The sequence below is a fragment of the Cupriavidus sp. D39 genome (assembly GCF_026627925.1).
Classification (GTDB): Bacteria; Pseudomonadota; Gammaproteobacteria; order Burkholderiales; family Burkholderiaceae; genus Cupriavidus; species Cupriavidus ulmosensis.
On the sequence record NZ_JAPNLE010000009.1, the window covers coordinates 2,971,819 to 3,027,334 of the forward strand.

At 64.1% G+C, this 55,516-nt stretch carries 58 protein-coding genes and 7 pseudogenes (1 of these 65 cut by a window edge); 6 read left to right on the forward strand and 59 right to left on the reverse strand.

Annotated elements, in window-relative coordinates; all coding sequences use genetic code 11:
* Positions 1-241: 241 nt before the first annotated feature.
* From OMK73_RS25985 to pilM, 9 genes and pseudogenes are all read right to left on the reverse strand, one after another.
* Positions 242-984 (reverse strand): annotated as a pseudogene (locus OMK73_RS25985) (transposase).
* Between the two features lie 121 nt (positions 985-1,105).
* Positions 1,106-2,242, reverse strand: a complete 1,137-nt coding sequence (locus tag OMK73_RS25990) for a deoxyguanosinetriphosphate triphosphohydrolase (RefSeq protein WP_267604552.1) — start codon at positions 2,240-2,242, stop codon at positions 1,106-1,108.
* 75 nt (positions 2,243-2,317) lie between these two features.
* Positions 2,318-3,424 (reverse strand): 3-dehydroquinate synthase, encoded by a 1,107-nt coding sequence (aroB, locus tag OMK73_RS25995; protein WP_267604553.1) that lies wholly within the window; start codon positions 3,422-3,424, stop codon positions 2,318-2,320.
* On the reverse strand, positions 3,411-4,025 hold the full coding sequence (locus OMK73_RS26000) for a shikimate kinase (protein ID WP_043350282.1): 615 nt from the start codon (positions 4,023-4,025) through the stop codon (positions 3,411-3,413). Before OMK73_RS26000 ends, aroB begins: the two co-directional genes overlap by 14 nt.
* A gap of 245 nt (positions 4,026-4,270) precedes the next feature.
* Positions 4,271-6,439 (reverse strand): type IV pilus secretin PilQ, encoded by a 2,169-nt coding sequence (gene pilQ, locus OMK73_RS26005; protein WP_267604554.1) that lies wholly within the window; start codon positions 6,437-6,439, stop codon positions 4,271-4,273.
* Positions 6,436-6,969, reverse strand: a complete 534-nt coding sequence (locus OMK73_RS26010) for a pilus assembly protein PilP (protein WP_267604555.1) — start codon at positions 6,967-6,969, stop codon at positions 6,436-6,438. The genes pilQ and OMK73_RS26010 overlap by 4 nt, the downstream gene beginning before the upstream one ends.
* Positions 6,966-7,646 carry a type 4a pilus biogenesis protein PilO gene (locus tag OMK73_RS26015; protein ID WP_267604556.1) on the reverse strand — a complete coding sequence of 227 codons (681 nt, stop codon included), beginning with the start codon at positions 7,644-7,646 and terminating at the stop codon, positions 6,966-6,968. Before OMK73_RS26015 ends, OMK73_RS26010 begins: the two co-directional genes overlap by 4 nt.
* A 2-nt stretch (positions 7,647-7,648) precedes the next feature.
* Entirely contained in the window at positions 7,649-8,293 is a 645-nt protein-coding gene (locus OMK73_RS26020; protein WP_267604557.1) for a PilN domain-containing protein, read from the reverse strand.
* A gap of 18 nt (positions 8,294-8,311) precedes the next feature.
* Complete coding sequence (pilM, locus tag OMK73_RS26025; protein ID WP_267606515.1) at positions 8,312-9,382, reverse strand: type IV pilus assembly protein PilM; 1,071 nt, start codon at positions 9,380-9,382, stop codon at positions 8,312-8,314.
* A 369-nt stretch (positions 9,383-9,751) separates the two neighbouring features.
* On the opposite strand from pilM, the pseudogene OMK73_RS26030 reads away from it, so the two are divergent.
* Positions 9,752-12,122: pseudogene (locus tag OMK73_RS26030) on the forward strand (penicillin-binding protein 1A).
* Between the two features lie 76 nt (positions 12,123-12,198).
* Here the strand turns inward: OMK73_RS26030 and cyaY are convergent.
* Positions 12,199-12,525: an iron donor protein CyaY gene (cyaY, locus tag OMK73_RS26035; RefSeq protein ID WP_267606516.1), complete on the reverse strand. Its 327-nt coding sequence runs from the start codon at positions 12,523-12,525 to the stop codon at positions 12,199-12,201.
* A 425-nt stretch (positions 12,526-12,950) separates the two neighbouring features.
* Here cyaY and lysA point away from each other — a divergent pair, with 425 nt between their 5' ends.
* Entirely contained in the window at positions 12,951-14,219 is a 1,269-nt protein-coding gene (lysA, locus tag OMK73_RS26040) for a diaminopimelate decarboxylase (protein ID WP_267604558.1), read from the forward strand.
* Between the two features lie 292 nt (positions 14,220-14,511).
* On the opposite strand, the gene msrQ is transcribed toward lysA, so the two are convergent.
* The 8 genes from msrQ to OMK73_RS26080 form a co-directional block, all read right to left on the reverse strand.
* A complete protein-coding gene (msrQ, locus tag OMK73_RS26045; protein WP_267604559.1) occupies positions 14,512-15,195 on the reverse strand; it encodes a protein-methionine-sulfoxide reductase heme-binding subunit MsrQ in 684 nt (227 codons plus the stop codon).
* Positions 15,196-15,209: 14 nt separating this feature from the next.
* Positions 15,210-16,211, reverse strand: coding sequence for a protein-methionine-sulfoxide reductase catalytic subunit MsrP (gene msrP / locus OMK73_RS26050; RefSeq protein ID WP_267604560.1), 1,002 nt, complete (start codon positions 16,209-16,211; stop codon positions 15,210-15,212).
* A gap of 161 nt (positions 16,212-16,372) precedes the next feature.
* Positions 16,373-17,197: an anti-sigma factor family protein gene (locus OMK73_RS26055; RefSeq protein WP_267604561.1), complete on the reverse strand. Its 825-nt coding sequence runs from the start codon at positions 17,195-17,197 to the stop codon at positions 16,373-16,375.
* Positions 17,194-17,751: an RNA polymerase sigma factor gene (locus tag OMK73_RS26060; RefSeq protein WP_267604562.1), complete on the reverse strand. Its 558-nt coding sequence runs from the start codon at positions 17,749-17,751 to the stop codon at positions 17,194-17,196. Before OMK73_RS26060 ends, OMK73_RS26055 begins: the two co-directional genes overlap by 4 nt.
* 24 nt (positions 17,752-17,775) lie before the next feature.
* The gene (locus tag OMK73_RS26065) at positions 17,776-18,225 is read right to left on the reverse strand and encodes a hypothetical protein (protein ID WP_324291825.1); all 450 of its coding nucleotides are present in this window, start codon (positions 18,223-18,225) and stop codon (positions 17,776-17,778) included.
* Positions 18,226-18,372: 147 nt separating this feature from the next.
* The gene (gene ccsB / locus OMK73_RS26070; RefSeq protein ID WP_267606517.1) at positions 18,373-19,545 is read right to left on the reverse strand and encodes a c-type cytochrome biogenesis protein CcsB; all 1,173 of its coding nucleotides are present in this window, start codon (positions 19,543-19,545) and stop codon (positions 18,373-18,375) included.
* A 45-nt stretch (positions 19,546-19,590) separates the two neighbouring features.
* Positions 19,591-21,786, reverse strand: a complete 2,196-nt coding sequence (locus tag OMK73_RS26075) for a cytochrome c biogenesis protein ResB (RefSeq protein ID WP_267604564.1) — start codon at positions 21,784-21,786, stop codon at positions 19,591-19,593.
* Positions 21,787-21,943: 157 nt separating this feature from the next.
* Complete coding sequence (locus OMK73_RS26080; protein WP_267604565.1) at positions 21,944-22,603, reverse strand: c-type cytochrome; 660 nt, start codon at positions 22,601-22,603, stop codon at positions 21,944-21,946.
* A 565-nt stretch (positions 22,604-23,168) separates the two neighbouring features.
* Between OMK73_RS26080 and yihA the strand changes: the two genes are divergently transcribed.
* The 3 genes from yihA (at position 23,169) to OMK73_RS26095 (ending at position 26,509) form a co-directional block, all read left to right on the forward strand.
* On the forward strand, positions 23,169-23,915 hold the full coding sequence (gene yihA, locus OMK73_RS26085) for a ribosome biogenesis GTP-binding protein YihA/YsxC (protein WP_267604566.1): 747 nt from the start codon (positions 23,169-23,171) through the stop codon (positions 23,913-23,915).
* A 331-nt stretch (positions 23,916-24,246) separates the two neighbouring features.
* Positions 24,247-25,239, forward strand: a complete 993-nt coding sequence (gene hemB / locus OMK73_RS26090; protein ID WP_267604567.1) for a porphobilinogen synthase — start codon at positions 24,247-24,249, stop codon at positions 25,237-25,239.
* A gap of 10 nt (positions 25,240-25,249) precedes the next feature.
* Positions 25,250-26,509, forward strand: coding sequence for a magnesium transporter CorA family protein (locus OMK73_RS26095; RefSeq protein ID WP_267604568.1), 1,260 nt, complete (start codon positions 25,250-25,252; stop codon positions 26,507-26,509).
* On the opposite strand, the gene dsbD is transcribed toward OMK73_RS26095, so the two are convergent.
* From dsbD to OMK73_RS26265, 35 genes and pseudogenes are all read right to left on the reverse strand, one after another.
* On the reverse strand, positions 26,506-27,849 hold the full coding sequence (gene dsbD / locus OMK73_RS26100; protein WP_324291765.1) for a protein-disulfide reductase DsbD: 1,344 nt from the start codon (positions 27,847-27,849) through the stop codon (positions 26,506-26,508). The two genes, OMK73_RS26095 and dsbD, sit on opposite strands and share 4 nt — an antisense overlap.
* Positions 27,846-28,523, reverse strand: coding sequence for a protein-disulfide reductase DsbD N-terminal domain-containing protein (locus OMK73_RS38430; protein WP_324291766.1), 678 nt, complete (start codon positions 28,521-28,523; stop codon positions 27,846-27,848). The genes dsbD and OMK73_RS38430 overlap by 4 nt, the downstream gene beginning before the upstream one ends.
* A gap of 58 nt (positions 28,524-28,581) precedes the next feature.
* Positions 28,582-28,926, reverse strand: coding sequence for a divalent-cation tolerance protein CutA (cutA, locus tag OMK73_RS26105; protein WP_267604569.1), 345 nt, complete (start codon positions 28,924-28,926; stop codon positions 28,582-28,584).
* Positions 28,927-29,085: 159 nt separating this feature from the next.
* Entirely contained in the window at positions 29,086-29,481 is a 396-nt protein-coding gene (gene rplQ / locus OMK73_RS26110; RefSeq protein WP_006160427.1) for a 50S ribosomal protein L17, read from the reverse strand.
* A 161-nt stretch (positions 29,482-29,642) separates the two neighbouring features.
* Entirely contained in the window at positions 29,643-30,623 is a 981-nt protein-coding gene (locus OMK73_RS26115; RefSeq protein WP_006160428.1) for a DNA-directed RNA polymerase subunit alpha, read from the reverse strand.
* Positions 30,624-30,805: 182 nt separating this feature from the next.
* Positions 30,806-31,429 (reverse strand): 30S ribosomal protein S4, encoded by a 624-nt coding sequence (gene rpsD / locus OMK73_RS26120; protein ID WP_006160429.1) that lies wholly within the window; start codon positions 31,427-31,429, stop codon positions 30,806-30,808.
* A 307-nt stretch (positions 31,430-31,736) separates the two neighbouring features.
* Positions 31,737-32,138, reverse strand: coding sequence for a 30S ribosomal protein S11 (rpsK, locus tag OMK73_RS26125; protein ID WP_006160430.1), 402 nt, complete (start codon positions 32,136-32,138; stop codon positions 31,737-31,739).
* 24 nt (positions 32,139-32,162) lie between these two features.
* Positions 32,163-32,528 carry a 30S ribosomal protein S13 gene (rpsM, locus tag OMK73_RS26130; RefSeq protein WP_006160431.1) on the reverse strand — a complete coding sequence of 122 codons (366 nt, stop codon included), beginning with the start codon at positions 32,526-32,528 and terminating at the stop codon, positions 32,163-32,165.
* Positions 32,529-32,547: 19 nt separating this feature from the next.
* Positions 32,548-32,664 (reverse strand): 50S ribosomal protein L36, encoded by a 117-nt coding sequence (gene rpmJ, locus OMK73_RS26135; RefSeq protein WP_006160433.1) that lies wholly within the window; start codon positions 32,662-32,664, stop codon positions 32,548-32,550.
* A gap of 31 nt (positions 32,665-32,695) precedes the next feature.
* Positions 32,696-32,913: pseudogene (infA, locus tag OMK73_RS26140) on the reverse strand (translation initiation factor IF-1).
* A gap of 23 nt (positions 32,914-32,936) precedes the next feature.
* Complete coding sequence (gene secY, locus OMK73_RS26145; protein WP_267604570.1) at positions 32,937-34,280, reverse strand: preprotein translocase subunit SecY; 1,344 nt, start codon at positions 34,278-34,280, stop codon at positions 32,937-32,939.
* A gap of 48 nt (positions 34,281-34,328) precedes the next feature.
* A complete protein-coding gene (rplO, locus tag OMK73_RS26150; RefSeq protein ID WP_267604571.1) occupies positions 34,329-34,763 on the reverse strand; it encodes a 50S ribosomal protein L15 in 435 nt (144 codons plus the stop codon).
* Between the two features lie 21 nt (positions 34,764-34,784).
* Positions 34,785-34,968, reverse strand: a pseudogene (rpmD, locus tag OMK73_RS26155) (50S ribosomal protein L30).
* Positions 34,969-34,981: 13 nt separating this feature from the next.
* A complete protein-coding gene (gene rpsE, locus OMK73_RS26160; RefSeq protein ID WP_006160449.1) occupies positions 34,982-35,500 on the reverse strand; it encodes a 30S ribosomal protein S5 in 519 nt (172 codons plus the stop codon).
* Positions 35,501-35,521: 21 nt separating this feature from the next.
* Complete coding sequence (rplR, locus tag OMK73_RS26165; protein WP_043350338.1) at positions 35,522-35,878, reverse strand: 50S ribosomal protein L18; 357 nt, start codon at positions 35,876-35,878, stop codon at positions 35,522-35,524.
* An 11-nt stretch (positions 35,879-35,889) separates the two neighbouring features.
* The gene (gene rplF / locus OMK73_RS26170) at positions 35,890-36,423 is read right to left on the reverse strand and encodes a 50S ribosomal protein L6 (protein ID WP_267604573.1); all 534 of its coding nucleotides are present in this window, start codon (positions 36,421-36,423) and stop codon (positions 35,890-35,892) included.
* A 10-nt stretch (positions 36,424-36,433) separates the two neighbouring features.
* Positions 36,434-36,828 (reverse strand): annotated as a pseudogene (rpsH, locus tag OMK73_RS26175) (30S ribosomal protein S8).
* A 27-nt stretch (positions 36,829-36,855) separates the two neighbouring features.
* Positions 36,856-37,161 (reverse strand): 30S ribosomal protein S14, encoded by a 306-nt coding sequence (gene rpsN, locus OMK73_RS26180; RefSeq protein ID WP_006160456.1) that lies wholly within the window; start codon positions 37,159-37,161, stop codon positions 36,856-36,858.
* 9 nt (positions 37,162-37,170) lie between these two features.
* Entirely contained in the window at positions 37,171-37,713 is a 543-nt protein-coding gene (gene rplE, locus OMK73_RS26185) for a 50S ribosomal protein L5 (protein WP_006160458.1), read from the reverse strand.
* A 25-nt stretch (positions 37,714-37,738) separates the two neighbouring features.
* Positions 37,739-38,047: a 50S ribosomal protein L24 gene (rplX, locus tag OMK73_RS26190; protein ID WP_043350346.1), complete on the reverse strand. Its 309-nt coding sequence runs from the start codon at positions 38,045-38,047 to the stop codon at positions 37,739-37,741.
* A gap of 9 nt (positions 38,048-38,056) precedes the next feature.
* Positions 38,057-38,425 (reverse strand): 50S ribosomal protein L14, encoded by a 369-nt coding sequence (rplN, locus tag OMK73_RS26195; protein ID WP_017225233.1) that lies wholly within the window; start codon positions 38,423-38,425, stop codon positions 38,057-38,059.
* 276 nt (positions 38,426-38,701) lie between these two features.
* Positions 38,702-38,980, reverse strand: coding sequence for a 30S ribosomal protein S17 (gene rpsQ / locus OMK73_RS26200; protein ID WP_006160462.1), 279 nt, complete (start codon positions 38,978-38,980; stop codon positions 38,702-38,704).
* Positions 38,977-39,171, reverse strand: coding sequence for a 50S ribosomal protein L29 (gene rpmC, locus OMK73_RS26205; RefSeq protein ID WP_006160464.1), 195 nt, complete (start codon positions 39,169-39,171; stop codon positions 38,977-38,979). The genes rpsQ and rpmC overlap by 4 nt, the downstream gene beginning before the upstream one ends.
* Positions 39,172-39,182: 11 nt before the next feature.
* Positions 39,183-39,599 (reverse strand): 50S ribosomal protein L16, encoded by a 417-nt coding sequence (gene rplP, locus OMK73_RS26210; RefSeq protein WP_006160465.1) that lies wholly within the window; start codon positions 39,597-39,599, stop codon positions 39,183-39,185.
* Positions 39,600-39,601: 2 nt separating this feature from the next.
* Positions 39,602-40,407, reverse strand: a pseudogene (gene rpsC, locus OMK73_RS26215) (30S ribosomal protein S3).
* A 9-nt stretch (positions 40,408-40,416) separates the two neighbouring features.
* Positions 40,417-40,746 (reverse strand): 50S ribosomal protein L22, encoded by a 330-nt coding sequence (gene rplV / locus OMK73_RS26220; protein ID WP_006160469.1) that lies wholly within the window; start codon positions 40,744-40,746, stop codon positions 40,417-40,419.
* 9 nt (positions 40,747-40,755) lie between these two features.
* A complete protein-coding gene (gene rpsS / locus OMK73_RS26225) occupies positions 40,756-41,031 on the reverse strand; it encodes a 30S ribosomal protein S19 (RefSeq protein WP_006160471.1) in 276 nt (91 codons plus the stop codon).
* Between the two features lie 21 nt (positions 41,032-41,052).
* On the reverse strand, positions 41,053-41,883 hold the full coding sequence (gene rplB / locus OMK73_RS26230; RefSeq protein WP_043350353.1) for a 50S ribosomal protein L2: 831 nt from the start codon (positions 41,881-41,883) through the stop codon (positions 41,053-41,055).
* Positions 41,884-41,885: 2 nt separating this feature from the next.
* A complete protein-coding gene (rplW, locus tag OMK73_RS26235; RefSeq protein ID WP_006160473.1) occupies positions 41,886-42,200 on the reverse strand; it encodes a 50S ribosomal protein L23 in 315 nt (104 codons plus the stop codon).
* Complete coding sequence (gene rplD, locus OMK73_RS26240) at positions 42,197-42,817, reverse strand: 50S ribosomal protein L4 (protein WP_006160474.1); 621 nt, start codon at positions 42,815-42,817, stop codon at positions 42,197-42,199. The genes rplW and rplD overlap by 4 nt, the downstream gene beginning before the upstream one ends.
* Before the next feature lie 11 nt (positions 42,818-42,828).
* Complete coding sequence (gene rplC / locus OMK73_RS26245) at positions 42,829-43,479, reverse strand: 50S ribosomal protein L3 (protein WP_267604574.1); 651 nt, start codon at positions 43,477-43,479, stop codon at positions 42,829-42,831.
* A 344-nt stretch (positions 43,480-43,823) separates the two neighbouring features.
* Positions 43,824-44,315, reverse strand: a complete 492-nt coding sequence (locus tag OMK73_RS26250; RefSeq protein WP_267604575.1) for a flavin reductase family protein — start codon at positions 44,313-44,315, stop codon at positions 43,824-43,826.
* 1 nt (position 44,316) lies between these two features.
* The gene (locus OMK73_RS26255) at positions 44,317-45,558 is read right to left on the reverse strand and encodes a styrene monooxygenase/indole monooxygenase family protein (protein ID WP_267604576.1); all 1,242 of its coding nucleotides are present in this window, start codon (positions 45,556-45,558) and stop codon (positions 44,317-44,319) included.
* A gap of 53 nt (positions 45,559-45,611) precedes the next feature.
* A complete protein-coding gene (locus tag OMK73_RS26260) occupies positions 45,612-46,400 on the reverse strand; it encodes an SDR family oxidoreductase (RefSeq protein ID WP_267604577.1) in 789 nt (262 codons plus the stop codon).
* 143 nt (positions 46,401-46,543) lie between these two features.
* Positions 46,544-47,779, reverse strand: a complete 1,236-nt coding sequence (locus OMK73_RS26265) for a dienelactone hydrolase family protein (protein WP_267604578.1) — start codon at positions 47,777-47,779, stop codon at positions 46,544-46,546.
* Between the two features lie 273 nt (positions 47,780-48,052).
* On the opposite strand from OMK73_RS26265, the gene OMK73_RS26270 reads away from it, so the two are divergent.
* Positions 48,053-49,030 (forward strand): AraC family transcriptional regulator, encoded by a 978-nt coding sequence (locus OMK73_RS26270; RefSeq protein WP_267606518.1) that lies wholly within the window; start codon positions 48,053-48,055, stop codon positions 49,028-49,030.
* Positions 49,031-49,133: 103 nt separating this feature from the next.
* Here the strand turns inward: OMK73_RS26270 and rpsJ are convergent, their stop codons facing one another.
* The 6 genes and pseudogenes from rpsJ to recQ form a co-directional block, all read right to left on the reverse strand.
* The gene (gene rpsJ / locus OMK73_RS26275) at positions 49,134-49,442 is read right to left on the reverse strand and encodes a 30S ribosomal protein S10 (protein ID WP_006160488.1); all 309 of its coding nucleotides are present in this window, start codon (positions 49,440-49,442) and stop codon (positions 49,134-49,136) included.
* A gap of 94 nt (positions 49,443-49,536) precedes the next feature.
* Positions 49,537-50,727, reverse strand: coding sequence for an elongation factor Tu (gene tuf / locus OMK73_RS26280; RefSeq protein WP_267604579.1), 1,191 nt, complete (start codon positions 50,725-50,727; stop codon positions 49,537-49,539).
* Positions 50,728-50,803: 76 nt separating this feature from the next.
* Entirely contained in the window at positions 50,804-52,906 is a 2,103-nt protein-coding gene (gene fusA / locus OMK73_RS26285) for an elongation factor G (protein WP_174424950.1), read from the reverse strand.
* Between the two features lie 117 nt (positions 52,907-53,023).
* Positions 53,024-53,494 carry a 30S ribosomal protein S7 gene (rpsG, locus tag OMK73_RS26290; protein WP_035876146.1) on the reverse strand — a complete coding sequence of 157 codons (471 nt, stop codon included), beginning with the start codon at positions 53,492-53,494 and terminating at the stop codon, positions 53,024-53,026.
* 227 nt (positions 53,495-53,721) lie between these two features.
* Positions 53,722-54,099: a 30S ribosomal protein S12 gene (gene rpsL, locus OMK73_RS26295; protein ID WP_006162330.1), complete on the reverse strand. Its 378-nt coding sequence runs from the start codon at positions 54,097-54,099 to the stop codon at positions 53,722-53,724.
* Between the two features lie 359 nt (positions 54,100-54,458).
* Positions 54,459-55,516, reverse strand: a pseudogene (recQ, locus tag OMK73_RS26300) (DNA helicase RecQ); it runs 805 nt beyond the window's last position.

The following is a 55,516-nucleotide window of genomic DNA, read 5'->3' on the forward strand; positions in this document are numbered from 1 at the left end:
GACGGGGAACCAGAGAGACAGCGGGGCCGCAGCGGCGTACACAGGCGTGACGCGCCGCACAATGAATGTGGGTGGAGGAACTATAAAAGAATCGTACCCGTCCCGCAAAATTTTTAAATGGGGTCAGATCATAAATATACTCGCACCACAACGGGGATGGTCTTTATTTGGGGACAGATTAAGTATGGTGCACCGCGGCGCGTGCTCTATCGACCTCCGTCGTAGTCGAGCGCACCATGCCTCATTTGCCCATGTGGGGTGGCTGGACCGTATCGGGCGCGGACTCCCGGTCCATCGCGGACCGGCCCGCCGGGCGGCCCTTGGGCAACGGCTGCACGCGCCGCCCGCCCTGGCGCTCCAGTTGCGCAAGAAAGGCCGCGTCACCCAGGGGCCAGCCGCTATGCGCGTGGCTGCGCAGCGTGGCCAGGGTCATCGACGACAGCCCTTCGGCGGTGACGGCGCGGTAGTTGGATTGGCGCTCGAACGGCGTATTGCCCAGCGCCCAGTACGCAGAGTGATCGCTCACAAAGGGGCTGGCCTCGATGCCGGCATGGTGGCGATAGCTGCTCCAGCGATCCCCCTCCGCCGAGGTCACCTCGCCGGCGCGCACGGCGTTGCCCTCCACGTACTGCATGGCCGGCAACATCCAGGCGGCGGGGTCGAACACCGCCGAGCGAAAGCGGCCATCCCACAGCGTGCCGGTACGGCCCGCGACCCGGTTGAAATGGCGCGCATAGCGGCGCCCTACGGCTTGCATGGTGAGGCTCAGCGAATCGGCATGCCGGGGGTTGCCACCAGGTGGACATGATTCGGCCGCAAGGCATAGGCGTGGATCGCGAGGTCGTGCTCCCGCGCTGCCATGCGCAGGCAGTCCAGGTAATGGAGGTAGTCGTCGGTGCCACGGAAGACCTGCTGACGATTGTTGCCGCGTTGCAACACCAGCGCCGGCAGCGAAGCCGGGGAGAAACGAGGAAGTCGGGCCATGATGGGTGAAGAGGATCGGCGATAAGCGCTTGCCGGGCGGATGGCTCAAACGGAAGCGATGCCCGATGATAGCCTAGCCGCAGCCTGATCCGTCCCCAATTTTCCCGCCGGCCGCGCGGGCCTAGCTTCCTTCGTCGACTGCAAATATGCGGCGGTGCTCCCGGATCGCATAGCGGTCGGTCATGCCGGCAATGTAGTGCGAGATCAGCCGGGACTGGTCGCGGCCCTGCCCCGCCTGGTACTGCGGCGGCAGCAGGCGCGGATCGGCCATGAAGACATCGAACAGGTCGGTGATGATGCGCTGGGCCTTGGAGGACATGCGCATCACCAGGTAATGGCGATAGAGATGGCGGAACAAGAAGCGCTTGAGCGCCGCCGCTTCCTCGCGCACCGGCGCGCTGAAGGCCACCATCGGGCCCGCGGCCCGCACGGCCTCGATGCTGCGCGGGTTGGCGGCGGCAATGTTCTGGCTGGTGGTTTCGATCAGGTCGACGATCAGCGTGTTGATCATGCGGCGCACGGTCTCGTTGATCACGCGCCGCCCGTTGATGCCGGGAAACGCCGCCATCGCCTCGGCCCGGTGGCGCCCCCACATTGGCACTTCGTCCATCTGCTCGAGCGTGAGCAGCCCGGAGCGCAGGCCGTCGTCGATATCGTGGTTGTTGTAGGCGATCTCGTCGGCCAGGTTGGCCAGTTGAGCCTCCAGCGAGGGCTGCGTCCCCTCCAGGAAGCGCCGGCCCAGTTCGCCAAGCGCAGAGGCATTGACGCGCGAGCAATGCTTGAGCACGCCCTCGCGCGTCTCGAAGGTCAGGTTGAGCCCGTTGAAGCCGCCATAGCGCTCCTCCAGCTCATCCACCACCAACAGGCTCTGCAGGTTGTGCTCGAAGCCGCCGTGGTTCTTCATGCAGTTGTTCAGCGCATCCTGGCCGGCATGGCCGAAGGGCGTGTGGCCCAGGTCGTGCGCCAGCGAGATGGCTTCGACCAGGTCCTCGTTCAGGCGCAGGTTGCGGGCGATGGAGCGCGCAATCTGCGCCACTTCCAGGCTATGGGTGAGCCGGGTGCGGAACAGGTCACCTTCATGGTTGACGAAGACCTGGGTCTTGTACTCGAGCCGCCGGAAGGCCGTGCTATGGATGACGCGGTCGCGGTCGCGCTGGAACTCCGTGCGCGAGGACGAGGCCGGTTCGGCGTGTACCCGCCCAAGTGTCTGCGCGGAGCGGGCGGCATAGGGAGCGAGATGGCTTTCGAGGTCGGTCATGCGGCAATCCGGTCAGGCGTCCAGCCGGGTGGCGGTACGCCGCCCGGCCGGGGTTGCAAGGCATAACCGATCGCGTCAGGCGACCGGCGCCTCGGTAGGCGGCCTGAGCACCGCGTGCTGCAAGGTAGCGCGCAAGTCAGGGTCCGGCACGGTGGTGATGAAGGCTGCGCCCAGCTTCCTGAGCAGGATGAACTTGATGCTGCCGGCTTCTGCCTTCTTGTCCACTTTCATCAGTTCGATGTAGCGGTCGGTGCCAAGTTCCGGCGCGACCACCGGCAGCATGGCGGCGCGGATGAGCTGCACAACGCGCGCGCGCGTTTCGATATCGATGAAGCCGAGCCGGTGCGACAGATCCGCCGCCATCACCATGCCGCAACCCACGGCCTCGCCGTGCAGCCATTCGCCGTAGCCCATGCCCGCCTCGATGGCGTGGCCGAATGTGTGGCCAAAGTTAAGCATGGCGCGCAGACCGCCCTCGCGCTCGTCCTGGGCCACCACGGCGGCCTTGATCTCGCAGGAACGCTTGACCGCCAGCGCCATGATGTCGGGATCACAGGCGTTGAGCGCGCGGATATTGCGCTCGATCCAGCCGAAATACTCGGCATCGGCCATGGCGCCGTGCTTGATCACTTCGGCCAGGCCCGCCGCGAGTTCGCGCTCCGGCAGCGTGCGCAAGGTGTCGATGTCGGCAATCACCGCATTAGGCTGGTGGAAGGCGCCGATCATGTTCTTGCCGAGCGGGTGGTTGATGCCGGTCTTGCCGCCCACCGACGAATCCACCTGCGACAGCAGGGTCGTGGGCACCTGCACGAATGGCACGCCGCGCATGTAGCAGGCGGCGGCAAACCCGGTCATGTCGCCCACCACGCCGCCGCCCAGGGCGATCAGCGTGGTCTTGCGGTCAGCGCCCGCGCTCAGCAGCGCGCCGAAGATCAGGTTGAGCGTTTCCCACTGCTTGAAGGCTTCGCCGTCGGGCAGGGTCACGGTGCGCACGGTCTTGCCGAGCGCCGCCAGGCTGGCCTGGACACGGGCTGCGTATAGCGGCCCTACGGTCTCATTGGTGACGATGACGGCATGCTGGCCACGCACATGGGGGCGGAACAACTCAGTCTGGTCGAGCAGGCCGGTGCCGATATGGATGGGGTAGCTGCGCTCCCCAAGGCTGACTTCAAGGGTGATCATTGTGATTCTGGTCCTGCGCCGGGAGGTTGTCCGCGCACTCGCCGTCCGCCCCTTCGGGCTCTTCGGCAGCAACGGTGAAACCGGCCATTTCAAGTTGCATCAACACCATATTAGCAAGCTGCGCTACCGAAGGCTTGCCGGTTTCGATGATGAAATCCGCCACCTCGCGGTAAAGCGGGTCGCGCTCGCCATAGAGCGTTTCCAGCCGTCCCTTGGGGTCTTCGGTCTGCAGCAGCGGGCGATTGCGGTCGTGACGGGTGCGCAGCCACAGGTCGTGCGGGCTGGCGCGCAGGTAGACCACGGTGCCGCGCGCCTTCAGGTGCGCCCGATTCTCCGGGCGCAGCACGGCGCCGCCGCCGGTGGCCAGCACGATGCCGCGGCGCTGGGTAAGCTCGTCGATCGCCTGCGCCTCGCGGTCGCGAAAGCCCGCTTCGCCCTCGTGCTCGAAGATGATCGGGATGCGCACGCCGCAACGCGCCTCGAGTTCGTGATCCGAATCGAAGAACGGGTAGTTCAGGCGCCGGGCCACGGTGCGGCCGACGGTGGTCTTGCCGGCACCCATCAGGCCGACAAAGAAAAGGTTCGGGCGGGTGACTGTCACTGGCGTGTCGGGCGGGAGCCGGGTCTCTGGCCGGCCCTCGCGGTGGAAAACTGCATCATCTTCTTCTGTTGGGACGATCCGGGCAAGTGGCGCGGCGCAATCGGCACAAGGCAACCCGCCTTGCGACGCGCCTTGCGCGCCTGCCCCATGCCGCCTCGCCCAATCTCTCTGGCCCGCCTGGACAATAAAAAAGCCGCATCGAAACGATGCGGCCTGCCAGTCTACTGCATCCGGCGCGAGCGGGGCTATTTCAGCGACACGCCGTCGTTGAGCACGCGCGGCGTCAGGAACACCAGCAGCTCGGTCCGGTTGTTGACCTTGGCGTTGTCCTTGAACAGGTTGCCGAGCACCGGGATATCCCCCAGGAATGGCACCTTGTTCACATTGGTGGACTCGGTCTGGCTATAAATGCCGCCAATCACCACGGTGCCGCCGTTCTCCACCAGCACCTGCGTCTGCACGTGCTTGGTGTCGATGGCAAAGCCCGAGGTGGTCTGGATGCCCACGCTGTCCTTGTTGACGTCGACGTCCAGCAGGACATTGCCTTCTGGCGTGATCTGCGGCGTGACTTCCAGCTTCAGGTTGGCCTTGCGGAACTGCACCGAGGTGGCGCCGCTGGAGGTGGCGGCCTGGTAGGGCAGCTCCGTGCCTTGCTCGATCAGCGCCTTGATATTGTTGGCGGTGACCACGCGTGGGCTGGAGATGATCTTGCCCCGCCCATCCGCTTCCAGCGCGGACAGCTCGAGCGCCAGGAAACGGCCGGCAGCGTTGTTGAACAGGCTGACCGCGACCGAAGCCGGGTTGACGCCGTTGATCGCCGCCGCCGGCAGGCTCAGCGCCGGGCCATTGTCCCAGGTCGCGTTCTGCGTCACCGGGCTCACCACATTGGTGTAGGTGTTGCCATAGCCGGCGCCGGCCGTCTTGGAGGCAAAGCCCAGCTTGACGCCCAGGTTGCGGCTGAAGGTATCGTTGGCCTCGACGATGCGCGCCTCGATGATGACCTGGCGCACCGGGATGTCGATCTTGCCAAGGAAGCTCTGCACCTCTTCCAGCTTGGTCGCGATATCGGAGACGAACAGCTGGTTGGTACGGGGATCGGCGGTCAGCGAGCCGCGCTTGGACAGCATGCGGGTGCTGCCCGCCGTGCCGGCCAGGCCACCCACCGCACCGATCGGGCTTACGCTGCCCAGCGCGCCCGCGCCGCCGGCGGAACCTGCCGCGGCCAGCCCGAGCAGCATGCGCCGCACGTCTTCGGCACGCTGGTAGTTGAGCTGGAACACCTGGCTGCGGATCGGCTCGAGGTCATTGATCTGCTGCTGCGATTCGAGCTCGAGCTTTTCCTTGGTGGCCAGTTCAGCCTTGGGCGCCACCCACAGCACATTGCCGTTGCGGCGCGAGGCCAGGCCCTTGGCATCGAGCACGATCTGCAGGGCCTGGTCCCAGGGCACATCCTTCAGGCGCAGCGTCAGGTTGCCCTGCACGCTTTCGCTGGTGATGATGTTGAGGTTGGTGAAATCGGCGAACACCTGCAGCAGCGAACGGATGTCGATGTTCTGGAAGTTCAGCGAGAGCCGCTCGCCGCGGAAGCCTGCCCCGCTGATCAGCTTGGCCGGATCTTCCTTGACCGGGCGCACCTCCACCACGAACTGCGTATCGGTCTGGTAGGAGCTGTACTCCCAATTGCCGCGCGGCTCGATGGCAAGGCGCGTGGTGCCGTTGTTTTCGCTCGCCCGCATGCCCTGCACCGGGGTGCCGAAATCGCTCACGTCATAGCGCCGGCGCAGGGCGTCGGGCAATGACGTATTCAGGAATTCGACCACCACGTTCTGGCCCTGCTGCGCGATATTGATGGCGGAGTCCCGCGATGAGAGATCCACCACGATGCGGCCCGCGCCATCCTGGCCGCGGCGAAAATCGATATTGCGCAAGATTGACCGGTTCCACGGCGCCGCAGGCGCTTGCGCCGAGCTGACGGCGAAAGTCGGCACGGCGGCCCTGGCGGTCGGGGCGACGTTGTCGAGCAACACCACGAACTGGTTGCCGCGCACTTCGGTGCGATAGCTGGCCACGCGGGTCAGGTCGAGGACCATGCGGGTGCGGTCGCCGATCTGCACCACATTGGCGCTCTTGAGCAACTTGCCCCCAAAGTCGTATTGCGCCCGCCCGGCCGCGAAACCGGTATCGAGGAAATCGATGGCGAGCTTGGGCGGATTCTGCGTGGTGAAGTCGGCCGGCTTCTGCGTTGGCGGCCCCTGCAGCTCGACCGTGAACACGGTCTGCTCGCCCACCGTGGTGGCATCCACGTGCTTGACCGCGTTGCCCGTTGTCGATTGCGCCTGCGCAGCCGGCGCGCCCAAGACCAGCATCATCACCGCAGCGCCAGCAAGCGCCCGGTACCAGCGACCCATGATCATGCCGACCCCTCCAGCTTCAGGCTGGTCATTTTTTCTTTCCACTCGGCTACCCCTTCCCGGACCAATTCGCGCAACACGATCTCCTGATCGTTGATGCGGACCACCCGGCCGTAGTTCTGGCCGAGATACTGACCCACCTTGACGTGGTGGATCTTGTTATCTACCTGCACGACGCCGTAGGTCTCGCCGCTCTTCTTCATGGCGCCCAGCATCTTGAAGTTCTCCAGCGGGAAATCCTCCAGCGGCTCGCGCCGACGGCCGGATTCCGGGGACTCGGACAGAACCCGGTTGAGGTCGCCGATCTTGTTCTGGGCAAAGGGCTCGGGCGCACTGCGGCCCTCGTAGTCGCGCGGCACGTACGGCTTGGGCTCGGGCAGCGGCGCCGGCGGCGGCGCCTTGGCGGCCTGGGCTTGCGCCATCCACTGGCGCAGGCCGTCTTCCTCGCTGCTTCCGCAGGCTGCCAACAGCGCGACGCCGATCAGCGCGCAAGCGCAGGCACGCAGGCGCGAAGCCTGGATCGCTGGCATCATTTTTTCGCTCCCGCGGCCGTCTTGGCCGCCGCGGCGTCCGCCTTGCGCTGCGCCGCCTGTTCTTCGGGATCCAGCGCGCGGTAGGCCATTGCCACGGCCTCCATCGTCAGCCCGCCATCCTTGCCGGTGGCGAACTGCAGCCCCTGCATCGAGACGATGCGCGAGAGCGCGGCAACATCGGCATTGAACTGGGCCACGTCGTGATAGCGGCCGGTGACCTTCAGGTTGACCGGGATCTCGGCAAAGTAGGGCTTGATCACGGCGGATTGCGGCTTGAACAACTCGAACTGCAGGCCACGCGCCACGCCAGCGTGATTGACGTCGGCCAGCAGCGCGTCCATCTCGGTCTTGTTGGGCAACTGGCGCTCGACCAGCGCCACGCGCTGCTCCACTTCGGCCTTTTGCTTGCGCAGGGCGTCCAGGTTGGCCACCTGCGCCACCTTGCTCATGTAGGACTGCTTCAGGGTGTCCTGCTCGGCATGCCGGCGATCGAGATCCTCGAGCTTGCCGCCCCAGTAGAACTGCCAGCCAAGCAGCAGCACCAGCGCCGCAGCCAGCACCGCGAACAGCACCCGCGGGGCGGCCGGCCAGGTTTCCGGCTCATTGAGGTTCAGGCCACGGAACTGCGCGGTGAGATCGTTCAACGTGGCCAGCGAGATTTCGCTATTGAGTGCCATGGTCAGCCCCCTCCACCTGCCGGCGCACTCGCGCCGGCGGAGCCGGCCTTGCCCTTCTTGCCGTCGTCCGGCGTTTCCGGCGCACGGTAGGCGAAGCGCATCGAGAAGTCGAACAGCCGCCGCTGCTCGCGCAGGTTGTTGGTCATCATCACGGCCTTGGATTCGCCCAGCTCCGCCTTGTCCAGCCACTGCACCTGGCTAAGGTTGCGCAGCAACTCCGACACGCGCTCGTTCGACTGCGCGATGCCGGTCACGGTAAAGGCGTCGCCGGTCTGCTTGAGGGTGGTCAGGTACACGCCTTCGGGCACTTGGCGCACCAGCTCCTCCAGCAGTTGCACGGGACGGTTGCGCTCGTTCTGCAGGCCCTCGATGGCCTTCTGCCGCTGCAGCAGCCCCTCGATATCCTTGCGCAGCGTATTCACCTCGCGGATCTGCCCGTCCATGCGGTTGTTCTCCGCCAGGAGCACCTGGTTCAGGCTGGCCACGGCATCGACACGGTGATCGATGTACATGCCGCCCAGCAGCACCGCCAGCGCGCCGGCGCCGGCCGCGCCACCCAGCACGGCGTAGACCTTCTTGCGCCGCGATGCCCTGCGGGCTTCGTGGTACGGCAGCAGATTAACTGTCGGGATCGAATTGGTAGACATGCGGCTTCCCTCGCTGGCTTACTGCAGGCCGCGCAGCGCAAGCCCGGCGCTCACGATGTAGGCCGGCAGGTCGCGCTGCAGATAGCGCTCGTTGACCTTGACGGCTGTCATCATGTTGGCGAACGGGTTGGCCAGCGTGGTGGTGATCTCGGTTTGCTGCTCGATCGCGGCTTGCACGCCGACCAGCGACGCATGGCCGCCAGAGAGAAGGATCTCGTCGACCCGGCCGATGCTGGACGCCGACAGGAAGTTGCGCACAGCGCCTTGCACCTCCACCGCCAGCGCCTCCAGGCAGGGCTTGAGCAGCTGGTTGCGCCAGGCTTCGGGCAGCGTGTTCTTGCGCTTCTTGATCTCAGCCTTGAGCGCGTCCAGCGTGAACATGCGCGCCGCGCTCTGGGTGAGCTGGTCGCCGTAGCTGTTGAGCGGCTGCTCGTAGAGCTCTTTCCAGCCTTGGTAGAAAATCGCCTTGGAGCGGCTGCCGCCAAGGTGGATCACGGCCACCACGGGCAACTCCTTGGCGTCGGTGGCGCTGATGTCGGCGGACACGCCCAGCATCTGCACCACGGAGCGCTGCACCGCGTATTCCTCGACGTCCATCACGTGCGGCTTGAGCCCGGCCATTTCGGCGGCGGTCACGCGCTCCTGCACGCGGTCGCTGTTGGCCGCGGTGACGCGCACGCCGATGCCGCCCTCGGTTTCGCTGGGGCCGATCACGGCAAAATCGAAATTGACGGCCTGCGATGGCGGGTAGAGGCGATGCGCCTCGGATTCCACCTGGACGTAAAGCTCGTCCTCGGACAGGTTGTCCGGCAGGCTGACGGTCTGCGATTCGGTCAGCATCGAAGGCACGCCGAGCACCACCTCCTTGGTGCGGATGCCGGCTTTGCCGAGGGCACGCTTGAGAGCGATGCCAACGGCTTCGATATTGACCACGTTGCCATCGGCAACGGCATTACGGTCCAGCAGTTCGCTGGCACATTTCTCCAGCCGATAGTCGTTCTTGCCACTGCCCACGGACAGCTCGACTACCTTAACGCTGGACGACCCGATGTCAACGCCGACCGTCGTACGGCGCAACAACCCCGACAAGATGCCTCGCCGCAAGGTGACCCCTGACCGTTGAACTCGCCTTGGCTTGGTTGCTCTAATTTGGCGAGTCCGTATTGTTTCTTGGATGAAACGTTTTGCTCTTTTAGTTGGTGGATTCTCACCAAAAAACTGGGCGCTGGCAATGTGCCGGTCTGACCACGATTGCTTTTCATCAACACCCCCACAAAGCGTTGCCAAAATCCCACGGTGCCCCTCGCCCGCCCCGCTGCGCCCATCTTTTCGTTTCATGCAGATCTCAATTCCATTACATCTTGTAACAGCGCGATAGCGGCGTGCGCGCCACAACGCGCCGGGAGCGGCGTATCCCGGGAGATATAATCCCGGCACTTCTAACTAGGTATTTCCCTTATGGCCACAGCACAACAGAAGCCTGCCCTGCCCGCCCGGCGTCCGATCTGGATGCGGCTAACCTTTTGGGCCCTGGGCCTGCTGGTAGCCGGGATCGTGGCGGTGGCACTGCTGGTGGGATACGCGCTGCTGGTGGCCGCCCCCAACCTGCCTTCGCTCGATACCATCACGGACTACCGCCCCAAGATCCCGCTGCGGATCTACACGGCCGACAACGTGCTGATCGGTGAATTCGGCGAGGAACGGCGCAATTTCGTGCCTATCGCGCAAATACCGGATGTGATGAAGAAGGCCGTGCTGGCCATCGAGGACGACCGCTTCTACGAACACGGCGGCGTGGACTTCGTTGGCGTGCTGCGCGCCGGGCTGGCCAACCTGCGCGGCGGCCTGTCGCAAGGCGCCTCCACCATCACCATGCAGGTGGCGCGCAACTTCTTCCTGTCCAGCGAGAAGACGTACACCCGCAAGCTGTATGAAATGCTGCTGGCCTACAAGATCGAGGCCAACCTGTCCAAGGACCAGATCCTTGAGCTGTACATGAACCAGATCTACCTGGGGCAACGCGCCTATGGCTTTGCCAGCGCGGCCCGGGTGTATTTCGGCAAGTCGATCAAGGACGTGACGCCGGCCGAGGCCGCCATGCTGGCCGGCCTGCCCAAGGCGCCGTCGGCCTACAACCCGGTGGTCAATCCCAAGCGCGCCAAGGTACGCCAGGAATACATCCTGCAGCGCATGCGTGACCTGCGCTACCTCACGCCCGAGCAATACGACCAGGCCATCCACGAAGAACTGAAGGTGCGCGGCGAAGGCAATGAGTTCTCCACCCACGCCGAGTACGTGGCCGAGATCGTGCGCCAGCTGATGTACGCGCAATACCGCGAGGAAACCTACACCCGCGGCCTGACCGTCTACACCACGCTCAACAAGCCTGACCAGGATGCCGCCTACGAGGCGGTGCGCTCGGGCATCATGAATTACGAGCGCCGCCATGGCTACCGCGGCCCCGAGGCCTTTATCGACCTGCCCCCGGCGCGGACGAGCGCGAGCAGGCCATCGACGACGCGCTGCTCGAGCACCCGGGCAGCGACGACCTGCGCTCGGCCGTGGTCACCAGCGTGACGGCCAAGCAAGTCACCGCCACGCTGCTGTCCGGCGAAGTCGCCACCATCGAAGGCCAGGCGCTGCGCTTCATCGCACCGTCGCTGGCGGCCAATGCGCAGCCCAGGGCCAAGATCCGGCCGGGCGCGATCATCCGCGTGACGCAGGACGAGAAAGGCGCATGGACGGTCACGCAGTTGCCGGAAGTTTCCGCCGCCTTTATCTCGCTCAGCCCGGAAGACGGCGAGATCCGTTCCATGGTTGGCGGCTTCGATTTCAACCGCAACAAGTTCAACCACGTGACGCAGGCCTGGCGCCAGCCCGGCTCCAGCTTCAAGCCGTTCATCTACTCTGCCGCGCTGGAAAAGGGCTTCTCCCCGCCACCGTGATCAACGACGCGCCGATTTCGATCAGCGACAACGGCGGCCAGGTCTGGGAGCCGAAGAACTACGACGGCAAGTTCGAAGGCCCGATGACCATGCGCCGCGCGCTGGCCAAGTCCAAGAACCTGGTGTCGGTGCGCATCCTGCGCGCCATCGGCACCCAGTACGCCCAGGACTACATCACGCGCTTCGGCTTCGATGCCGACAAGCACCCGGCTTACCTGCCGATGGCGCTGGGCGCGGGCAGCGTCACCCCGCTGCAGATGGCGGGTGCCTATTCGGTGTTTGCCAACGGCGGCTTCCGCGTCAATCCCTACCTGATCCAGAAGGTGGTCGATGCCCGCGGCAACGTGATTTCCGAGACCAAGCCCCAGCGTGCCGGCGAGGATGCAGTGCGCGTACTCGACGCCCGCACCGCCTTCATCGCCGATAGCATGCTGCGTGAGGTCGTGCGCAGCGGCACGGCAAACAGCGCCAAGCAGCGTCTGGGCCGCAATGACCTGGCCGGCAAGACCGGTACCACCAACGACGCTGTCGACGCTTGGTTCGCCGGGTACACGCCCAAGCTGGTGGCCATCGCCTGGATGGGCTACGACCAGCCCAAGAGCCTGGGCGTGCGCGAGACCGGCGGCGGCCTGGCCTTGCCGATCTGGGTGGGCTACATGGGCAAGATGCTCAAGGGCGCGCCGGAAATCCCCGAACGCCAGGCTCCGGAAGGCGTGGTCATGGTGGGCGGCGACTGGACCTTCGAGGAGAACGCGGGCGGCGCTGGCGTGGCCTCGGTTGGCCTGGGCGATCCGTGGCCGGGCAAGCCGGACGAAAGCACGCAGTCGCCCGCCGATGTCGAGGCGGAGAAGAAGCGCATCCTGGAGATGTTCGGCGGCGGCTGAGGCCCCGCCGGGACAGCTTCCGCCAATGAAAAAGCCGGCTTCTCAAGCCGGCTTTTTCGTGCCTGGGCGAGTGCGCTCAGGCCAGTTTCAGCGCCACCCCCGCCTGCTGGCTTACGTAGCCGGACAGCGCCGCATACAGCTCGCCGCCGCCGCGCGTATCGACCCAGCGCTGGCCATCATGGCGAAAATGGAAACCGCCCGAACGCGCCGCCACCCACAGCTCCTGCATGGGCGCCTGGCTGTTGACGATGATCTTGGAGCCGTCTTCGAATTCGAGCTCCATGAGATTGCCGGCACGGTTGATCTCGATGTCGGCATCGGCTGCGTCGGCCGCGGTTTCCACCGCGCTTTCCAGCCGGTCCAGCTCTTGCTGGGCCAGCGCCAGGAACTCACTTTCACTCAGGGGGCATGCTAAACTCCAAGACCGCCGGCCGGCACCGCTATAGCGATGTAGTGCCGCAGCCGGCAGCGTATTGAAAAGTACTTCGTATTTCCGATGGTCTCGCCGCGCTCCGCTTGGGGGACACTCCGGGACGATCGGGGACGACTCTGGACGACATTTTAAGGACGACCCGATGTTGCGTCGTGTTGCGATTGTATCGGCGTTTGCCGCCAGCCTTGCGATGCCCCTGCTGTCGGGATGCGGCATTCGCGGCCCGCTGGTGATGCCCAAACAGCCCCCGCACCGGCACAGCCGGGCGTACCGGATCCCGGCCTGGGCAACCCGGCCGTGCCGAATCCGGCGGCTCCCCGGGGCTCCGCCTCCACAGCGGCACCCGCCACGGCCCCGGACGCAGTGCCGGCCGCCACTCCCACCGCCAAATAACCATGACCGCCTTTTTCCATCGCCACGACGGCGCCCTGACCGTCGAGCACGTACCGCTCGCGCGCATCGCCGCCGAATACGACACCCCCACCTACGTCTACTCGCGCGCCGCGCTGACCGCCGCCTACCAGGCCTACGCCGCTGCGTGCCAGGGGCGCCGCGCGCGCGTGCAGTACGCCATGAAGGCCAACTCGAACCTGGCGATCCTGCAGGTCTTTGCCAAGCTCGGCGCGGGCTTCGACATCGTGTCCGGCGGCGAGCTGCAGCGCGTGCTGGCGGTGGGCGGCGATCCGCGCAAGGTGGTGTTCTCGGGCGTGGGCAAGACCGCCGCCGAGATGGAACTGGCGCTCCAGCACGATGTGCTGTCGTTCAACGTAGAGTCGATCCCCGAACTGGACCGCCTCAACGCCGTGGCGGGCCGCCTGGGCAAGCGCGCGCGCGTGTCGCTGCGCATCAACCCGGATGTGGACGCCAAGACGCACCCGTATATCTCCACCGGCCTGAAGGGCAACAAGTTCGGCATTGCCTTCGAGGACGTGCTGCCGACCTACCGCGCCGCCGCCGCGCTGCCGCACCTGGAAGTCGCGGGCATCGACTGCCATATCGGCTCGCAGATCACCGAGGTTGCCCCTTACCTGGAAGCGCTGGACAAGGTGCTGGACGTGGTGGAGGCGCTCGAGCGCGAAGGCATCAATCTTGAGCACATCGACGTGGGCGGCGGCCTTGGCATCACTTACGACGACGAAACGCCGCCGGACATCACCGGCTTTGCCCGCACGCTGCTGGACCGCGTTGCCGAGCGCGGCCACGGCCATCGCGAGGTGCTGTTCGAGCCGGGCCGCTCGCTGGTGGGCAACGCCGGCGTGCTGCTGACCCAGGTCGAGTTCCTCAAGCCGGGCGCTGCCAAGAACTTCTGCATCGTCGACGCGGCCATGAACGACCTGGCCCGCCCCGCCATGTACGAGGCCTACCACCGCATCGAGCCCGTGCAACTGCACGAAACCGCGCAGGCAACCGCCCTGACCTACGACGTGGTCGGCCCGGTGTGCGAATCCGGCGACTGGCTGGGCCGCGACCGCGCCCTGGCGGTGCAGCCGGGCGACCTGCTGGCCGTGATGTCGGCCGGCGCCTATGGGTTCGTCATGAGCTCCAACTACAACACCCGCCCGCGCGCGGCGGAAGTCATGGTCGACGGCCACGACGTGCACCTGGTGCGCGGCCGCGAGCACGTGGTCGATCTGTTCCGCGACGAACGCCTGCTGCAAGGCTAAGCACCCGCCCTCCCCGCCACCACTTGCCCCCAATGGCCGCCAGCGGCCTGATCCTGGGCGGGCGCGCAGTGGTGGCGGACAGCCCCTGCCATACGGCCGGCGTATCGCGTGCCGTCTGCGCCAACGCGCGGCTCGCGCCGGGCCGCTTTGCGGGCGGCGGCATTGCTCGACGGAACTGGACCTGGTCCGGGGCCATCTTGAGGCCCTATGGCTCCCCCAAGCCGTGCAGCCGCCCCGCCCCGCCCTGCCGAGCGCGAGATCACGCTCCACCTTTGGGCCCTACCTCTGAACTCTATCGTTGCGCCTTGAGGCCCGTTGCGGGCTTGCGCCACCCCCACCAGGCACGCATCGCCAGCAAGCCGAACACCACGGCGGCGTAGATCGATACCGTGCCGAAGTCGTTCTTGCCGGCCTTATGCCACCAGTAGTGCAGGATCGCCAGCACAGCGATGGCGTACACCGCCCGGTGCAGCCCTTGCCAGCGCTTGCCGCCCAGCCACTTGACCATGGCATTGGCCGAGGTGGCCGCCAGCGCCACCATCAGCACGAAGGCGGCAAACCCCACCGTGATGAAGGGGCGCTTGGCGACGTCCTTGACGATGTAGGCCACATCGAAGCCCCGGTCCACGGCAAGCCACAACAGGAAGTGCTGCAGCGCGTAGAAAAAAGCAAAGAGCCCGAGCATGCGGCGCAGGCGAATCAGCCAGTTCCAGCCGGTAAGCCGGCGCAACGGCGTCACCGCCAGCGTGACGCACAGCATGGCCAGCGTCCAGGTGCCGGTCGAGCGCGTGACGAACTCCAGCGGATTGGCGCCGAACTGATCGGTAAAGCCGAGATAGAGCAGCCGCAGGAAAGGCAGCATGGCAAGCAGCCACACCGCCACCTTCACCGTGCGCACGCGTTCGGGCGCAAGCGTCGCGAATCCGGGCTGTGCGCCCGCTCGCGCCGGGCGCACAGCCGGGCGCGACGGGGACATATCCGGGGGCGCCATCAGAAGAACTTCCGCAGGTCCATGCCCTGGTAGAGCGACGCCACCTGCTGGCCGTAGCCATTGAACGGCAGCGTCTTGCGCTTGGGCGCGAACAGCGCGCCAAAACCGCTGCCCTTGTCCTCGCCGATGCGGCGCTCTGTAGCCTGGCTCCAGCGCGGGTGGTCCACGTCCGGATTGACGTTGGAGTAGAAGCCGTACTCCTGCGCCGCGGCCAGATTCCAGCTGGTGGCGGGCTGCTTGTCGACGAAACGGATCTTGACGATGGACTTGGCACTCTTGAAGCCGTACTTCCAGGGCACCACCACGCGCACGGGCGCGCCGTTCTGGTTGGGCAGCACCTCGCCGTACAAGCCAAAGGCCAGCAAGGTCAGCGGGTGCATCGCCTCGTCCATGCGCAGCCCTTCGGTGTACGGCCAGTCCAGCACGCGGGCGCTGACGCCGGGCATCTGCTTCTTGTCATTGAGGGTGACGAACTCCACGTACTTCGCGCCGGGCTGCGGCTCGACGCGCCGAATCAGCTCGGCCAGCGAGTAACCGCTCCAGGGGATCACCATCGACCAGCCCTCGACGCAGCGCAGCCGGTAGACCCGCTCTTCCAGCGGCATCAGGCGCACGAGCTCGTCGATGTCATAGACCTTGGGCTTCTTCACCAGGCCTTCGACCGCGACCTGCCACGGCCGGGTCCGCAGCGTGCCGGCATTGTGCGCGGGGTCCGCCTTGTCGGTGCCGAACTCGTAGTAGTTGTTGTACGTGGTGACGTCCTCGTATGGCGTGCGCTTCTCGGGCACCACGTAGGCATTGTTGGGCGTGGCCGGCAGTTTCTGCCCGCGCGGCGCCTGGGCATGCGCATCGCGCGCGCACCATGGCGCCAGCGTGCTCCCCGCTGCGCCCGCGGCAGCCATCGCCAGCAGGCGGCGCCGCGCTTCGAAAACACCGCGCGGCGTAATCTCGCTGGCGGCGATGTCGTCGCCGCGCAGCCATTTGGGGAAGGGAATCAGCATCGTTGTTCCTCGTTGCTAGCCGTATGCAAAAGACAGTTCACCGTTCGCGCCAGGCCCGGGCGGGGCCGGCCTGCACGATTGGACTTCAGCTTGAGTCGGTTGATGCGGGGAATCCTGACATCTTTTTTCAGGTTCTTCGTGTCCCACCCATTTTCCCACCCTCAACCGCCTTGGTACTGCCGGTAAACCGCCTCCGCCAGCGCCAGCAGCGGCGCGCGCTCCAGCGGCCCGGCCAGCGCGAAGCCAAGATCCCGGTCTACCCAGTAAAAGGCCATGGTACGCGCCGCGGCGGCGGGACGATCACCTGGCCCTGGGCCCATGCGCTCCAGCCGAAAGCCCGTATCGGGCGTATCGCGCGCCATGTGCCGCAGTTGCAGCGACAGCCGGGTGCCATCGTCGGCCTCGTACATCAGGATGGCCGACGGGCCGCCCTCGGCCACGCCGAGGCGGCCGCCGATCAGGTGGAATCCCTGGGCGCGCAGGTCGGGCACACGCAGCGGCGCGCCCAGGCGCTTGGACAGCCAGGCAACAAGATGGGCCTCATCGGTGGCGGCCACCTCGACCGGATGGCGCACCTCCGGCGCATAGACGACATGGCTGGCCAACGCCTCGCGCGCAAAGCGCTCCACCGAGGGCGCGCCGGCCGCCAGCGTGTCCGCGCGGTCGTGTGCGACCCACCCGATCGCGCCACCCACCACCAGCGAGGCGAGGCTGGCGGCCAGCGCCATGCCCCAGCCAGCGGGCCGCCGCTGCGCATCGCGGCGGCTGCCGCGCAGCCTTGGCGGAAGTGCCGCCAGCGGCACTGTTTCGTTGAGCACGCCATCGAATGCAGCGTGCAACTCGCCCGTCTGCCGCCGCCAGCCTCCCACGCGCTCCCCGGCCTCGGGATGAGCGGCCAGGTACGCCTCCACCTCGGCGCGCCGGGCGGGATCGAGCTGGCCATCGGCGTAGGCGTGGAGATCGGCTTCGTTGACTGGGGACATCATTTGACTCGCTGCAGTCCGGCCGCGTGGCCGGCGGCCTGCGGGTTCGCATCGGCCGCCGTGGCTGGCGCGCCATCCATCAGCATGCGCATCTGCTCCCGGCCCCGCGACAGCCGGGACATCACGGTGCCCACCGGCACCGCCAGCACTTGCGCCGCCTCGGCATAGCTGAGCTGCTCCAGGCCGACCAGCAGCAGCACCGCGCGCTGGGCCTCGGGCAGCCGCGCCAGCGCCCGCGCCAGATCCAGCCGCAGGCCGGGCTCGGGCGCAGCACTGGGTACGTCGGGCAGTGTGTCGGTATATGTCACCGGGTCCGCGCGCCGGTACGCGTTCACGCGCAGTCGGTGCATCATGGTCAGCAGCCATGACAGCAGGCCATCCGCGCCATCGCCCCACCAGGCGCCCGCGCGCAGGTGGAAGCGCCAGCGGTAGCGCAGCGCACGCTCCAGCGTGTCCTGCACCAGGTCGTCGGCGGATGCCGAGTCGCCGGTCAGGCCCCGGGCGTGGCGCCGCAAGCGCGGCGCCAGCGCCACCAGCTGGCGGTCGAAGCCGTCCATGCCGTCAGGCTGCCCTAGCCCGTATCAGGGCGTAGCCGCGTGCCAGACGTTGTTGAAGTTGTCGCCCGAGCGGTCGCCCGGCTTGGCATCCTTGGAGAAACGGTAGAGCGGCTTGCCCCGATAGGCCCATTGCTTGCCGCCGTCGTCACGCGTGATGACGCTGTAGTCGCCCGTGGCGCTGGTACCGGGCGCGGCCATCAGCGGCGGCCAGTTGGTGGCGCAACCGCCATTGCAGGCGCTCTTGCCGGCCGTGTCACGGTCGAACGTATAGAGTGTCAGGCCCTGGGGATCGGTCAACGTGCCACCGGCAACCTTCACCGTGGGCGGCATATTGCCGGCGCTGCCACCCATGCCACCCATGCCACCCATGCCCGAACAGGCGGACAGCAGGACCGCGGCAGAGGCGAGCGCGAGAACAGCGGGGCGGGACAACGATGCGAGGGAAGCGACTGCGATAGGACGGGAAAGGGCCATGATGTCGATCTCCATGCGATTCGGCGCCGCCAGCCGGCACCGTCCCTTCAGTAAACACCGGATGTGACGGCTTTATTCCATTCGGGCGAAAAAACCTGCCGCATCGCACCGATGGGCAGGTTTTCATATTGCAGCGCAACACCCGGATCAGAGTTCGCCGTAGCTATGCAGACCGGAAAGGAACATGTTGACGCCCAGGAAGGCAAAGGTCGTGACCAGCAAACCCACCAGCGCCCACCAGGCCGCCATGGTGCCGCGTAGGCCCTTCATCAGCCGCATATGCAGCCAGGCCGCGTAGTTCAACCAGACGATCAGGGCCCAGGTCTCCTTGGGGTCCCAGCTCCAGTAGCCGCCCCAGGCTTCCGCCGCCCACAGCGCGCCCAGGATGGTGGCGATGGTGAAGAAGGCAAAGCCCACCGCGATCGACTTGTACATCACATCGTCGAGCACTTCGAGCGAGGGCAGGCGCTCGGCGAGGATGCCGTGCTGCTTGAGCAGGTAGGCCACCGACACCATGGCGGCCAGGGCGAAGGTGCCGTAGCCGATGAAATTGGCCGGCACGTGGATCTTCATCCACCAGCTCTGCAGCGCGGGCACCAGCGGCTGGATCTCGCTCGCGTCGCGGCTGACCGTGTACCACAGCAGGAAACCAACTGCCGCCGATACCACCAGCATCACGAACGGCCCCAGCGCACGGGTCTTGTAGCGGCCTTCGTAATACAGGTGGAACAACGAGGTGATCAGCGTGAACAGCACGAACACTTCGTACAGGTTGGAGATGGGGATGTGGCCGATGTCCGCGCCGATCAGGTAGGACTCGTACCAGCGCACCAGCATGCCGGTAAAGCCCAGCACCACCGCTGCCCACACCATCTTGCTGCCGATTTGCAGCCCGGTCTCCGAGCGCGCCAGCAAGCCGCCCCAGTAGAACAGGGTGGACAGGAACACCAAGGCGCTCATCCACAAAATGGCCGACTGGCTCGACAGGAAGTACTTGAGGAAGAAGGCCTGCTCGGCGCGCGGCAACTGGCCCTGGTAGAGCTGGATCGCGAACAGCGCCAGCACCGTCAGCGTCACCATCAGCAGCCGCACCGGCTTCCAGTGCCATCCCAGCAGCGCAAAGGTAGGCACCGCGGCGATCAGCACGCCCTTGTCGTAGACATTCATCCACTCGCCGTAGCGTGCCAGCGCAAAGCCCGCGCCCGCCGCCAGCATCAAGGCAAAGAGCCAGTCGACCCAGCCGAGCCGGCGCAGGAACGACGGCTCCAGGTAGGCCTGCTCATCGCCACTCGCGACAACGCCCGCTGGACTCGCCTCCATGCCCGGCTTGGCCTGATTCACATTCGAAGACATATTGGTTCCTGCTTAATTGCGGGCGCCTGTTGTGCCGATGCTGCCGGCGGCGCGGCCAACATCGTCGCGCAGCGCGACAAACTCTTTCTCGAAATCCAGTGTACGGCGCTGCGTGGACATGGCCATCAGCACGTGGCTGGCGGCGCCCTGCCCGCCAGCGGTTCCGGCGGGGTCCGCGGGGTCCGCATGGTCCTTCACCCAGAGCCAGACGCGGCGCTCGCGGATGTAGAACATCGAGAACACGCCCAGCACCAACAGCAGACAGCCAAGATACACGATGTTCTTCCCTGGTGCACGGGTCATCTGGAACACGCTGGCCTTCACTTCCGTGAAGTCGTCGAGCTGCAGGAAAACCGGCGCGGTGTAGAAGAAACTGTCGGACAGCGCATTGATGGCTTGCTGCATGAAAGCGCCACTTTGGGCGCTATTCGGCACCACCGGCAGCTTGTCTTGCGCGCGCGCCACCTGCCAGAGTTCCCACATCGAGCCATTGAGGATCTTCAGCAGCACGTCGGCGGCTTTCTGCTGTTCGGCCGGCGGCACGGACTTTTCCAGGAATGCGGCAATCGCGGTGAAGCCGCCCGGCGGGGCCTGCGGGTTGCTGCGCGAGGCGCCGGCAAACAGGTCGAGCGCGCGCAAGGCGCTCTCGGCCAGCTGGCCGCGCAGTACTTCGCGGCCCTCGCCCGGCATCGAGGCGAGTGCGAAGCGGCGCGCGGCTTCGCTGCGCAACGCGCGATCCTGCAGCGCAGCACGCAGGCGCATCCAGTCCGCCACGCTGTTTTGCTCGTCGGCCGGAATGCGCAGATAGCGGAACGGCTCGCTCGGCGTATCCCGCATGCCGGCGAGGAAGACCGACTGGCCGTCGAGTTGCACCGGCACCATGTAGTTATTGAATTCGCGAGCCTGGCCGTTGCGGTCGCGCAACTTGTATTGCACCGACGGGCCAACGTTGCGCAACTCCTTCGCGCGGTCAGGATTGACCGCCGAGCCCAGGTGGGACTCGAGCTTCTCGTTGAGCGATTTGCGCGCCACGCCACGCGCGTCGGGCTTGCCCGATGCATCCGTGACGTTCTCGATATTCATCAGGCGGAAATCGCTGAACTCGACCGTCAGCCCCTCGGCATCGGCCGCGTTGCCCGTGCCGGTCAGCGGCGAATTGGCGCCCACGGTGCCGGCAAAAGCAAAGGTCTTTTCACTGCCACCCTGCATCGGGTAGCCAACGAACTTCAGCTTGGAGCCGCCGTCCTCGAAGCTGGACTGGTAGATCGCCACGCCGTCCACCACCAGCGGCTCGTTGACCTTGATGGTGGCCTCGGTCTTGCGGCCGGTGGCGCGGTCAGTGATGACCACGTCGGAGGCGAACAGCTTGGGCATGCCGGTCGAGTAATGCTCGACGCTGAACTTCTTCAGCGTGATATTGAACGGCAGGTCCTGCACCAGCGCGCCGTCCGAGATATTCAGGATGGCGGTGGACACCGTCGAGCCTTCCGGCACGAAGGCGTTGCCACGGAAGCCCGGATTGCTGACCGACAAACGGTGCTCGGGCGGGATGTCGTTGATCACGGCGTTGCCGCTGATCGGGCTCTTGCCGCCGAACCACATCTGCGCGCGGATCAACATGTCGCCGTCGAGCAGGCCACCGATGCAGATCACCACGATAGCGGTGTGCGCGAGGATGTAGCCCAGCTTGTTGGCCGCGCCCGCCTTGGCGGCCAGCAGGGTGGCGCCTTCATGCGCAACGCTCTTGATGCGGTAGCCGCGATTGGCCAGCAGCGCGGTGAGGTGCTTCACCGCATCGGCGCGGGGGCGGCCCGAATCGAACTCGGCATGATGATGGAAGGACCGCAGGCTGCGCTCACGCACGTGGTCCTTCCACGAGCGCATGTCCTTGATCATCTTGGGCGCGTTGCGGGTCAGGCACAGCGAGGTGGAGATCACCAGGAAGGTCAGGATCAGCAGAAACCACCAGGAGCTGTAAACCTTTTGCAACGACAGCGCGTGGAACAGGTCAGCCCAAAAAGGACCGAACTGGTTCACATAGTTGGGATAGGGCTCGTTCTGCTTGAGGACGGTCCCGACCACGCTGGCAATCGCAATCACCGTCAGCAGCGCGATAGCGAATCGCATCGAGGACAGCAGCTCAACCGCGTCGCGTAGCAGGCGGTGAGAAGTCTTCAGGTGCAGTCCTGACGTGGAAGCGGTGGACATGTGCAGTGGGGCCCTCGGCCTTGAAATGAAAAAGGGTGGACATGCTCGCGCAGGCCACCCTCTTCGATTGTTGCCGGGCTGCTTGGTTGCACGTGGGCGTGGCGCTTCGCGATGGCGAGGCCCGCTGCTGTGCTCCGGCTGCCCGGCGCGGAACGACTTAGCGAATCCCTGCGACGTAATCGGCCACGGCCTTGATCTCGGCATCCGACATCTTGGCGGCGACGGTGGTCATCACGGGATTGTTCTTGCGGGTGCCCTGGCGGAACGCAACCAGTTGCGCCTCGGTGTACTCGGACCATTGGCCGCCGATGCGCGGGTACTGGGCCGGAATGCCGGCGCCGGTGGGGCCGTGGCAAGCCGCGCAGGCCGGCACGCCCTTGGCGGCAATGCCGCCTCGGTAGATCTTCTGGCCGGCTTCGATGGTGTCCTTGTTCTTGGCGGTGGCCGGCTTGAGGCTCTGCTTGGCCAGGTAGGCGCCGACGTCCTTCATTTCCTGCTCGGACAAGGCGGCCGCGTAGGGCGACATGATGGCATTGCTGCGGCTCTTGGCCTTGAAGTCGTCGAGCTGCTTGTGCACGTATTCGGGGTGCTGGGCGGCCAGCTTCGGGTTGGCGGCGCCGCCGCTGTTGCCGTTGGCGCCGTGGCAGCTCAGGCAAGCCGGGACATTGCGATCAGCGGCACCTTGCGTGTAGAGGGTTTCGCCCTTGGCCGGATCAGCCTTTGCGGCGGCCTGCTCTGCGGCAGATGCCAGACCGGTCATGGCAGTTGCCGGCAGAGCCAGCGCCACAACAGCCAGAAGTTTCGCAATGCGGTTCATTCGCACACCTTGTCTGAATTGTTTTGAATTCCATGGGGCACGCCGTTCAGCACACTGCCCGCGGTGAGGACGCGATGGGCAGGCACTTTGACATCGGAAATTCATCACGACGGACCGCCGGCTCGCCTGAAGCCAGAAAACGCCCAGGCGAAAGCCGGATGGCACCGCCCCCATGCGAACGAGAGCGGCAGACCGTGCGAATATCCCGGTAGCAGGCCCAGACCCCCGGTTGGCCCTCTTGTGCCGGCACCACGCTTCGGCGCCGTAACAGGGACTAACAGGCTTGCTACCACAATGGAACGGACACGCAAGACTTCCCTGTCAGATAAATGCGAGGCCAAGGATGCCGCGCGTCACCTAATCGGGAGGCCGTTAACCGCGTTATTGTACAATAAATCGTGTGCCGGATAGAGGATGTGCGCGCCGCGACGCGGCCAGACGCCAGCCCCGGCCATCCAGGCGGCAGCATGTGCCGCCCACCTCACCCACATCGGCGCGGTGACGCCGGCGAACCCGCCTGAACCCAGGCGGCAGCCCGCCCCCACCCGCCCCATCGCCCAAGCGCATGTCCCTCCTACATCAGGCCCGCTTTTTCGTTACCGTCAATCACCTGCGCGACCTGCCTGCCACGGCCGTGCCGGAAGTGGCGTTCGCCGGCCGCTCCAACGCCGGCAAATCCACCGCCATCAACATCCTGTGCAACCAGAAGCGGCTGGCTTTCTCGTCGCGCACGCCGGGCCGCACCCAGCACATCAACTTCTTCGGCGTGGCCCCGGTCAAGGCGCCGGACCCGCTCGCCTTCCTCGTCGACTTGCCCGGCTACGGCTATGCGCAGGTGTCGGGATCGGCCAAGTTCCACTGGCAAGCGTTGCTGAGCGACTACGTGCAGACCCGCTCGCAACTGTCCGGCCTGGTGCTGATGATGGACGCGCGCCGCCCCTTTACCGACCTCGATTGCCAGATGGTCGAGTGGTTCCTGCCCACGGGCCGGCCCATTCACGTGCTGCTGACCAAGGCCGACAAGCTGACCAACAGCGAGAACGCCCTCGCCTTGCGCGAAACCCGCAAGGTACTGGCCGGCTACGCCGAGCAGCTCGACACGCCCGTGCCCCTGACCGCGCAGCTGTTCTCCAGCCTGAAGCGCCGCGGCATCGAGGAAGCCCAGCGCGTGGTGGCGGGTTGGCTGTCCCTGCCCGAGGCCCTGCCACCCGCCGCCCCGGGCAACAACGCCGCGGCAGCGCCGGAAGCTGAAACGGAAGCCGAACCGAGTGCGGCTGCGGACGATACGCCGCCCGACGCGCCCGCGAACTGATCCCACGGGCGCCACGACGCGTACCCACCCCTGCGCCCGCCCTGTTGTCGAATCGGCAAATAGAATCGGCAAATGAACCGGCAAAAAAACCCCGTTGCAAGCAACGGGGGCGAACTTTCCCACCGGTTAAGGGCGGGTACCCGCTCAGGGAGGAGTAGCGGGGGACGCTGCATCACGCAAGCGCAACGCAGAGTGTCCGCGAGTATGATAGCGGGCGAGATCAAAAGTTTAGTTTTTCTTTCACAAGCGGCCTGGTCAGGCACTTGCCAGCCACATCGCGCCAGCCGCCCGGCAGACTCCCGCACTTCTTCTCCGACTCCCCTCTCAAGCCATGTCCACTTTTCCCGAGTACCGTCCGCGCCGCATGCGCCGTGATGATTTCTCACGCAGGCTGATGCGCGAAAACCGCTTGTCGCCGGACAACCTGATCTATCCGGTGTTCATCGTCGACGGCCATAACCAGCGCGAGAGCGTGGCGTCCATGCCCGGCGTGGAGCGTCTGTCGATTGACCTGCTGCTGCCGGTGGCGCAAGACTGCGTGAAGCTTGGCATCCCGGTCATCGCGCTGTTCCCGGTGATCGACCCGGCCCTGAAGACGCCCGACGGCATCGAGGCGACCAACGCCGAAGGCCTGATCCCGCGCGCCGTGCGCGTGCTCAAGGACCGCTTCCCGGAGCTGGGCGTGCTGACCGACGTGGCGCTGGATCCGTACACCAGCCACGGCCAGGACGGCGTGCTGGACGACGACGGCTACGTGATCAACGACGTCACCGTGGAGATCCTGGTCAAGCAGGCACTGACGCAGGCCGCGGCCGGCGTGGATATCGTGGCGCCCTCGGACATGATGGACGGGCGCATCGGCGCCGTGCGCGCGGCGCTGGAAGATGGCGGCTATATCCATACGCGGATCATGGCGTACTCGGCCAAGTTCGCCTCGGCCTTCTACGGCCCGTTCCGCGATGCGGTGGGCTCGGCGGCCAACCTGGGCAAGGGCAACAAGATGACCTACCAGATGGACCCGGCCAACTCCGATGAGGCCTTGCGCGAAGTGGCGCAGGACATCATGGAAGGCGCTGACATGGTGATGGTCAAGCCCGGCATGCCTTACCTCGACATCCTGCGGCGCGTGAAGGACGAGTTCCGTTTCCCCACCTACGTCTACCAGGTCAGCGGCGAGTACGCGATGCTCAAGGCCGCCGCCCAGAATGGCTGGCTGGATCACGACAAGGTCATGATGGAATCGCTGCTGGCTTTCCGCCGCGCCGGCGCCGATGGCATCCTGACCTATTTCGCACGCGACGCCGCTCGCCTGCTCACGCGCTGAACCGGCCCGGATGCAACTGCTAGGCTTTTCCGCCAGCCAGGTCCATCCGCTCGCCTCCCTCGATGCGGCGCGCGATTTCCTCGCCGGCAATGCGGCGGCCCGCTTCGTCTGGGTCGACACGCCGATCGAGGAGGTCTGCGCCGCGCCGACGGCCTGGCGCGACAACGTCCAGGCGCTGACGGGCTCCCCGGTACTGGACCTGCATCTCATCGATGCCACCAATTCGTCGCATCCGTCGTATTTCGATACGACGCATGCCTACGACATGGTGATCTTCCGCAAGCTCACGTTCGAGACCAGCCGGCTGATCGCCGAGGCTGGCGGAGAGGCGGCGGCAGCATCCGCTACCGCGACAACCGGCCAGCAGTCCGCCGCGAAACCCAGCACTCCGGCCAAGCCGCGCCGCTACCCGCCGGGCTTCCTGCCCGCGCTGGCCAAGATCGATACCCAGCCGGTCACTTTCTTCGTCTTCGATAACGTGCTGCTGACTGTCCGGCCTGCGCAATCGCGCACGCTGGACCAGGTGCGCCAGCGCCTGCTTGAGCTGTGCCAGGCGCCGCGGCCGCAAGCGGCGTCAAGGACACGGGCCAACGGTCACGCCGCGCTGGTGCATGGCATCCGCCCGCCAACGCGCCCGGAAGACCTGATGCTGCGGCTGCTCAACGCCATGGTCGACCGCTACCTGGACCTGCGCGCACCGCTGACGCGCCAGCTCGACCGGTGGCAGCGCGCGCTGCTTAACGCGCGGCGCAGCTTTTCCAGCTGGGAGGGATTGCTCGACGCCCGCATCGAGCTGCGGCGCCTGGAGCACCTATGCGAGGAGCAGCACGATGCACTGCAAGAGTTCCGCGACAGCTTGCTCGACAACAGTTACAGCATCGCGAGTGAAGGGCCCGCCACAGGCACGCCAGGTGCGCCAAACACGGCAGGCCGCGACGATGCGCTGCTGGTGCGGATCAACGACGTGATGGAGCACATCTCGCGTGTGCTCGCACATGCCCGCCGGCTGGAGGACTCGATCGAGTCCGCGGTGCAGATCCACTTTTCATCGGTGGCGCACCGTACCAATCGGACCATGCGCACGCTGACGCTGATCACCGCGCTGTTCATGCCGCTCACGCTGATCACCGGCATCTTCGGCATGAACTTCGACCGCATGCCATGGCTGCGCGAGCCGCAGGGCTTCTGGTGGTCGCTGGCGCTGATGGGGGCGGTGGTGGTGGTGCTGGCCGCGGTATGGGCGCTGGGACGCCGGCTGGAGCGAAGCTAGCCGGCGCCTGCCGAAGCTGGCGCTTCGGGTATTTCAGGTACGTCTCGGATACGTCTCAGGTACGTGTCAAGTGCTGGCCTTGGCATCGAGCGCACGCGACAGCGTGTCGAGAAAGCGCGTGGCCGGCTGGTAGCCGATCGCGCGGACCGGCCGCTCGCGCCCGTCGGCGCCGTACAGGATGATGCCCGGGGGCCGAACAACCCGAAGCGCTTGAGCAGCGCACGGTCATCGACGTTGTTCCGCGTGACGTCCGCCTGCAGCATCACGACCTCGGACAACCGCGCCCGCACGCGCTTATCCGTAAAGGTGAACCGCTCCATCTCCTTGCAGCTCACGCACCAGTCGGCATAAAAATCGAGCAGCACCGGCTTGCCTGCGGCGGCGGCCTGCGCCACGCGCGCGTCGAGCTCGGCAACCGAGCGAACCCGCTCGAACCGCACCTCGGACACACCGCCGGCTGCCGCTTCCGGCGCCGAGCGCGCGGCACTCAGGTGCGCCAGCGGCTGCAGGGGGTCCCGGCTACCGGATGCGAGCCCCACCAGCAGGATGGCCCCCGCCAGCGCCGCCAGCAGGCCCAGGCCCTTGCCTACCCTGGCCAAGCCATGCGCATCGGGGCCGAGCGAATCGAAGGCGCTCAGGAACACCGCGCCAACCAGCAGCAGCGCAGCCCAGCCCGCCATCAGCGCCCACGCCGGCAGCACCGGGCTCACCATCCAGAGCGCCACGCCCAGCAGCAGGAAGCCAAAGAAGCGCTTGGTCGTCTCCATCCAGCGCCCGGCGCGCGGCAGCAGGTTGCCTGCCCCCACGCCCACCAGCAGCAGCGGCACGCCCATGCCGAGCGCCATGGCAAACAGCGCACCGCCGCCGACTACGGCATCGCCGGTGCGCGCGATATAGGCCAGCGCACCGGCCAGTGGCGCCGTCACGCACGGCCCGACGATCAGCGCCGAGATTGCGCCCATGGCTGCGGCGCCGGCGAGCTGGCCGCCCTGGCGGCGGTTGGACGACGCCGTCAGCCGGGTCTGCCAGTGCTGCGGCAGCTGCAGCTCGTAGAGACCGAACATGGACAGCGACAGCGCCACCATCAGCAGCGCGAAGGCAACCAGCACCCACGGCGCCTGCAGCGCCGCCGAGAGGCCCTCGCCGAGCAGGCCCGCCGCCACGCCGATGCCGGTGTAGACCACCGCCATGCCGAGCACATAGGACAGCGACACCAGCAGGGCGCGCTTGCGCGTGACATGCTCGCCCACCACGATCGACGACAGGATGGGCACCATGGGTAACACGCACGGCGTGAAGGTCAGCAGCAAGCCCAGGCCGAAGAACAGCGCGGCGATCACGCCGAGGTTGCGGCTGGCCAGGGCGCCGGCAATGCGGTCGTTCTCGTCGGCCGCGGGTGCCGGTTGGGCGGGGAGGGCCCGGTCGATGCCGCGGCCCCCGCCGCGTCGCCGCTTGCGGCGGCCGGGCCGTTGCCGATGCTGCTGGAATCCGCCGGTGCCCGCTTGCCGAACAGGCTGTCGAGCACACCACCGCCGACCTTGAACACACTTTCCTGCGGCGGATAGCACAGGCCCTTGTCGGCGCAGCCCTGGGAGGTCACCACCAGCGACCATTTGCCGTCGGCCGGGGCAGATTCCACCGGCAGGCGGATGGTCAGCCCGCCGTGATAGGTTTCCATCTCCTTGCCGAACGTCTCGTCGAACTTGACCTTGCCGGGCGGGAACACCGGTGCGCCCAGCTTGACGGATGCAGGCTGCGCCGCAAAGGCGAAGCGATCGCGGTAGAGGTAATAGCCGTCCGCCACATCGAAGCGAACCTCGATCGTCTTCGCATCGACCTGATGCGCGGCAAAACGGAAGGCTTGCTCAGGCGGCAGGAAATCGTCGTCGGCGCCATGCGCCACGCCGGCAAGGCATAGCCAGAGCGAGGCAAACAGCATGATCAGCAGCCGCACTGCGGCACTATGCCGCACGGCTTGCACGGCCCGGGGCCCCCTCGAAGCGTTCGCGCTCACTCTGAAACTCATGCCCTGCCTTTGAAGTGTCATTCGTTCTGTCCGCATCGCGCTCGCGTCAGGCGCTGTCGCCCTCGTCCGCGCCCGTTCGGGTTTCATGCGCCACCCATGCCAGATAGGGCGCGAATCCGGCGACCAGCGGCAGCGCCACGATCTCCGGCACCTCGTACGGGTGCGCGAGCCGGATCGCTGCCTCCAGCGCGGCGTAGCGCTCCTGGGTGGTCTTGATCATCAGCGGCCACTCGCGTGCGCTTTCGATCTCACCTTGCCACCAGTACTCGGACTCGCACGGCGCGAGCCGGTTCACGCATGCCGCCAGCCTCGACTCCAGCACGGCCCTTGCTACACGCCCCGCGGACTCGGCGTCCGGCAGCGACGTCATCACCAATATTGCTTCGCCCATCAAAACTTCCTCCCAGGCCACAGGCTGCCCGGCGGCGGCATTCCGGCACGCCGGCCCCGGAAAACAAAAGAGCCAGGCATATAGCCTGGCTCGATTGTAAGCGGTGTCCGCGCGGGTCGCCGCGACCAAAGGTCGCAAGCGGCCGGGACGGCATCAACCTTATTCGCCTGCTTCCTCAGCCGGCGCTTCGGTGATTTCCGGGCGGTCAACCAGTTCGACCAGCGCCATCGGCGCATTGTCGCCTTGGCGGAAACCGAACTTCAGGATACGGGTGTAGCCACCCGGACGTGCGTTGTAACGCGGGCCGAGTTCGTTGAACAGCTTGGTGACCATGTCGCGGTCGCGCAGGCGGGCGAAAGCCAGGCGGCGATTGGCAACGGTGTCCTTCTTGGCCAGCGTGATCAGGGGCTCGACAACCTTGCGCAGTTCCTTGGCCTTGGGCAGGGTGGTCTTGATCAGCTCGTGCTGGAACAGCGAGTTGGACATGTTGCGCAGCATCGCGAGACGGTGCGACGAGGTGCGGTTCAGTTTCCGCAAACCATGACGGTGACGCATGATGATTCCTTTATTGCAATGTTTGACCAGCTCTTCTATCGCTTGGCCGGGATGCTTCCCGGTTCGGCGCGGGCCGGTAGTCTATTAGGGCAGCCGGCACATGCCGGTCGCCGGGATGACCTGGCGCGGTGGCTGGACAAGCCCGCCACCGCGCCCGGCTATTACTTCTCCAGCCCTGCGGGCGGCCAGTTCTCGAGCTTCATGCCGAGGGTCAGGCCGCGCGAAGCCAGCACTTCCTTGATTTCGTTGAGCGACTTGCGACCCAGGTTCGGGGTCTTCAGCAGCTCATTTTCGGTACGCTGGATCAGGTCGCCGATGTAGTAGATGTTTTCGGCCTTCAGGCAGTTGGCCGAACGCACCGTCAGCTCCAGGTCGTCGACCGGGCGCAGCAGGATCGGATCGATCTGCGGCGTACGGCTCGAAGCGGCTTCCGCCGACGACTCGGTGCCTTCCAGCGCGGCGAACACCGACAACTGGTCGACCAGGATGCGCGCCGATTGACGAATCGCTTCCTCGGGCGAGATCACGCCGTCGGTTTCGATGTTCATCACCAGCTTGTCGAGGTCGGTACGCTGTTCCACACGAGCCGATTCGACTGCGTACGAAACGCGGCGCACCGGCGAGAACGAAGCGTCCAGCACGATGCGGCCGATCACCTTGCCCGCTTCGTCGCCGAACTTGCGCACGTTGCCCGGCACATAACCACGGCCTTGTTCGACCTTGATCTGCATATCGAGCTTGCCGCCTGCCGACAGGTGAGCGATCACGTGGCCGGGGTTGATGATCTCGACATCGTGGGGCAGCTCGATATCGGCTGCCGTCACAACGCCTTCGCCTTCCTTGCGCAGCGAGACCGTGACTTCGTCGCGGTTGTGCAGCTTGAAGACCACACCCTTCAGATTCAGCAGCAGGTTGACTACGTCTTCCTGCACGCCATCGATGGTGGAGTACTCATGGACCACCCCAGCGATCGTGACTTCGGTCGGGGCATAACCGACCATCGACGACAGCAGCACGCGACGCAGGGCGTTACCGAGCGTATGGCCATAGCCACGCTCGAACGGCTCCATCACGACCTTGGCGTGATGGTCGCCGAGCGGCTCCACGGCAATAATTTTAGGCTTGAGTAGTGCTGTTTGCATTAGGTTGTCCTTTTCAATACCCTCGGCTCGTTACACCGATAAGGCTGACGTATGGAACCTGAAAATCCCATCGCACGATGGGCAATAAGCCCGGCGCGCGGCAGCGCGTCGGGCTGAATGTGAAGCTTGACGGGAAACGCAAGCCCCTGACCGTTCGATGGTGTCGGACAGAATTCGAGTGATTAACGCGAATACAATTCGACGATCAGGCTTTCGTTGATGTCACCCGAGATATCGGCGCGATCCGGCACTTGCTTGAATGTGCCTTCGAACTTCTTCGCGTCCACGGCAACCCATGCCGGGAAACCCGATTGCTCAGCCAGCGACAGCGCTTCGGCGATACGGACTTGCTTCTTCGACTGCTCGCGGATGGTGATGACGTCACCAGCCTTGACTTGTGCCGACGGCACGTTCAGGGCTTGACCGTTCAGCAGGATCGCCTTGTGCGACACCAGCTGGCGCGCTTCAGCGCGGGTCGAGCCAAAGCCCATGCGGTACACGACGTTGTCCAGGCGCGATTCCAGCAGTTGCAGCAGCTTCTCGCCGGTGTTGCCCTTGCGGCGGTCGGCTTCAGCGAAGTAGCGGCGGAACTGACGCTCGAGCACGCCATAGATACGCTTGACCTTCTGCTTTTCGCGCAGTTGGTTGCCATAGTCGGAGGTGCGTGCACCCGAGGTGCGGCCGTGCTGGCCCGGCTTGCTGTCCAGCTTGCACTTGTCTGCAAGCGAGCGGCGTGCGCTCTTCAGGAACAGGTCGGTACCTTCACGACGGGATAGTTTGGCCTTCGGGCCGATATAACGTGCCACTTTATCTTCCTTCCTGATCGATCGCGGCGCCTTGTTCGACGCGCCGCGAGTCCGCCTTCTCCGTCCGTTCTAGGGACGCATGAGTGGCAGACGGTGGGCTTATCCAGCGCATTCCCCTGAGGGCACGCGCAAAAGCATATGACTGACTACTTGCACCAGGCGGCGGGCCATGAGGCCAATCGCCAAACACAAAAACGCAAAACGAAAACCTGCCGCAAAGCATATGCAGCAGGTCAACGTGCGATGCTACCACACCGGGCAGAGAGGGAGGAAGACCTCACCCGCGGCCCGGGTATCACACCGGCGCTTAGATCCGACGACGCTTGGGCGGACGGCAGCCGTTGTGCGGCACTGGCGTCACGTCTTCGATAATCGAGATCTTGATGCCGAGCGCGTTCAACGCGCGCACAGCCGATTCACGGCCAGGGCCGGGGCCCTTGATGCGCACGTCCAGGTTCTTGATACCCTGATCTTGCGCCACGCGGCCGGCGTTCTCTGCAGCAACCTGAGCTGCGAAGGGCGTCGACTTACGCGAACCCTTGAAGCCCTGGCCACCCGAGGTTGCCCATGCCAGAGCGTTGCCCTGACGGTCGGTGATCGTGATGATGGTGTTGTTGAACGAAGCGTGGACGTGCGCAATGCCGTCGGCAACGTTCTTCTTGACCTTCTTACGCGCGCGCTGGGCGGCGTTATTCGGACCTTTTGCCATTAGTTTCTTCCTCTGCCTTCGGCTTTACTTCTTCAGAGCCACGCCGGCCTTACGCGGACCCTTGCGGGTACGGGCGTTGGTGCGGGTGCGCTGACCGCGCATCGGGAGACCCCTGCGGTGACGGACGCCACGATAGCAACCAAGGTCCATGAGACGCTTGATGTTCATCGTGGTTTCACGACGCAGGTCACCCTCAACCGTGGCCTTGGCTACTTCGTCACGAAGCTTTTCCAGGTCGCCGTCGGTCAGGTCCTTGACCTTCTTGTCAAAGGGAACGCCGGTGGCCACGCAAATCTTGCGGGCGCGCGAGCGGCCGATACCGTAAATAGCCGTCAGGCCGATCTCGGTATGCTTGTGGTTCGGGATGTTAACCCCTGCGATACGTGCCATTCGTCAATCCTCTTTCCGATTAGCCTTGGCGTTGCTTGTGGCGGGGATCCGACGAGCAGATCACGCGCACGACACCGTTGCGCTTGATAACTTTGCAGTTGCGGCAAATGCGCTTAACAGAAGCCAGCACTTTCATGATTTTCCTCTTCCTTCAATTCCTGTTCGCTTCACTTCGTCCGAAAGACGATGCGCGCGCGTGACAGATCATATGGGGTCAGTTCAACCGTCACCCGATCACCCGGAAGAATCCGGATGTAGTTCATTCGCATCTTGCCGGAGATATGGCCCAGCACTACATGGCCGTTTTCCAGTTTGACGCGGAACGTCGCGTTGGGAAGGTTTTCCAGGACCTCCCCTGCATCTGGATGACGTCGTCTTTTGCCATACCTAGCCTGTACCGACCCGGCTTCAGCGCAAGGTCAGATTACCCTTGAAATTCGCTTTCTTCAGCAGGGACTCATATTGCTGCGACATGACATAGGATTGGACCTGGGCCATGAAGTCCATCGTGACGACCACGATGATCAGCAACGAGGTTCCGCCAAAATAGAACGGAACGTTCCAGCGCAGTACCAGGAATTCCGGCAACAGGCAGACCAGTGTGATGTAGATCGCACCAGCCAGCGTCAGACGGACAAGAATCTTGTCGATGTAGCGCGTCGTCTGCTCGCCCGGACGAATGCCCGGAATGAAGGCACCGCTTTTCTTCAGGTTGTCCGCGACTTCCCGGCTGTTGTACACAAGAGCCGTATAGAAGAAGCAGAAAAATATAATTGCAGCAGCGTACAGCAGGATGTAGACCGGCTGTCCCGGCGAAAGCGTCGCAGCCAGGTCCTTGATGAACCGGCCGGCAGCGCTCGTCGAGTCAGACGTGAACCAGCCCGCGATGGTCGCCGGGAACAGGATGATCGACGATGCGAAGATCGGCGGAATCACCCCTGCCATGTTCAGCTTCAGCGGCAGGTGCGACGACTGACCGCCGTACACCTTGTTGCCGACCTGACGCTTGGCATAGTTCACCAGGATCTTGCGCTGGCCACGCTCGACAAACACCACGGCGAAGGTAACACCGGCGATGATTGCAACGATCAGGATCGATGCAATGATGCTCATGGAACCGGTGCGAACCAGTTCGAAGAGCCCGCCGATCGCGTTGGGCAAGCCCGCCGCGATACCGCCGAAGATGATGATCGAGATGCCGTTGCCCAGACCCCGCTCGGTGATCTGCTCACCCAGCCACATCAGGAACATCGTACCGGTCACCAGCGTGATCACCGCGGTCGCCCGGAACATCAGGCCCGCATCGATCACCAGACCAGGCTGAGATTCCAGCGCGACTGCAATCGACAGCGCCTGGAAGGTGGCCAGAACCACCGTGCCGTAGCGCGTGTACTGCGTGATCTTGCGTTGACCCGCCTGCCCTTCCTTCTTCAACGACTCCAGCTGCGGCAGCACGATCGTCAGCAATTGCATGATGATCGACGCCGAGATGTACGGCATGATGCCGAGCGCGAAGACGGTAAAGCGCGACAGTGCACCGCCCGAGAACAGGTTGAACATCCCGAGGATGCCACCTGACTGACTCTGGAAAAGCTTCGCAAGCTGTTCCGGATCGATTCCCGGCACCGGAATATGCGCTCCGATGCGGTACACGATCAAGGCCAGCACCAGGAACATCAGCCGGCGCTTTAGGTCGCCGTACTTCGCCGTGTTCTTGGCTTGCGTGCTTGCATTGGGTTTCGCCGTGGCCAAACGATGCTCCGACTGTGACTCGCCTATGCTGCGAAATCTGCTGCTAAATTACGCCGCGATCTGACCGCCGGCGGCTTCGATCGCAGCCTTGGCACCAGCGGTGGCGCCCAGACCCTTGATCGTTACCTTGCGGGTCAGCTCGCCAGCCTTGATGATCTTGGCGCTCTTGACCAGCTCAGTCACCAGGCCAGCCTGCTTCAGAACCAGCAGGTCCACCTCGGTGGCTTCCAGACGCTCGATGTCACGCAGGCTCACCTCAGCGGTGAAGATCTTCGTGAGCGAGGTGAAGCCACGCTTCGGCAGGCGACGATACAGCGGCATTTGACCGCCTTCGAAGCCGACCTTGTGGAAGCCGCCCGAACGCGACTTCTGACCCTTGTGACCACGACCGGCAGTCTTGCCCAGGCCGGAGCCGATACCGCGGCCGACGCGACGCTTTGCGTGCTTCGAACCGTCAGCCGGTTTCAGGTTGTTGAGTTGCATCTTGCTCTCCGTGTCCCGGTATCAGGCCAGAACCTTGACCAGGTACGACACCTTGTTGATCATGCCGCGAACAGCGGGCGTGTCCTGCAGCTCCGACACCGAATTGATACGGCGCAGGCCCAGGCCACGTACGGTGGCGCGATGATCCTCACGCGTGCCGATCAGGCTGCGCACGAGCTTGCACTTTTACGGTTTGTTGCGACATTTCGTCCGACTCCTTAACCGAGGATGTCTTCAACAGACTTGCCACGCTTTGCGGCGATCTCGCCCGGCGTGCTCATCTTTTGAAGACCGTCCAGCGTGGCGCGAACCATGTTGTACGGATTGGTCGAGCCGTGCGACTTGGTCACGACGTTGGTCACGCCCATCACTTCGAAAATCGCGCGCATCGGGCCGCCAGCGATCACGCCGGTACCTTCCTTCGCGGGCATCATCAGCACCTTGGCGGCGCCGTGCTTGCCAACGACTTCATGTTGCAGCGTGCCGTTCTTCAGCGAGACCTTGACCATCTTGCGACGGGCTTCGTCCATTGCCTTCTGAACTGCAACCGGCACTTCCTTAGCCTTGCCCTTGCCCATGCCGATGCGGCCATCGCCGTCACCAACCACGGTCAGCGCAGCGAAACCGAGAATCCGGCCACCCTTCACCACCTTGGTGACACGGTTGACCGAGATCATCTTCTCGCGGAGGCCGTCGTCGCGTTCGTCCTGCTGGACTTTTGCTTGCATTTTTGCCATGACGTATCTCTCTATGTGCGCTTAGAACTTAAGGCCGGCTTCGCGCGCTGCGTCAGCCAGTGCCTTCACGCGACCATGGAAGCGGAAGCCGCCGCGATCGAACGCAACGGTTTCCACGCCAGCTGCCTTCGCCTTTTCGGCGATGCGCTTGCCAATCAGGGTCGCGGCGGCGGCGGTAGCACCGCTGCCAGTCAGTTCCTTGCGCACTTCTGCCTCGGCGGTCGAAGCCGATGCCAACACTTGCGTGCCGCACGGCGAGTAGACCTGGGCGTAAATATGCGAATTCGTACGGAACACGGTCAGACGATTGATCTTCAACTCCGCGATTTTGGCGCGGGTCTGACGTGCACGGCGCAAACGAGCGTCTTTCTTGTTCATGATTGCACCCCTTACTTCTTCTTGGTTTCCTTCAGGATGACGCGCTCGTCCGAGTAGCGAACGCCCTTGCCCTTATAGGGCTCAGGCGGACGGTACGCGCGGACTTCCGCTGCCACCTGACCGACTTTCTGCTTGTCCGCACCCTTGATGATGATCTCGGTCTGCGTGGGCGTTGCCGCCGTCACGCCTTCCGGCATCGCATGGATCACGTCGTGCGAGAAACCAAGCTGGAGCTTCAGCGCAGTACCTTGCAGCTGGGCACGATAGCCCACGCCGACCAGGTTAAGCTTGCGCTCGAAACCGGCGGTTACACCCTTGACCATATTGGCCACCAGGGCGCGCATGGTGCCCTGCAGTGCGTTTGCTTCGCGCGATTCATCAGCGGGGGCGAAAGTCAGCGTGTCGTTTTCGACATTGACCTTGACCAGGCTGTGGATCGGCTGCGTCAGCGTGCCGAGCGGGCCCTTAACGGAGAGCACGCCAGCTGCCAGATTAACTTCTGCGCCTTTGGGCAGCGCGATGGGAGCCTTACCTACACGGGACATGGTTTACTCCTTACGCGACGTAGCAAAGAACTTCGCCGCCCACGCCAGTGGCACGTGCCTTGCGATCGGTCATCAGACCCTGCGGGGTCGAGATGATTGCGACGCCGAGGCCGTTCATCACTTGGGGATGTCGCTGCGGCCCTTGTACACGCGCAGACCAGGCTTCGAGACGCGCTCAATGCGCTCGATGACCGGACGGCCAGCGTAGTACTTCAGACCGATGCTCAGTTGTGCCTTGCCGCCTTCTTCTTTCACGGCGTAGTCGTCGATGTAGCCTTCGTCCTTAAGGACCTTGGCGATTGCCACTTTCAGCTTCGACGACGGCATGACAACCGACACTTTCTGCACGCCTTGGGCGTTGCGGATGCGCGTCAGCATATCGGCGATAGGATCGCTCATGCTCATACTGTTTCTCCTGTAGCCTGTGCGTAATTACCAGCTGGCTTTCGTCAGACCCGGGATTTCGCCACGGAAGGCGATTTCACGGATCTTATTACGCGCCAGGCCAAACTTGCGGAAGGTACCGCGGGGACGACCGGTGATCGCGCAGCGGTTACGCTGGCGAGTCGGGTTCGCGTTGCGCGGGAGCTGCTGCAGCTCGAGACGCGCGCTATAACGCTCTTCTTCCGACTTCTCTTGGTCGTCGATAATGGCCTTGAGGGTCGCACGCTTGTCGGCATACTTTGCCACGAGCCTAGCGCGCTTCTTCTCACGTTCAATCAGAGCCAATTTAGCCACGGTTACCCCTTAATTACGGAACGGGAACTTGAATGCTGCGAGGAGGGCCTTGGCTTCCTCGTCATTCTTCGCCGTCGTCGTGATGCTGATGTTCAGACCACGCAGTGCGTCGATCTTGTCGTACTCGATTTCGGGGAAAATGATCTGCTCTTTCACACCGATGTTGTAGTTGCCACGACCATCGAACGAGCGGCCCGAAACACCACGGAAGTCACGAACGCGCGGCAGGGCCACGGTCACGAGACGATCCAGGAATTCGAACATGCGTTCGCCGCGCAGCGTCACCATCGCGCCAATGGGATAACCCTGGCGGATCTTGAAGCCGGCGATTGCCTTCTTGGCCTTGGTCACCACCGGCTTTTGGCCGGCGATCTTGGTCAGGTCGCCCACGGCCAGCTCAATGACCTTCTTGTCATTGATGGCTTCGCCAAGGCCCATGTTCAGGGTGATCTTGGTGATACGCGGCACTTCCATGACCGACTTGAAGCCGAACTGTTCGATCAGCTTCGGTACTACTTGTTCTTTGTAAAACTCTTGCAGACGTGCAGTCATGCTCAACTCCTATCTGTGCCCAGAATCAAGCTGCCACGACGGCACCGGTGGTCTTCAGCACGCGTACACGCTTGCCGTCTTCCACCTTGATACCGACGCGCGACGGCTTGCCATTGGCATCCACGAGCGCAACGTTAGAAATATGCAGCGGCATGACCTTGTCGACCACACCACCGGTGGTGCCCAGCATGGGGTTCGGACGTGCGTGCTTCTTAGCCACGTTGACGCCTTCCACCACAACCTTCTCGCCGAGCATGGCTTGCACGGTGCCGCGCTTGCCCTTGTCTTTTCCGGTCAGGACGATGACTTCGTCGCCTTTACGAATCTTGTTCATGGCGGCTCCTTACAGCACTTCCGGCGCGAGCGACACAATCTTCATGAAGCGCTCGGTACGGAGTTCACGAGTCACCGGCCCGAAAATACGGGTGCCGATCGGCTCGAGCTTGGTGTTCAGCAAGACAGCGGCATTGCTGTCGAACTTGACGAGCGAACCATCAGCGCGACGTACGCCCTTGGCGGTACGCACGACGACGGCGTTGTAAATATCGCCCTTCTTCACGCGACCGCGCGGCGCTGCGTCCTTAACGGTCACCTTGATGATGTCGCCCACGCTCGCATAGCGGCGCTTGGACCCACCCAGCACTTTGATGCACAGCACTTCGCGCGCACCAGTGTTATCGGCTACTTCGAGCCGGCTTTCTGTCTGAATCATGGTGTTATCTTCCCAACTTAATCCACCGGGCAACGCCCGCCGGTCAGTCTTGGTCCCGTCAGCCCCTGGCTTTGCGCCAGCAACCGTTTGGGTTGATCAACTTTGAAGTCGGTAGTTACCAGGCGGCCTGAACATGGTTAATCAGGAGCCGCTCGGCTAGGTTCGCTTCACCGATTCGCCGGGGTGATACAACTAAGGCGAATGCAACAAAGCGGAAGTCCAGGATTATAGCACATAACCCTGGACTCGCAAGTCAACCGAAAACCGTGTGGTTTTTTAGATGACGCGCGCAGCTTCGACCAGACGGGAAACCACCCAGGACTTGGTCCGCGACAGCGGACGCGTTTCCTGGATCTCGACCTTGTCGCCTTCCTTGTACTGGTTGGCTTCGTCGTGTGCGTGGTACTTCTTGGAACGCAGCACGTACTTGCCGTACAGAGGATGCTTGACGCGGTTTTCGATCAAGACCGTGACGGTCTTGTCCATCTTGTCGCTAACTACCCGACCGACCAGCGTGCGGCGAAGCGACGATTCCGTTTGTGCAGTTTCAGTCATTTCGAGGTCGCCTTTTCGTTCAGCACGGTTTGCACCCGCGCGATGTCCTTGCGCACCTTCTTCAGCTGGCTGGTGTTCTGCAGCTGTTGGGTGGCCTTTTGCATGCGCAGGCTAAATTGGGCCTTCAGCAGCTCGGAGAGCTCCTGGTTCAGCCCTGCGGCATCTTTGCCGCGAAGTTCGGATGCTTTCATCCCTGCTCTCCTTACGTCCCGACCTGGCGCACCACGAAATTGGTAGCGATCGGCAGCTTGGCGGCCGCGAGGCGGAACGCCTCACGAGCCAGCTCTTCCGTCACGCCATCCATTTCGTACAGCATCTTGCCCGGCTGGATTTCTGCCACGTAGTATTCCGGATTACCCTTACCGTTACCCATACGGACTTCGGCGGGCTTCTTCGAGATCGGCTTGTCCGGGAAAATCCGGATCCAGATGCGGCCGCCACGCTTGATGTGACGGGTCATCGCACGACGTGCCGACTCGATCTGACGAGCCGTCAGACGACCACGGCCCATCGCCTTCAGGCCGAATTCGCCGAAAGACACGGCGTTGCCACGGGTAGCTTTACCCGTGTTGCGGCCTTTCTGCTCCTTGCGATATTTTCTGCGCTTAGGTTGCAGCATCGTTATTCTCCACTCTTCGCATCTGCGCCAGGAGCGCGGCGACCTGCACCGGCACCCGCGCCACCGCGGCGGTTGCCACCCGGACGGCCGCCTTCGCCTTCACGGCGACGACCATCAGGACGACCACCCGGGCGACGACGACGATCGTCTTGCGGCTCTTCCACCACCGGCGCATCGTTGCGGCCGAGGTGATCACCCTTGTAGACCCACACCTTGACACCGATGATGCCGTAGGTGGTTTCTGCTTCGGAGAAGCCGTAGTCGATGTCGGCGCGCAGGGTGTGCAGGGGCACACGGCCTTCGCGATACCACTCGGTACGTGCGATTTCGATGCCGTTCAGACGACCGGCGCTCATGATCTTGATGCCTTGGGCACCGAGGCGCATCGCGTTCTGCATCGCGCGCTTCATTGCGCGGCGGAACATGATACGGCGCTCGAGCTGCTGGGTGATCGAGTCGGCGATCAGCTGCGCATCGGTTTCCGGCTTGCGGATTTCCTCGATGTTCACGTGCACGGGCACACCCATGCGGCGTTGCAGCTCGGCCTTGAGCAGTTCGATGTCCTCCCCTTCTTGCCGATCACCACGCCCGGACGCGAGCTATAAATGGTGAGACGTGCATTGCGGGCGGGGCGCTCGATCACGACGCGGCCAACCGAAGCGTTCTTGAGCTTCTTCTTCAGAAACTCGCGAACTTCGATGTCTTCCTTCAGCATGCCGGCGAACTTCGTGTTGTTGGCGTACCAACGCGAAGCCCAGTTACGGCTGACGGCCAGACGGAAGCCAGTCGGATGAATCTTCTGTCCCATCGTGACTCCTTAGTTGCCGAGCGTCACAGTGATGTGACAAGTTTGTTTCTCGATGCGGTTGCCGCGGCCCTTTGCTCGTGCCGTGAAACGCTTGAGCGAGGTTGCCTTGTCGACGAAGATGGTCTTGACCTTCAGTTCGTCGATGTCGGCGCCTTCGTTGTGCTCGGCGTTGGCGATGGCCGATTCGACCACCTTCTTCACGATGACGGCCGCCTTTTTCGGGCTGAACGTCAGGACGTTGAGCGCGCGTTCGATCGGCAGACCGCGGATCTGGTCAGCGACCAGGCGCGTTTTCTGGGCGGAGATGCGGGCACCGCGATGAATCGCTTTCACTTCCATGATGGCACCTTACCTCTTCGCTTTCTTGTCAGCCGCATGGCCCTTGAACGTACGCGTGAGCGCAAATTCACCGAGCTTGTGGCCAACCATGTTTTCCGAAACATACACCGGCACGTGTTGACGGCCGTTATGTACGGCGATCGTCAGGCCGATGAAGTCCGGCAGAATGGTCGAGCGACGCGACCAAGTCTTGATGGGCTTCTTGTCCTTGCCGGCTGAGGCCGCTTCCACCTTTTTCAGCAGGTGGGCGTCACAGAACGGACCCTTTTTTGCGGAACGTGTCATGTCTAGGCTCCTACCTACCGATTAACGCTTGTGGCGGCGCTGCACGATCATGCTGGCAGTGCGCTTGTTGCTGCGGGTACGGTAACCCTTGGCCGGGGTACCCCACGGCGAAACGGGATCACGACCAGCAGCGGTCTTGCCTTCACCACCACCGTGCGGGTGGTCCACCGGGTTCATCACAACGCCGCGAACCGTCGGGCGGATACCGCGCCAACGATTTGCACCGGCCTTGCCGATGACGCGCAGGCTATGCTCTTCGTTACCGACTTCACCGATGGTGGCGCGGCATTCGATGTGAACGCGACGCACTTCACCGGAGCGCAGGCGAACCTGAGCGTAGATGCCTTCACGAGCCAGCAGCACAGCGGAACCGCCAGCGGCGCGAGCGATCTGAGCGCCCTTGCCCGGCAGCATTTCCACGCAGTGGATGGTGGTACCAACCGGAATGTTGCGGATCGGCAGGTTGTTACCCGACTTGATCGCAGCTTCCGAGCCGTTCATCAACGCTTGGCCAACTACCATGCCCTTGGTGGCAATGATGTAGCGGCGCTCGCCGTCGGCGAACAGCACCAGCGCGATATTGGCGCTGCGGTTCGGATCGTATTCCAGGCGCTCGACCTTGGCGGCAATGCCGTCCTTGTCGTTGCGCTTGAAGTCGACCACGCGGTAATGGTGCTTATGACCACCGCCCTTGTGGCGGGTGGTGATGTGACCGTTGTTGTTACGGCCCGACTTCTGGAATTGCTTTTCCAGCAGCGGAGCGTGGGGCGCGCCCTTGTGCAGGTTGTGATTGACAACCTTTACCATGGAGCGACGGCCCGGGGACGTCGGCTTGGTCTTGACGAGTGCCATGATTACTTGGCCTCCGCTTCAAAATTGATTTCCTGACCCGGCTTGAGCGAAACGTAAGCCTTCTTCACGTGGTTGCGACGCCCCATGAATCGGCCAAAACGCTTTTGCTTGCCCTTTTGGTTCAGGATCTGAACGGACTGCACCTCGACCTTGAACAGCAGTTCGACTGCCGCCTTCACGTCTGCCTTGTTGGCATCGCGAGCGACTTCGAACACGACTTGTTCGTTCTTGTCGGCGACCAGGGTTGCCTTTTCGGAAACCACCGGCGCGAGCAGCACCTGCATCAAACGATGATCGTTCTTGGCTACTTGCGTCATTTCAGCAACTCCTCGATCTGCGCGACGGCTGCCTTGGTCACCAGCACCTTCTTGTAGTGCACGAGCGACAGCGGGTCAGCCTGGCGCGGCTCGACAACCGCCACGTGCGGCAGATTGCGCGAAGCCAGGTAGAGGTTCTCGTCGAGGCTGTCGGTGATGATCAGCACCGAGTCCAGGCCCATGGCCTTGAACTTGTCGGCCAAGAGCTTGGTCTTGGGCGCATCGACGGTGAAACCGTCCACCACGTTGATACGACCTTCACGTGCGAGCTGCGAGTAAATCGAGCGCATGCCGGCACGGAACATCTTCTTGTTGACCTTCTGCGTGAAGTTCTCTTCCGGCGAATTCGGGAAGATACGGCCGCCCCCGCGCCACAGCGGCGAGGAAGACATACCGGCACGGGCGCGACCCGTACCCTTCTGGCGCCAAGGCTTCTTGGTCGTGTGCTTGACCTCTTCACGGTCCTTCTGCTTACGGTTACCGCTGCGAGCGTTAGCCTGGTAAGCGACGACGACTTGGTGAACGAGGGCTTCGTTGTAGTCACGGCCGAAGACTTCGGGCGAGGCGTCAACGCCTGCACCGATCTGGCCATTGTCCTGGAGGAGCTTGAGTTCCATTGATTCGCTCCTTAAGCTTTGGCTTTGGCCTTGACGGCCGGGGTAACGATAACCTTGCCGCCCTTGGAGCCGGGAATGGCGCCCTTGACCAGCAGCAGCTTGCGCTCTGCGTCGATCTTGGCGATTTCCAGGTTCTGGACGGTGCGGGTGACGTCACCCAGATGGCCAGTCATGCGCTTGCCGGGGAACACACGGCCCGGATCCTGCGCCATACCGATGGAACCCGGCACGTTGTGCGAACGCGAGTTACCGTGGGTGGCACGACCCGATGCGAAATGGTGGCGCTTGATGGTACCGGCGTAGCCCTTACCGATGGTCACGCCCTGGACGTCGATCTTCTGACCGACTTCGAACAGGTCGACCGACAGCGTACCGCCGGCTTGCAGTTCGCCAGCCTTAGCGGCATCGATGCGGAATTCGCGGATGATTTCACCAGCTTCAACACCAGCTTTGGCAAGGTGACCTGCCAAAGGCTTGGTGACGCGGCTAGCGCGGCGTGCGCCGAAAGTGACTTGAACCGAGGTATAACCGTCGGTCTCGTCCGTCTTGATTTGTGTCACGCGGTTGTCGCCGACCTCGACCACGGTAACGGGAATTGAATCGCCGTCGTCCGTGAAAATACGGGTCATGCCAACCTTGCGACCTACAAGGCCAAGGCTCATGGTTTGCTCCATTCCCAGCTGCGATTGGCCGGGGCTGATTAAATACACGAAAACAGTGTTTGCAGTGCGGGGCTTGCGCTGAAGAAGACTGCGCGCGGCCAAATTGGCCAGCCCACTACCCATAGACAAACGGGTAGCCTTACACTATATCCCAGCGGTTTGGAAAGAGCAAGCGTGACCTGGGAAGTTGGAGTCTGGACGCGGGCGGGTGTTGTTTTGTGATGTTTGCACTTGGCGCCGGCGCTCTGCGATGCGATTTTCGGGGCCGTTAGCGGGGTTGCTAGCGGCTGTATCGACACTTGATGTCCGCATCCAAGTGCCGATACAGCCTGATACAGCCTGCGTTACCGCCCTACCCTTACGAATTCCCCGCCGAAGAACACCAACGGTTCGCCCTCCCCCACGTCAAATCCCTCCACCGCCCCGACGATCAGCAAGTGATCCCCCACCACGTCGGCACGCTCCACCCTGCACGCCAGCGTGGCCAGCGCCTCGTCCAGGTAGGGCACGCCGCGCTCGCAGCGCCGATGGGGGACGCCGGCAAACTTGTCCTCCGCCGGCGTGGCAAAACGGCGCGCCAGCTCGCCATGCCCCGCCTGCAGGATGCTGACGCCAAAGTGCTTGCCGACGGCAAAGTGCCCGGCATTCGGTGAATGCAGCGCCAGGCTCCACAAGACCAGCGGTGGCGCCAGCGACAGCGAGGCGAAGGAGTTGATGGTCAGGCCAATAGGGCGACCCTCGGCGCCGCACGCCCCGATGACCGCCACGCCGGTGGCGTAACGGCCACAGGCCCGGCGCAGCGCCCTCGTATCCAGCACAGCGCATGCGGCTTCCATTTCAGGCAGCCTGCGGCAGATGCTGGTCGATCAACTGCTGGCACGCAGCGGGATCGGCCCACCAGGGAAAGAAGTCCGGCGGGTTGTCAAAGCCTTTGGCAATGCGTCCGGCCAGCGCCGGCGCATGGCCAGCCGCGCCAAGCAACGCCAGGATATGCGGCGGCGGCGGCGTGAGCAGGGAATTGGTCCAGTTCACCACGTCGCCGGCGTATTGCCAGTAACACGCAAACGTCTGCTCCATCCAGCCCGCGTCGAACGCGCGATCGCCATGCGCGACGATGGCATCGAGATACACCCTGCAGCACTTGGCGGCGTTGTTTGAGCCCTGCCCCGTGATGGGGTCGTTGACGACTACAGCGTCGGCCATGCCGAACACAAGCCTGCCCGAGGGCAAGGTCATGACCGGGCGGCGCACGGTTGGGGCGAAGCGGCCGGCGAGTATGCCTTGCGCGTCGGTCAGCGTCACCGCATCACAGCGCTCGGCCTCCCACGGTAGCCACGTGCACAGGATGCGCATGCTCTCGGCGAGGTGCTGCTCCGGCGAGCGTGCCTCCGCCCAGCGGTCCATCGGGCCACCGGGTATGCCCTCGAACACCATGATCTCGCAGGGCCCGGACAGCGTCAGGGCCGGGAAGACGAAGTATTCGCCAATGCCGGGAATCAGGTTGAAGCAAACCCGCGAGAACGGGGTCCGCGGCGTCATGCCGTTCACATAGGTCAGGGCCAGCGAGCGCTGCGGCGCGCTAAAGGGACTGCGCGTGGCGTCACGCTCGAAACGGCTGACGATCTCGCCCTTGCCGGCCGCGAGCAGCACAAGATCATGCTCGCGCGCCAGCGCTTCCAGCTCATCGATGCCGGCGTCGGCGATGCGCAGGTCGCCGCCGCGTTGCACGAAGGCCTCCATCCAGGCGGGCATCTTGAGACGCTGGTCCACTGCCTGGGCTGCCCGATCGAGTGGGGCTGCCCAATCGATGAGTTTGGTCCCTGGCTGCTCCGGATGCGGAATCGCCAGACCGATCCCTTCCACGGGCGGGCACGTGTCGTCCCACCAGTTAAGGCCAAGCTCCCGCTCGGTCTGCAGTGCACGGTCGAACATGCACTGGCTGGACATGACCTTGCCCGCCCGGACCTGGTCCGGCGTGCGATTGGTCATCAGCGTGACCCGGTAACCCTTGGCTTGCAGGCCCAGGGCCATCTGCAGGCCGGACTGGCCCGCGCCGACGATGGCAATGCGTTGGCTCATGGCAATCTCCTACTTGAAGTTCAGCGTGGAAATCGAAGTCCTGGAGCGCGGCGTCAGCCGGCCAGGCGCGGGATGGCAGGGACGTTTTGCTCCGGCCCCATTGCCGAGTAGCCGCCGTCCACCGCGTAGTCGGCGCCGGTGACAAAGCTGGCATGGTCCGAGCAGAGGAACAGCACGACCTGGGCCACTTCATCGGGCTCGCCCACGCGGCCCAGCAGGTGGAAGTCCGCCGCCACGCGATCGGTGCGCTCGCGGTTGCCGCCGCTGACCTCATCCATCAGCCGGCACCAGGTCCAGCCCGGCGAGACCGCGTTGACGCGGATCCGATCCGGCGCGAGGTCCATCGCCATGCTGCGGGTAAGCTGCCGGATAGCGGCCTTGGAGGCCGGATAAAGCCAGCGTCCAGTCTGCGCCACATTGGCCGAGATGCTGGTGAAGTTGACGATCGCGCCGCCGCCGCGTGCGCGCATTCCATCGTGGACGGCCTGGGCCAGGATCACGCTGGAGACTACGTTGACGTCGAGCGCGGCGAGCCATTCACGGCGGTTCGACTTGAAACCGTCGTCGAGATAGGTGCAGGCCAGGTTGACGAGGTAGTCGATGCCGCCGAAGTGCCGCGCCACCTGTGCGACGGCCGCCACCACCTGGGTGTCGTCGGTGATGTCGGTGCGGATGAAGATCGCGCGTTGGCCTAGTTCGGCGGCAACGCGCTCGCCGCCGCCGGCATCGATATCGAGTATCGCCACTCGCGTTCCGGCCTCCACGAAGGCCTTCGCGACTCCCGCGCCGATTATCGTGGCGCCACCGCTGACGATGGCAATCTTGTCCTGCAGTCCTTTCATGACGTTGTCTCCTTGTATTCGGTGCGTTGCCCGTGCGCCTTGGGGGCCATCCGGCGCCGTAGGCGCAGCGGTACCCGAGGCGCGTGCCGGGCACGCCCCTTTGCTTGATGACGTCGATATACCGGGGCGCGTATGCGCCCGGATTACTTGCCCTCGCTCTCCCGCCAGCGCGCCATCAGCGTGTTGGAGGGCAGCGTTTCGTCGAGCAGCTTGCGCGCGGTCTCGACACCGGCCACGGGCAGGCCGGCTGGATCGAGCTTGCCGATCTGCACCAGCACGCTCGCCTGGTCCCAGTAGATGTGCTCGTGGTACAGCTTGCCCCCGCGGAACTTGACGATCGCGATGAGGGGGATCTCCACGCGCTTGCCGGTGGGCGCCACGCCCGGCAGCATCCAGTCGACCTCGCAGGTATGCGTGAAGCAGAACAGCATCTCGTCGACGATCTGGCTGGCGCCCACGGTGCGCGACAGCGGGATCAGCGTCGTATCGGGCGGATTGCTGTTGACGAAGTGGTTCTGGTAGAAGCGCTTGAGCTGCCGGTGGCCGACGCCGCCGGTCATGGTCGGGATATGATTGACATATGGCTCGGCCACCATCGTCGCCATGGTGGCGTCGACATCGCGGGTGGCGAATTCGTATTCGCAGTGCTTGTCCCAGAGGGCCGAGAAGTCGTAGTGCGGCCCCATCTCTGCGCGCAGCGCGGCAATCGAGCGCTGATGCGCCATCAGCGCCGAGGGGCGGTCGAAATGCTCGCCGCCGGTGCGCGCGAACGCGTGGTCGACGCCTGGATAAACGTACAGCTCGATACCGTCCTTGCCGCCAAGGGCTGCGCGGATCTGCGCTTGCGCCTCGGGTGGGCAAAAGCCGTCGCGCTCGGCCACGTGCAGCACCAGCCGTCCCTGGATATCGGCCGCCTCGCCCAGCGCGCGCTCGATGCCGACGCCGTAGTACGCCACGGCACAGGCCACGCCGTCCAGGCGGCAAGCAGCTAGATAGGCGAGCTTGCCACCCAGGCAAAAGCCAAGCACCCCGGTCTGGCCCACGCATTCGGGGCGGGCGCGCAGCGCGTCCAGCGCCGCACCGACATCCTTGACGCCGAGGGCCTCATCGAAGCGCTGATACAAGCCCAAGGCGCGCTGGAAGTCCTCGCCGCGATCGCCCAGTTCGATGCCAGGGGCGATGCGCCAGAACAGGTCCGGCACCAGCACCGTGTAGCCTTCTTCGGCGTAGTAGTCCGCCACGGCGCGCATGGTGGCGTTGACGCCGAAGATTTCCTGGCACAACACAATGCCGGGCCCCTTGCCCGCTGCGGGCGTGGCGAGGTAGGCGCTGAACGTGCCGCTACCGTCGGCGGCGTGGATCTGGATGGTCTGGCCCATGGGCTGCGTTCCTTTGTTTTGGGGGATGGGGCTACCGTGCTGGATTCCATCATGGGCGATCCGCACCGCAGCAAGCTAGCCGCGGGCTGCAGCGGCTATCCGATTAGTGCAGGAAAATACCGGTGCGGGCAAGGGGCGCCGGGAAGCGATCCACTATAGTGGTGTGAAGGAATCCGCCCGCAGGCTGGCCGGGCTCAACGTACGTAGCGGCGCGCCAATGACGCCGAGGAGCGAGACAATGCCGCAGCCCCCGCGGCCACGGCCACCGAGCCGCTGGCAGGCGCTCTGCTATCCGACCCCGCCCGGCTGGTCTTCGCCTCGACCGACCAGGCCCAGACGCGCGCAGCGGTGGGTACGGTTTTCAAGCCGCACAAGCTCACCATCGGCGGCACGACGCTGGCTGCCCGCATGCATCATGCGCCACTTGGCGCCGTGTCGTTCAACCGGCTGGCCTATGGCGCGGAGGTCCAGATCGAGCCTGGGCCGCTTGATGATTTCCTGCTTGTGCAGATGCCGCTGGCGGGCCATGCCCAGATCCATTGCGGCCAGCAGCAGATCCTCTCCGACCGCGACACGGCCTCGGTGCTCACGCCCAGCGACCCCGTGCGGATGCGCTGGAGCCACGACAGCGACCAGTTGATCGTGCGCGTGGAGCGCGGTGCCATGGAGCGGGTATGCGCGGCGTACCTCGGCCATCGGCCACAGGCACCGCTGCGCTTCGAGCTCGGGATGGAGTGGCGCCGCCTGGCAGCCTGGTACCAGCTGATGCACTACCTGGCGGACCTGCTCGCGCTGGCGCCGGATGCGGCGCGGCATCCGTTGACGGCTTGCCAGCTGGAGCAGCTGGTGATCGGCACGTTGTTGACGGTGCAGCCCCATAGCCTGGCGGAGGCGATGCGGGCACGGGGCAAACTCTTGGCGCCGCGTCACGTGAAGCAGGTCGAGGAATACATCCATGCCCATGCGCAGGCACCACTGACCCCGGCCCTGCTGGCGGAAGTCGCCGGCGTCAGCCTGCGCGGGCTCTATGCGGGCTTTCGCGAGCATCGGGGCATCAGCCCGATGGCCTACCTGCGCGCGGTGCGACTGGAGCGTGTTCGCCATGACCTGCTGAACGACCTGGCGATCGACTCTGTCACGGCCGCGGCCCTGCGCTGGGGCTTTGGCCACCTGGGTCGCTTCAGCGTGGAATACCGCAAGAATTTCGGCGAGCCGCCGGGCCAGACGCTGCGCCGGCGCGGGCCTTCCTAGGCCGCATTGCGGTGAAATGGGAGCACAAAAACAAGAACGGCGAACCGAAGTTCGCCGTTCTTGTTTGCGCAAAACCGCTTTGGGCGGTCTTGTGCGGAATACCTTACACCTTGATTTCGACGTCGACGCCGGCCGGCAGGTCGAGCTTCATCAGTGCGTCAACGGTCTTGTCGGTAGGATCGACGATGTCCATCAGGCGCTGGTGAGTACGAATCTCGAACTGATCACGGCTCGTCTTGTTGACGTGCGGCGAACGCAGGATGTCGAAGCGCTGGATACGGGTCGGCAGGGGCACCGGGCCCTTGACGATCGCGCCGGTGCGCTTGGCGGTATCCACGATTTCGGCTGCCGACTGGTCGATCAGGCGATAGTCGAAAGCCTTCAGGCGGATACGGATCTTCTGGTTCTGCATGATATTTCCTTTAAAGAGCGATGGGCGGCTAGCGCCCTGGAACAAGGGAACTGGCCGACGGTATTGTACCGCCAGCCAGCTCCAGGAAGTTTGCTTAGTCGAGGATCTTTGCCACGACGCCGGCGCCGACGGTACGACCGCCTTCACGGATGGCGAAACGCAGGCCTTCTTCCATGGCGATCGGGGCAATCAGCTTGACCGTGATCGACACGTTGTCACCCGGCATGACCATTTCCTTGTCCTTCGGCAGCTCGATCGAGCCAGTCACGTCGGTCGTACGGAAGTAGAACTGCGGGCGGTAGTTGTTGAAGAACGGGGTGTGACGGCCGCCTTCGTCCTTCGACAAGATGTAGACCTCGCCGGTGAAGTGCGTGTGCGGCTTGATCGAACCCGGCTTGCACAGCACTTGGCCGCGCTCGACGTCTTCGCGCTTCGTGCCGCGCAGCAGCAGACCCACGTTGTCGCCAGCTTGACCTTGGTCCAGCAGCTTGCGGAACATTTCCACGCCGGTGCAGATGGTCTTGACCGTCGGCTTGATACCAACGATTTCGATTTCTTCACCGACCTTGATGATGCCGCGCTCGATACGACCGGTCACAACCGTGCCACGGCCCGAGATCGAGAACACGTCTTCCACCGGCATCAGGAAGGTGCCGTCGATGGCACGTTCCGGCGTCGGGATGTAGGTGTCCAGCGTGTCGGCCAGGGCCAGGATCGCTTGCTCGCCCAGTTCGCCCTTGTCGCCTTCCAGTGCCAGCTTGGCCGAACCCTTGATGATCGGGGTGTCGTCGCCGGGGAATTCGTACTTGGACAAGAGCTCGCGCACTTCCATTTCGACCAGCTCGAGCAGCTCGGCGTCGTCGACCATGTCGCACTTGTTCAGGAACACGATGATGTAAGGCACGCCAACCTGGCGGGCCAGCAGGATGTGTTCGCGGGTCTGGGGCATGGGGCCGTCAGCGGCCGAGCACACCAGGATTGCGCCGTCCATCTGTGCGGCGCCCGTGATCATGTTCTTCACATAGTCAGCGTGGCCCGGGCAGTCAACGTGTGCGTAGTGGCGGTTAGCCGTTTCGTACTCGACGTGTGCGGTATTGATGGTAATACCGCGTGCCTTTTCTTCCGGCGCTGCGTCGATTTCGTCGTACTTCTTGGCCGAACCGCCAAACTTGGCTGCCAGCACCGTGGCAATTGCTGCCGTCAGGGTGGTCTTGCCATGGTCAACGTGACCGATCGTGCCAACGTTCACGTGCGGCTTAGTCCGCGAGAACTTTTCCTTTGCCATTTTTCAGCTCCTAATCGAAACCAGTATGTCGTATTCATAGTGCCGCCGCGCACAACGCGCGGCGGCGGATTTTTACTTACTTGCCACGTGCCGTGATCACGGCGTCGGCTACGTTCTTCGGCGCTTCAGCGTAGTGCTTGAACTCCATCGTGTACGTAGCGCGGCCTTGCGTGGCCGAACGCAGCGAGGTCGAGTAGCCGAACATCTCTGCCAGCGGAACTTCCGCGCGCAGGATCTTGCCACCGCCGACCATGTCGTCCATGCCCTGGATAATGCCGCGACGCGACGACAGATCGCCCATCACGTTACCCATGAAGTCTTCGGGCGTTTCCACTTCCACGGCCATCATCGGCTCGAGCAGCACGGGGCTTGCGCGACGCATGCCTTCCTTGAAGCCCATGGAGCCAGCCATCTTGAACGCGTTTTCGTTCGAGTCCACATCGTGGTACGAACCGAAGAACAGCGTGACCTTGACGTCGACCACCGGGAAGCCTGCCAGAACGCCGGAGTTCAGGGTGTCCTGAATGCCCTTGTCCACTGCGGGGATGTACTCGCGCGGCACCACGCCGCCCTTGATGGCGTCGACGAATTCGTAGCCCTTGCCCGGTTCTTGCGGCTCGAGCTTCAGCACCACGTGACCGTACTGGCCACGGCCGCCCGACTGCTTGACGAACTTGCCTTCCACTTCGTCGCAGGTCTTGCGGATGGTTTCGCGGTACGCAACCTGGGGCTTGCCCACGGTGGCTTCCACGCCGAATTCGCGCTTCATGCGGTCGACCAGGATTTCCAGGTGGAGCTCGCCCATGCCCGAAATGATGGTCTGGCCGGATTCTTCGTCGGTCTTGACGCGGAACGACGGATCTTCCTGTGCCAGGCGGTTCAGGGCGATGCCCATCTTTTCCTGGTCAGCCTTGGTCTTCGGCTCGACAGCCTGCGAAATCACCGGCTCCGGGAACACCATGCGTTCCAGGATGATGATGTGGTCCGGATCGCACAGCGTATCGCCCGTGGTGGCTTCTTTCAGGCCAACCGCGGCGGCGATGTCGCCTGCCAGCACTTCCTTGATTTCTTCGCGCTGGTTGGCGTGCATCTGCAGAATCCGGCCCAGGCGTTCCTTCTTGCTCTTGACCGGGTTGTAGATGGTGTCGCCCGAATTGACCTTGCCCGAGTAGACGCGGAAGAAGATCAGCTGGCCGACGAACGGGTCGGTCATGATCTTGAACGCCAGAGCGGAGAACTTTTCGTCGTCCGCGGCACGGCGCGACGTTTCCTTGTCGTCGTCGTCCACGCCGGTGACCGGCGGGATGTCGACCGGCGACGGCAGGAAGTCGATCACGGCGTCCAGCATACGCTGCACGCCCTTGTTCTTGAACGCGGTGCCGCACAGCATCGGCTGGATTTCGCAGGCGATGGTACGGTCACGCAGGCCCTTGATGATCTCGGCTTCGGACAGTTCGCCCTCTTCCAGATACTTGTTCATCAGCTCTTCGTTCGACTCGGCAGCTGCCTCGACCATCTTCTCGCGCCATTCGTTGCACGAGTCGGCCAGTTCAGCCGGGATGTCCACGTAGTCGAACTTGGTGCCTTGGCTGGCCTCGTCCCAGATGATCGCCTTCATCTTGATCAGGTCGACCACACCCTTGAAGGTGTCTTCGGCGCCGATGGGCACAACGACGGGAACCGGGCTGGCCTTCAGGCGGGTCTTCAGCTGGTCGTAGACCTTGAAGAAGTTCGCGCCGGTACGGTCCATCTTGTTGACGAAGGCCAGGCGCGGCACGCCGTACTTGTTAGCCTGGCGCCAGACGGTTTCCGACTGGGGCTGCACGCCACCCACTGCGCAGTAGACCATGCATGCGCCATCCAGCACGCGCATGGAGCGCTCCACCTCAATGGTGAAGTCCACGTGGCCCGGGGTGTCGATGATGTTGATGCGGTGTTCCGGGTAATTGCCGGCCATGCCCTTCCAGAAGGCGGTGGTGGCAGCGGAGGTGATCGTGATGCCACGCTCCTGTTCCTGCTCCATCCAGTCCATGGTGGCGGCGCCATCATGCACTTCACCGATCTTGTGGTTCACACCGGTGTAGAACAGGATACGCTCGGTCGTGGTGGTTTTACCCGCGTCAATGTGAGCCGAGATACCGATATTGCGGTAGCGCTCAATGGGAGTCTTACGAGCCACTTTAATCCTCTATTCGTCCGTGAGACGCCGGCATCTCATTGCCAACGCCCGTAACACAAACGGGCGAGCGTGTGAAAACACAGCCCGCCCGGCAACCAACCGCGTAACTCGCGCGCTTTAGAAGCGGAAGTGCGAGAACGCCTTGTTGGCTTCGGCCATGCGGTGCACTTCGTCGCGCTTCTTCATCGCGCCGCCGCGGCCTTCCGCTGCTTCCAGCAGCTCACCTGCCAGGCGCAGCGCCATCGACTTCTCGCTGCGTTTTTTCGCGGCCTCGCGCAACCAACGCATCGCCAATGCCAAACGACGCGACGGACGGACTTCGACCGGAACCTGATAGTTGGCGCCGCCCACGCGACGGCTCTTCACTTCGACCACCGGCTTCACGTTGTTGATCGCAACGGAAAACACTTCAACGGGGGCCTTGCCTGCCTTCTTTTCGATCTGGTCGAACGCGCCATAAACGATACGTTCGGCAACCGACTTCTTGCCGTCCAGCATCAGGACGTTCATGAACTTGGCAACTTCAACGTTACCGAACTTCGGATCGGGCAGGATATCCCGCTTGGGGACTTCACGACGACGTGGCATCTTCTTTCCTTTAGATTCAGTTGAGAGCGCGGCAATGATTTCCCGCTCTCCGGCCACCAACTAGCTTGCCTTCCATCGAGGCAAATTCGCCGGGTGACCACTTACTCGACGGCACGGCGCGACAAACGCTCCGTTTTACCGCCGCCTGGTGACAGCACCATGACGCATTCGCCACAGGCCATCGTTTGTTGCTTCGGGCTTTGTGCCCAGCTTGCCTGGCGTTAGCCTTAAGCAGCCTTCGGACGCTTCGCGCCGTACTTCGAACGTGCCTGGCGACGATCCTTCACGCCTTGCAAGTCCAGCGAGCCGCGGACGATGTGGTAACGCACACCCGGCAAGTCCTTCACACGGCCGCCGCGAATCAGCACGACCGAGTGTTCTTGCAGGTTGTGGCCTTCACCGCCGATGTACGAGATGACCTCGAAACCGTTGGTCAGGCGCACTTTGGCGACCTTACGCAGTGCCGAGTTCGGCTTCTTCGGCGTCGTGGTGTACACACGGGTGCACACGCCGCGACGCTGGGGGCAGTTCTCAAGCGCCGGGCTCTTGCTCTTGACGACTTCAGAGACACGCGGCTTGCGAACCAGTTGGTTGATAGTTGGCATTGTTCAATCCAGCTTGGTTTTACGGAAAAACACCCCTGGGGCCACAAGCAATGGGCCGAAGAGGCAACGACGGGTTTTGGGCGGGAAAAGTGAGCGAGCGCTCTTGAGACGGACCTGTGGAGGAACAGACTGGCCAAAGAGCGCGAGCTCGCCTGGGATCCCGCTGCGACCACACCACCAGAGCATCACACGATCCCCTGGCGGGCTTGCCGATTGCGAACCGAGGGCCACAATTGCGACAGGCGAGCGAAATCCAAAGCCAAAAACTCGAATCTGACATGCTAGCAGCGACTACGTAAACGGTCAAGCAGCTTCTGACACAAGCACAAGCGTGCTTCTCCACTTGGCGCGGCCGGGCCTCAAAAGTCCTCCACGGCACCCAGCGCTTCCAGGATGGCGTCGCCATAGCGCTCCAGCTTGGCGGCGCCGATGCCGGGGACCTCAGCCATTGCAGTCAACGAATCCGGTGCGCTGCGCGCCAGTTCGGCCAGCGTGGCGTCATGGAAAATCACATAGGCCGGCACACCGTGTTCGCGTGCCGTCTCGGTGCGCCATTTGCGAAGGGCTTCCCAGTTGGCCAGCGCCTCGGAATCCATGCCGGCGGTATGGTCGGTGCGGGCGCCGGTGGAACCGCGCGCCCCACGTTCGCCGCTCTTGACGGGCTTGCTGACCTGCCGGCGCAGGGTGATCGGCATTTCCCCTTGAGCACGGCGCGGGCGGACTCGCCCAGCAACAGTGCGCCATGGCCGCCGTGGTCGATGACCAGCAGGCCGTGGGCGATCAACTGGCGAAAGATGGCATGCCATTCCGACACGGTGCGCTCGGCCCCGATCCCGAAGGTGGAGACTTTGTCGTGGCCCCATTGGCGGATCTTTTCCGACGCATTGCCGCGCAGCACGTCGACCATGTGGGTCGCCCCGAAATGGACGCGGCTGGCCTGCGCCGTGCGATAGACGCAGGACAGCGCCATCTGCGCTTCACGCGTGCCGTCCCAGGTGGCGGGCGGCTCCAGGCAGGTGTCGCAGTTGCCGCAGGGTTCGCTCGCTTCGTCGAAATAGCCCAGGATGCGCACACGCCGGCAGCCGGCGGTCTCGCACAGCCCAAGCAGGGCATCGAGCTTGGCGGACGAGACGCGCTTGTGCGCGTCATCCGCCTCGGACTCGTCGATCATGCGCTTTTGCTGGACCACGTCGCCCAGCCCGTAGGCCATCCAGGCGTTGGCCGGCAGCCCGTCGCGGCCGGCGCGGCCAGTCTCCTGGTAGTAGCCTTCCATGCTCTTGGGCAGGTCCAGGTGGGCGACGAAGCGCACGTCCGGCTTGTCGATGCCCATGCCGAAGGCAATGGTGGCCACCATGATCACGCCCTCTTCCTCGCGGAAACGAGCCTGATGGTGCTGGCGCACGCCCGCATCCATGCC

Excerpts from the sequence above, each read along its gene's own strand:
- OMK73_RS25990 (WP_267604552.1), bottom strand. The coding sequence starts at position 2,242 with ATGACCGACCTCGAAAGCCATCTCGCTCCCTATGCCGCCCGCTCCGCG.
- aroB (WP_267604553.1), bottom strand. The coding sequence starts at position 3,424 with ATGATCACCCTTGAAGTCAGCCTTGGGGAGCGCAGCTACCCCATCCAT.
- pilQ (WP_267604554.1), bottom strand. The coding sequence starts at position 6,439 with ATGATCATGGGTCGCTGGTACCGGGCGCTTGCTGGCGCTGCGGTGATG.
- OMK73_RS26010 (WP_267604555.1), bottom strand. The coding sequence starts at position 6,969 with ATGATGCCAGCGATCCAGGCTTCGCGCCTGCGTGCCTGCGCTTGCGCG.
- OMK73_RS26015 (WP_267604556.1), bottom strand. The coding sequence starts at position 7,646 with ATGGCACTCAATAGCGAAATCTCGCTGGCCACGTTGAACGATCTCACC.
- OMK73_RS26020 (WP_267604557.1), bottom strand. The coding sequence starts at position 8,293 with ATGTCTACCAATTCGATCCCGACAGTTAATCTGCTGCCGTACCACGAA.
- lysA (WP_267604558.1), top strand. The coding sequence starts at position 12,951 with ATGACCGCCTTTTTCCATCGCCACGACGGCGCCCTGACCGTCGAGCAC.
- msrQ (WP_267604559.1), bottom strand. The coding sequence starts at position 15,195 with ATGTCCCCGTCGCGCCCGGCTGTGCGCCCGGCGCGAGCGGGCGCACAG.
- msrP (WP_267604560.1), bottom strand. The coding sequence starts at position 16,211 with ATGCTGATTCCCTTCCCCAAATGGCTGCGCGGCGACGACATCGCCGCC.
- OMK73_RS26055 (WP_267604561.1), bottom strand. The coding sequence starts at position 17,197 with ATGATGTCCCCAGTCAACGAAGCCGATCTCCACGCCTACGCCGATGGC.
- OMK73_RS26060 (WP_267604562.1), bottom strand. The coding sequence starts at position 17,751 with ATGGACGGCTTCGACCGCCAGCTGGTGGCGCTGGCGCCGCGCTTGCGG.
- OMK73_RS26065 (WP_324291825.1), bottom strand. The coding sequence starts at position 18,225 with ATGGCCCTTTCCCGTCCTATCGCAGTCGCTTCCCTCGCATCGTTGTCC.
- ccsB (WP_267606517.1), bottom strand. The coding sequence starts at position 19,545 with ATGGAGGCGAGTCCAGCGGGCGTTGTCGCGAGTGGCGATGAGCAGGCC.
- OMK73_RS26075 (WP_267604564.1), bottom strand. The coding sequence starts at position 21,786 with ATGTCCACCGCTTCCACGTCAGGACTGCACCTGAAGACTTCTCACCGC.
- OMK73_RS26080 (WP_267604565.1), bottom strand. The coding sequence starts at position 22,603 with ATGAACCGCATTGCGAAACTTCTGGCTGTTGTGGCGCTGGCTCTGCCG.
- yihA (WP_267604566.1), top strand. The coding sequence starts at position 23,169 with ATGTCCCTCCTACATCAGGCCCGCTTTTTCGTTACCGTCAATCACCTG.
- hemB (WP_267604567.1), top strand. The coding sequence starts at position 24,247 with ATGTCCACTTTTCCCGAGTACCGTCCGCGCCGCATGCGCCGTGATGAT.
- OMK73_RS26095 (WP_267604568.1), top strand. The coding sequence starts at position 25,250 with ATGCAACTGCTAGGCTTTTCCGCCAGCCAGGTCCATCCGCTCGCCTCC.
- cutA (WP_267604569.1), bottom strand. The coding sequence starts at position 28,926 with ATGGGCGAAGCAATATTGGTGATGACGTCGCTGCCGGACGCCGAGTCC.
- rplQ (WP_006160427.1), bottom strand. The coding sequence starts at position 29,481 with ATGCGTCACCGTCATGGTTTGCGGAAACTGAACCGCACCTCGTCGCAC.
- OMK73_RS26115 (WP_006160428.1), bottom strand. The coding sequence starts at position 30,623 with ATGCAAACAGCACTACTCAAGCCTAAAATTATTGCCGTGGAGCCGCTC.
- rpsK (WP_006160430.1), bottom strand. The coding sequence starts at position 32,138 with ATGGCAAAAGGTCCGAATAACGCCGCCCAGCGCGCGCGTAAGAAGGTC.
- rpsM (WP_006160431.1), bottom strand. The coding sequence starts at position 32,528 with ATGGCACGTATCGCAGGGGTTAACATCCCGAACCACAAGCATACCGAG.
- rpmJ (WP_006160433.1), bottom strand. The coding sequence starts at position 32,664 with ATGAAAGTGCTGGCTTCTGTTAAGCGCATTTGCCGCAACTGCAAAGTT.
- rplO (WP_267604571.1), bottom strand. The coding sequence starts at position 34,763 with ATGCAACTCAACAACCTGAAACCGGCTGACGGTTCGAAGCACGCAAAG.
- rpsE (WP_006160449.1), bottom strand. The coding sequence starts at position 35,500 with ATGGCAAAAATGCAAGCAAAAGTCCAGCAGGACGAACGCGACGACGGC.
- rplR (WP_043350338.1), bottom strand. The coding sequence starts at position 35,878 with ATGAACAAGAAAGACGCTCGTTTGCGCCGTGCACGTCAGACCCGCGCC.
- rplF (WP_267604573.1), bottom strand. The coding sequence starts at position 36,423 with ATGTCCCGTGTAGGTAAGGCTCCCATCGCGCTGCCCAAAGGCGCAGAA.
- rplE (WP_006160458.1), bottom strand. The coding sequence starts at position 37,713 with ATGACTGCACGTCTGCAAGAGTTTTACAAAGAACAAGTAGTACCGAAG.
- rplX (WP_043350346.1), bottom strand. The coding sequence starts at position 38,047 with ATGAACAAGATTCGTAAAGGCGACGAAGTCATCGTCCTGACCGGAAAA.
- rplN (WP_017225233.1), bottom strand. The coding sequence starts at position 38,425 with ATGATTCAGACAGAAAGCCGGCTCGAAGTAGCCGATAACACTGGTGCG.
- rpsQ (WP_006160462.1), bottom strand. The coding sequence starts at position 38,980 with ATGACTGAAACTGCACAAACGGAATCGTCGCTTCGCCGCACGCTGGTC.
- rpmC (WP_006160464.1), bottom strand. The coding sequence starts at position 39,171 with ATGAAAGCATCCGAACTTCGCGGCAAAGATGCCGCAGGGCTGAACCAG.
- rplP (WP_006160465.1), bottom strand. The coding sequence starts at position 39,599 with ATGCTGCAACCTAAGCGCAGAAAATATCGCAAGGAGCAGAAAGGCCGC.
- rplV (WP_006160469.1), bottom strand. The coding sequence starts at position 40,746 with ATGGAAGTGAAAGCGATTCATCGCGGTGCCCGCATCTCCGCCCAGAAA.
- rpsS (WP_006160471.1), bottom strand. The coding sequence starts at position 41,031 with ATGACACGTTCCGCAAAAAAGGGTCCGTTCTGTGACGCCCACCTGCTG.
- rplB (WP_043350353.1), bottom strand. The coding sequence starts at position 41,883 with ATGGCACTCGTCAAGACCAAGCCGACGTCCCCGGGCCGTCGCTCCATG.
- rplW (WP_006160473.1), bottom strand. The coding sequence starts at position 42,200 with ATGACGCAAGTAGCCAAGAACGATCATCGTTTGATGCAGGTGCTGCTC.
- rplD (WP_006160474.1), bottom strand. The coding sequence starts at position 42,817 with ATGGAACTCAAGCTCCTCCAGGACAATGGCCAGATCGGTGCAGGCGTT.
- rplC (WP_267604574.1), bottom strand. The coding sequence starts at position 43,479 with ATGAGCCTTGGCCTTGTAGGTCGCAAGGTTGGCATGACCCGTATTTTC.
- OMK73_RS26250 (WP_267604575.1), bottom strand. The coding sequence starts at position 44,315 with ATGGAAGCCGCATGCGCTGTGCTGGATACGAGGGCGCTGCGCCGGGCC.
- OMK73_RS26255 (WP_267604576.1), bottom strand. The coding sequence starts at position 45,558 with ATGAGCCAACGCATTGCCATCGTCGGCGCGGGCCAGTCCGGCCTGCAG.
- OMK73_RS26260 (WP_267604577.1), bottom strand. The coding sequence starts at position 46,400 with ATGAAAGGACTGCAGGACAAGATTGCCATCGTCAGCGGTGGCGCCACG.
- OMK73_RS26265 (WP_267604578.1), bottom strand. The coding sequence starts at position 47,779 with ATGGGCCAGACCATCCAGATCCACGCCGCCGACGGTAGCGGCACGTTC.
- rpsJ (WP_006160488.1), bottom strand. The coding sequence starts at position 49,442 with ATGCAGAACCAGAAGATCCGTATCCGCCTGAAGGCTTTCGACTATCGC.
- tuf (WP_267604579.1), bottom strand. The coding sequence starts at position 50,727 with ATGGCAAAGGAAAAGTTCTCGCGGACTAAGCCGCACGTGAACGTTGGC.
- rpsG (WP_035876146.1), bottom strand. The coding sequence starts at position 53,494 with ATGCCACGTCGTCGTGAAGTCCCCAAGCGGGATATCCTGCCCGATCCG.
- rpsL (WP_006162330.1), bottom strand. The coding sequence starts at position 54,099 with ATGCCAACTATCAACCAACTGGTTCGCAAGCCGCGTGTCTCTGAAGTC.